The sequence below is a fragment of the Burkholderia sp. AU15512 genome, assembly GCF_002223325.1.
Lineage (GTDB): Bacteria > Pseudomonadota > Gammaproteobacteria > Burkholderiales > Burkholderiaceae > Burkholderia.
In genome coordinates, this window is record NZ_NKEX01000008.1 from 228,585 (window position 1) to 285,026 (window position 56,442).

The 56,442-nt window shown below is 67.7% G+C and carries 53 protein-coding genes (2 of these 53 running past the window's edge); 33 read left to right on the plus strand and 20 right to left on the minus strand.

Annotated features, from left to right (window positions below):
- The 3 genes from CFB43_RS33340 to CFB43_RS33350 all read right to left on the minus strand — a co-directional run.
- Positions 1-969, minus strand: the 5' portion of a protein-coding gene (locus CFB43_RS33340) for an aspartate aminotransferase family protein (protein WP_089498397.1). 432 nt of this gene lie to the left of the window's left edge; 969 of the gene's 1,401 nt are visible here — the first part of the coding sequence; the start codon lies at positions 967-969; its stop codon lies off the left edge, out of view.
- A gap of 160 nt (positions 970-1,129) precedes the next feature.
- Positions 1,130-2,056 (minus strand): 2-hydroxyacid dehydrogenase, encoded by a 927-nt coding sequence (locus tag CFB43_RS33345; RefSeq protein WP_089498398.1) that lies wholly within the window; start codon positions 2,054-2,056, stop codon positions 1,130-1,132.
- 12 nt (positions 2,057-2,068) lie between these two features.
- Positions 2,069-2,929 (minus strand): GNAT family N-acetyltransferase, encoded by an 861-nt coding sequence (locus CFB43_RS33350; RefSeq protein ID WP_089498399.1) that lies wholly within the window; start codon positions 2,927-2,929, stop codon positions 2,069-2,071.
- Positions 2,930-3,400: 471 nt separating this feature from the next.
- Between CFB43_RS33350 and CFB43_RS33355 the strand changes: the two genes are divergently transcribed.
- From CFB43_RS33355 to CFB43_RS33420, 14 genes are all read left to right on the plus strand, one after another.
- Positions 3,401-4,069: a haloacid dehalogenase type II gene (locus CFB43_RS33355; protein ID WP_089498400.1), complete on the plus strand. Its 669-nt coding sequence runs from the start codon at positions 3,401-3,403 to the stop codon at positions 4,067-4,069.
- A gap of 178 nt (positions 4,070-4,247) precedes the next feature.
- A complete protein-coding gene (locus tag CFB43_RS33360) occupies positions 4,248-5,786 on the plus strand; it encodes a methyl-accepting chemotaxis protein (RefSeq protein WP_089498401.1) in 1,539 nt (512 codons plus the stop codon).
- A 737-nt stretch (positions 5,787-6,523) separates the two neighbouring features.
- Positions 6,524-8,107 (plus strand): ABC transporter substrate-binding protein, encoded by a 1,584-nt coding sequence (locus CFB43_RS33365; protein WP_089498402.1) that lies wholly within the window; start codon positions 6,524-6,526, stop codon positions 8,105-8,107.
- Positions 8,108-8,186: 79 nt separating this feature from the next.
- Positions 8,187-9,140 (plus strand): ABC transporter permease, encoded by a 954-nt coding sequence (locus CFB43_RS33370; protein WP_089459918.1) that lies wholly within the window; start codon positions 8,187-8,189, stop codon positions 9,138-9,140.
- Positions 9,141-9,170: 30 nt separating this feature from the next.
- Positions 9,171-10,127 carry an ABC transporter permease gene (locus CFB43_RS33375; protein ID WP_089498403.1) on the plus strand — a complete coding sequence of 319 codons (957 nt, stop codon included), beginning with the start codon at positions 9,171-9,173 and terminating at the stop codon, positions 10,125-10,127.
- Positions 10,127-12,013, plus strand: a complete 1,887-nt coding sequence (locus CFB43_RS33380) for an ABC transporter ATP-binding protein (protein WP_089498404.1) — start codon at positions 10,127-10,129, stop codon at positions 12,011-12,013. The genes CFB43_RS33375 and CFB43_RS33380 overlap by 1 nt, the downstream gene beginning before the upstream one ends.
- Before the next feature lie 199 nt (positions 12,014-12,212).
- Complete coding sequence (locus CFB43_RS33385; RefSeq protein ID WP_089498405.1) at positions 12,213-13,490, plus strand: NAD(P)/FAD-dependent oxidoreductase; 1,278 nt, start codon at positions 12,213-12,215, stop codon at positions 13,488-13,490.
- A 24-nt stretch (positions 13,491-13,514) separates the two neighbouring features.
- Complete coding sequence (locus tag CFB43_RS33390) at positions 13,515-13,964, plus strand: helix-turn-helix domain-containing protein (RefSeq protein WP_089498406.1); 450 nt, start codon at positions 13,515-13,517, stop codon at positions 13,962-13,964.
- A gap of 120 nt (positions 13,965-14,084) precedes the next feature.
- Positions 14,085-14,819 (plus strand): cupin domain-containing protein, encoded by a 735-nt coding sequence (locus CFB43_RS33395; RefSeq protein ID WP_089498407.1) that lies wholly within the window; start codon positions 14,085-14,087, stop codon positions 14,817-14,819.
- 2 nt (positions 14,820-14,821) lie between these two features.
- Positions 14,822-16,147, plus strand: a complete 1,326-nt coding sequence (locus tag CFB43_RS33400; protein WP_089498408.1) for an NAD(P)/FAD-dependent oxidoreductase — start codon at positions 14,822-14,824, stop codon at positions 16,145-16,147.
- Between the two features lie 133 nt (positions 16,148-16,280).
- Positions 16,281-17,558, plus strand: a complete 1,278-nt coding sequence (locus tag CFB43_RS33405; protein ID WP_089498409.1) for an NAD(P)/FAD-dependent oxidoreductase — start codon at positions 16,281-16,283, stop codon at positions 17,556-17,558.
- On the plus strand, positions 17,555-19,012 hold the full coding sequence (locus tag CFB43_RS33410; protein ID WP_089498410.1) for an aldehyde dehydrogenase family protein: 1,458 nt from the start codon (positions 17,555-17,557) through the stop codon (positions 19,010-19,012). Before CFB43_RS33405 ends, CFB43_RS33410 begins: the two co-directional genes overlap by 4 nt.
- 75 nt (positions 19,013-19,087) lie before the next feature.
- Positions 19,088-20,275, plus strand: coding sequence for a M20 aminoacylase family protein (locus CFB43_RS33415; protein WP_089499040.1), 1,188 nt, complete (start codon positions 19,088-19,090; stop codon positions 20,273-20,275).
- A gap of 81 nt (positions 20,276-20,356) precedes the next feature.
- Positions 20,357-21,241 (plus strand): GNAT family N-acetyltransferase, encoded by an 885-nt coding sequence (locus CFB43_RS33420; protein ID WP_256990172.1) that lies wholly within the window; start codon positions 20,357-20,359, stop codon positions 21,239-21,241.
- Positions 21,242-21,311: 70 nt separating this feature from the next.
- Here CFB43_RS33420 and CFB43_RS33425 read toward each other — a convergent pair whose 3' ends face one another.
- The 5 genes from CFB43_RS33425 to pdxR form a co-directional block, all read right to left on the minus strand.
- On the minus strand, positions 21,312-21,716 hold the full coding sequence (locus tag CFB43_RS33425) for a cupin domain-containing protein (RefSeq protein WP_089429382.1): 405 nt from the start codon (positions 21,714-21,716) through the stop codon (positions 21,312-21,314).
- Between the two features lie 4 nt (positions 21,717-21,720).
- Positions 21,721-22,200 (minus strand): carboxymuconolactone decarboxylase family protein, encoded by a 480-nt coding sequence (locus CFB43_RS33430; RefSeq protein WP_089460136.1) that lies wholly within the window; start codon positions 22,198-22,200, stop codon positions 21,721-21,723.
- Positions 22,201-22,399: 199 nt separating this feature from the next.
- Positions 22,400-23,401 (minus strand): bestrophin family protein, encoded by a 1,002-nt coding sequence (locus CFB43_RS33435; RefSeq protein WP_089498412.1) that lies wholly within the window; start codon positions 23,399-23,401, stop codon positions 22,400-22,402.
- Positions 23,402-23,523: 122 nt separating this feature from the next.
- Positions 23,524-24,024 carry an Ohr family peroxiredoxin gene (locus CFB43_RS33440; protein WP_089498413.1) on the minus strand — a complete coding sequence of 167 codons (501 nt, stop codon included), beginning with the start codon at positions 24,022-24,024 and terminating at the stop codon, positions 23,524-23,526.
- Between the two features lie 301 nt (positions 24,025-24,325).
- Positions 24,326-25,891 carry a MocR-like pyridoxine biosynthesis transcription factor PdxR gene (gene pdxR, locus CFB43_RS33445; RefSeq protein WP_089498414.1) on the minus strand — a complete coding sequence of 522 codons (1,566 nt, stop codon included), beginning with the start codon at positions 25,889-25,891 and terminating at the stop codon, positions 24,326-24,328.
- 205 nt (positions 25,892-26,096) lie between these two features.
- Between pdxR and CFB43_RS33450 the strand changes: the two genes are divergently transcribed.
- The 4 genes from CFB43_RS33450 (at position 26,097) to CFB43_RS33470 (ending at position 30,801) form a co-directional block, all read left to right on the plus strand.
- A complete protein-coding gene (locus CFB43_RS33450) occupies positions 26,097-26,840 on the plus strand; it encodes an SDR family oxidoreductase (protein WP_089498415.1) in 744 nt (247 codons plus the stop codon).
- An 80-nt stretch (positions 26,841-26,920) separates the two neighbouring features.
- Complete coding sequence (locus CFB43_RS33455; protein ID WP_089498416.1) at positions 26,921-27,958, plus strand: LysR family transcriptional regulator; 1,038 nt, start codon at positions 26,921-26,923, stop codon at positions 27,956-27,958.
- A gap of 477 nt (positions 27,959-28,435) precedes the next feature.
- Positions 28,436-29,146 (plus strand): lytic polysaccharide monooxygenase, encoded by a 711-nt coding sequence (locus CFB43_RS33460; RefSeq protein WP_226274034.1) that lies wholly within the window; start codon positions 28,436-28,438, stop codon positions 29,144-29,146.
- Positions 29,147-29,670: 524 nt separating this feature from the next.
- Positions 29,671-30,801 carry a chitinase gene (locus tag CFB43_RS33470; RefSeq protein ID WP_256990173.1) on the plus strand — a complete coding sequence of 377 codons (1,131 nt, stop codon included), beginning with the start codon at positions 29,671-29,673 and terminating at the stop codon, positions 30,799-30,801.
- Between the two features lie 156 nt (positions 30,802-30,957).
- Here CFB43_RS33470 and CFB43_RS33475 read toward each other — a convergent pair whose 3' ends face one another.
- The 3 genes from CFB43_RS33475 to CFB43_RS38160 form a co-directional block, all read right to left on the minus strand.
- Positions 30,958-31,959 (minus strand): fatty acid desaturase family protein, encoded by a 1,002-nt coding sequence (locus CFB43_RS33475; protein WP_089498418.1) that lies wholly within the window; start codon positions 31,957-31,959, stop codon positions 30,958-30,960.
- Between the two features lie 56 nt (positions 31,960-32,015).
- Complete coding sequence (locus CFB43_RS33480) at positions 32,016-32,819, minus strand: hypothetical protein (protein ID WP_256990174.1); 804 nt, start codon at positions 32,817-32,819, stop codon at positions 32,016-32,018.
- A 546-nt stretch (positions 32,820-33,365) separates the two neighbouring features.
- Positions 33,366-33,641, minus strand: a complete 276-nt coding sequence (locus CFB43_RS38160) for a hypothetical protein (RefSeq protein WP_144023159.1) — start codon at positions 33,639-33,641, stop codon at positions 33,366-33,368.
- Between the two features lie 107 nt (positions 33,642-33,748).
- Between CFB43_RS38160 and CFB43_RS33485 the strand changes: the two genes are divergently transcribed.
- The 7 genes from CFB43_RS33485 (at position 33,749) to CFB43_RS33515 (ending at position 38,219) form a co-directional block, all read left to right on the plus strand.
- On the plus strand, positions 33,749-34,630 hold the full coding sequence (locus CFB43_RS33485) for an endo alpha-1,4 polygalactosaminidase (RefSeq protein ID WP_089498420.1): 882 nt from the start codon (positions 33,749-33,751) through the stop codon (positions 34,628-34,630).
- Positions 34,631-34,956: 326 nt separating this feature from the next.
- Complete coding sequence (locus tag CFB43_RS33490; RefSeq protein ID WP_089498421.1) at positions 34,957-35,430, plus strand: hypothetical protein; 474 nt, start codon at positions 34,957-34,959, stop codon at positions 35,428-35,430.
- A 143-nt stretch (positions 35,431-35,573) separates the two neighbouring features.
- Positions 35,574-36,044: a universal stress protein gene (locus CFB43_RS33495; protein WP_089498422.1), complete on the plus strand. Its 471-nt coding sequence runs from the start codon at positions 35,574-35,576 to the stop codon at positions 36,042-36,044.
- Between the two features lie 66 nt (positions 36,045-36,110).
- Entirely contained in the window at positions 36,111-36,386 is a 276-nt protein-coding gene (locus CFB43_RS33500; RefSeq protein WP_089443921.1) for a DUF1488 domain-containing protein, read from the plus strand.
- Positions 36,387-36,566: 180 nt separating this feature from the next.
- Entirely contained in the window at positions 36,567-37,001 is a 435-nt protein-coding gene (locus CFB43_RS33505; protein WP_089443922.1) for an Hsp20/alpha crystallin family protein, read from the plus strand.
- Between the two features lie 257 nt (positions 37,002-37,258).
- On the plus strand, positions 37,259-37,909 hold the full coding sequence (locus CFB43_RS33510) for a BON domain-containing protein (protein WP_089443923.1): 651 nt from the start codon (positions 37,259-37,261) through the stop codon (positions 37,907-37,909).
- A gap of 70 nt (positions 37,910-37,979) precedes the next feature.
- A complete protein-coding gene (locus CFB43_RS33515; protein ID WP_089498423.1) occupies positions 37,980-38,219 on the plus strand; it encodes a hypothetical protein in 240 nt (79 codons plus the stop codon).
- A gap of 108 nt (positions 38,220-38,327) precedes the next feature.
- Here the strand turns inward: CFB43_RS33515 and CFB43_RS33520 are convergent, their stop codons facing one another.
- From CFB43_RS33520 to CFB43_RS33530, 3 genes are read right to left on the minus strand one after another with little or no spacing between them, the layout of a single operon-like run.
- A complete protein-coding gene (locus CFB43_RS33520; RefSeq protein ID WP_089498424.1) occupies positions 38,328-39,347 on the minus strand; it encodes an LOG family protein in 1,020 nt (339 codons plus the stop codon).
- Positions 39,348-39,369: 22 nt separating this feature from the next.
- Entirely contained in the window at positions 39,370-39,705 is a 336-nt protein-coding gene (locus CFB43_RS33525) for a c-type cytochrome (RefSeq protein ID WP_089498425.1), read from the minus strand.
- A gap of 45 nt (positions 39,706-39,750) precedes the next feature.
- A complete protein-coding gene (locus CFB43_RS33530) occupies positions 39,751-40,752 on the minus strand; it encodes an Acg family FMN-binding oxidoreductase (RefSeq protein ID WP_089498426.1) in 1,002 nt (333 codons plus the stop codon).
- Positions 40,753-40,926: 174 nt separating this feature from the next.
- Between CFB43_RS33530 and CFB43_RS33535 the strand changes: the two genes are divergently transcribed.
- Entirely contained in the window at positions 40,927-41,916 is a 990-nt protein-coding gene (locus CFB43_RS33535) for a zinc-dependent alcohol dehydrogenase family protein (protein WP_089498427.1), read from the plus strand.
- A gap of 32 nt (positions 41,917-41,948) precedes the next feature.
- On the opposite strand, the gene fnr is transcribed toward CFB43_RS33535, so the two are convergent.
- The gene (gene fnr / locus CFB43_RS33540; RefSeq protein WP_089498428.1) at positions 41,949-42,722 is read right to left on the minus strand and encodes a fumarate/nitrate reduction transcriptional regulator Fnr; all 774 of its coding nucleotides are present in this window, start codon (positions 42,720-42,722) and stop codon (positions 41,949-41,951) included.
- A gap of 337 nt (positions 42,723-43,059) precedes the next feature.
- Positions 43,060-43,707: a response regulator gene (locus CFB43_RS33545; protein WP_089499043.1), complete on the minus strand. Its 648-nt coding sequence runs from the start codon at positions 43,705-43,707 to the stop codon at positions 43,060-43,062.
- A 322-nt stretch (positions 43,708-44,029) separates the two neighbouring features.
- On the opposite strand from CFB43_RS33545, the gene CFB43_RS33550 reads away from it, so the two are divergent.
- Positions 44,030-44,500 (plus strand): universal stress protein, encoded by a 471-nt coding sequence (locus CFB43_RS33550; protein WP_089498429.1) that lies wholly within the window; start codon positions 44,030-44,032, stop codon positions 44,498-44,500.
- A 48-nt stretch (positions 44,501-44,548) separates the two neighbouring features.
- Here the strand turns inward: CFB43_RS33550 and CFB43_RS33555 are convergent, their stop codons facing one another.
- From CFB43_RS33555 to CFB43_RS33565, 3 genes are all read right to left on the minus strand, one after another.
- A complete protein-coding gene (locus CFB43_RS33555; protein ID WP_089498430.1) occupies positions 44,549-45,382 on the minus strand; it encodes a universal stress protein in 834 nt (277 codons plus the stop codon).
- Complete coding sequence (locus tag CFB43_RS33560; RefSeq protein ID WP_089498431.1) at positions 45,379-45,882, minus strand: universal stress protein; 504 nt, start codon at positions 45,880-45,882, stop codon at positions 45,379-45,381. Before CFB43_RS33560 ends, CFB43_RS33555 begins: the two co-directional genes overlap by 4 nt.
- Positions 45,883-46,095: 213 nt before the next feature.
- Complete coding sequence (locus CFB43_RS33565; RefSeq protein WP_089498432.1) at positions 46,096-46,935, minus strand: universal stress protein; 840 nt, start codon at positions 46,933-46,935, stop codon at positions 46,096-46,098.
- A gap of 497 nt (positions 46,936-47,432) precedes the next feature.
- Between CFB43_RS33565 and CFB43_RS33570 the strand changes: the two genes are divergently transcribed.
- Positions 47,433-48,473, plus strand: coding sequence for a zinc-dependent alcohol dehydrogenase family protein (locus tag CFB43_RS33570; protein WP_089498433.1), 1,041 nt, complete (start codon positions 47,433-47,435; stop codon positions 48,471-48,473).
- 70 nt (positions 48,474-48,543) lie between these two features.
- Here CFB43_RS33570 and CFB43_RS33575 read toward each other — a convergent pair whose 3' ends face one another.
- Positions 48,544-49,947 (minus strand): MBL fold metallo-hydrolase RNA specificity domain-containing protein, encoded by a 1,404-nt coding sequence (locus tag CFB43_RS33575; protein ID WP_089498434.1) that lies wholly within the window; start codon positions 49,945-49,947, stop codon positions 48,544-48,546.
- 527 nt (positions 49,948-50,474) lie between these two features.
- Between CFB43_RS33575 and CFB43_RS33580 the strand changes: the two genes are divergently transcribed.
- The 5 genes from CFB43_RS33580 to CFB43_RS33600 form a co-directional block, all read left to right on the plus strand.
- Complete coding sequence (locus tag CFB43_RS33580; RefSeq protein ID WP_089498435.1) at positions 50,475-51,122, plus strand: BON domain-containing protein; 648 nt, start codon at positions 50,475-50,477, stop codon at positions 51,120-51,122.
- A gap of 43 nt (positions 51,123-51,165) precedes the next feature.
- Entirely contained in the window at positions 51,166-53,079 is a 1,914-nt protein-coding gene (gene ftsH, locus CFB43_RS33585) for an ATP-dependent zinc metalloprotease FtsH (protein WP_089498436.1), read from the plus strand.
- 242 nt (positions 53,080-53,321) lie between these two features.
- Positions 53,322-54,485 carry a TIGR03364 family FAD-dependent oxidoreductase gene (locus CFB43_RS33590; protein WP_089498437.1) on the plus strand — a complete coding sequence of 388 codons (1,164 nt, stop codon included), beginning with the start codon at positions 53,322-53,324 and terminating at the stop codon, positions 54,483-54,485.
- A 361-nt stretch (positions 54,486-54,846) separates the two neighbouring features.
- Positions 54,847-55,707 (plus strand): transporter substrate-binding domain-containing protein, encoded by an 861-nt coding sequence (locus CFB43_RS33595; RefSeq protein ID WP_039353370.1) that lies wholly within the window; start codon positions 54,847-54,849, stop codon positions 55,705-55,707.
- A gap of 92 nt (positions 55,708-55,799) precedes the next feature.
- Positions 55,800-56,442 carry the 5' portion of an ABC transporter permease gene (locus CFB43_RS33600; protein ID WP_089498438.1) on the plus strand. Its footprint extends 80 nt past the window's final position, so 643 of the gene's 723 nt are visible here — the first part of the coding sequence; the start codon lies at positions 55,800-55,802; its stop codon lies off the right edge, out of view.

Genomic DNA, 56,442 nt, shown 5'->3' on the forward strand with positions numbered 1-56,442 from the left:
GGAATACGTATGGCCGTGGCCGACCACCGGCGAATCGGCGCGGCTGCCCGCGATCCCTTCGTAGATCTCGTCGGACATCAGCACCGCGCCCATCGGCGCATAGCCGGCGGTCAGCCCCTTCGCGACGGTCATCAGGTCCGGATCGACCTGTTCGGCCTCGCACGCGAACAGCGGGCCCGTGCGGCCGAAGCCGGTGATCACCTCGTCGGCGACGAACAGGATGCCGAGGCGCCGGCACGCATCGCGCATCGCCTTCAGCCAGCCGGCCGGCGGCACGATCACGCCGCCGGAGCCCTGCACGGGCTCGCAGAAGAACGCGGCGACGTTGTCCGCGCCGAGTTCGGCGACCTTCGCTTCGAGCGCGGCGACCGACGCGGCGATCAGCGCCTGCGGATCGCTGCCGAGCGGATGGCGATACGGGTAGGGCGACGGAATGTGGTGCTGATCGGCACGCGGCAGGTCGAAATGGCGATGGAACGCCGGCAGCGCGGTGAGGCCGGCGCCGATCGACGACGAACCGTGATAGCCGCGCTCCAGCGCGATCATCTGCTTTTTCGACGGGCGGCCGGTCGCGTTGAAATAGTGCGTGATGAAACGGATCGCGGAATCGACGGCATCCGAGCCACCGAGCGTGAAGTAGACGCGGTTCAGCGACGGCGGCGCGAGCGCCGCGAGCCGTTCGGCAAGCTCGATCGCCGGCTGCGAGCCGAAATGGAAATAGCCGGTTGCGTACGGCAGCTTGGCCAGCTGGTCGGCGGCGGCTTTCACGATGCTGTCGCGGCCGTAGCCGACGTTCACGCACCACAGGCCGGAGAACGCGTCGAGCAGCGTATGGCCGGCGGCATCGCGCAGGAACACGCCGTCCGCGGATTCGAGCACGGTGACGCCGCGCGCTTCGTGCGCACGGTAATTGACGACGGGGTGGATCAGGTGTTGACGATCGGCTTCGATCAGCGCGGCTTGGTTCATGGCAGGCAGGACTCTCGTCAGGTGTCAGCGGTGAGGTCATGCTAACGGGCGAGAAATCCGGATGCGTCTTCAATTTGCGGCCCGAAACGTATGCGCGCGGCGTTTGCACGGGGCGCTTCGGCATTTTCTGCTGCGCGTCCCGCGCGGCCGGACATCGACGTCAGTAGCCGCGCGCGCGATCGACGACGCCGATCATCGGCTGGCCCGCGCGATGGCGCGCGAGGTTCGCGAGCACCGCATCGACCGCGGTGTCGGGCCGTGTCGCGCTCGCGATGTGCGGCGTGATGCGGATGCGCGGATGGGCCCAGAACGGATGGCCGGCCGGCAACGGTTCGGGGTCCGTCACGTCGAGGATCGCGCTGTCGACGCGGCCGCTCGCGAGCGCCGCGAGCAGCGCGGCTGCATCGAGCTGCGGGCCGCGCCCGACCTGCACGAGCGACGCGCCTGCGGGCAGCGCATCGAACACGCGTGCGCCGAGCAGCCCGCGCGTGCTGTCGGTGAGCGGCAGCAGGCAGATCAGTATGTCGGTGCGCGCCAGGAACGCGTCGAGCGCCGCGTCGCCCGCATAGCACTCGATGCCGTCGAGCGAGCGCGGCGTGCGGCTCCAGCCGGCGCACGGGAAACCGAAGCGCCGCAGCGTATCGAGCACGGCCTGGCCGAGCGTGCCGAGGCCGAGTACGCCGACGCGCCGCGACGCGGCCGCCCGTACGGGTTTCTCGTGCCATACCTGGTCGCGCTGCTGCGCGGCATAGTCGAACAGGTCGCGATGGATCGTCAGCACGGCCTGCGTCACGTATTCGACCATCCCTTCGACGATGCCCGGCTCGATCATCCGTACGACGGGGATGTGCGACGGCACGCGCGACAGGTCGAACTGGTCGATGCCGGCGCCGACCGAGAACACGACTTCGAGATTCGGCAACAGCGCGACCGGATCGTCCGGCGGCTGCCAGGCGGCGAGATAGCGGACGGCCGCGGCGTCGCCGAGGTCCGGCCAGATCCGGAACGGCAGATCGGGCGCCTGTTGCGCGAAGCGTGCCGCCCACTGCGCGCCGCGCACCGGGTCGGCCTTGTAGAGAAAGCTCATCGTGTGTCCCGTTCAGCCGAGCGCCTGGCTCACGATCGCGAACGCGCGCAGCGCCGGGTCGCGCGCGGGCGTCGCACCGCGCGCCATCGTGACGACGGTATCGACGCGCGGCAGCCCGAGCCCATCCAGCCAGTCGGACAGCCCGCTGTCGCTCGGCAGGTCGACCCGCACGAACATCCCTTCATTCAACGCGAGCCAGTGACTGATCAGCGCCTGCGCGCGCAGCGCATCCGGCGCGATCACCGGGCCGATCACGTGGCCCGGGCCGAAGCGGCGGAACAGCGCGAAGCCGAGCAGCTCGCCGTCGCGATCGAGCGCGATGCCGTTCGCGACGTCGAGCAGCGCGTCGGTCACCGCGCCGCGCTCGTAGCCGGCTGCGCGCGACGCGAGCGCGGCGAGGCGCGGCCCGTCGTTGGTGCCGAGCGGGCGCAGGCGCTCGCCGGGCGGCAGCGAGATCAGCGGCGGCCGGAACGCCGCGCCCTGATGCTGGTTGATCGTATCGATCGGCGCGAAGCCGAACGCCGCGTACAGCGGCTCGCGTCCCGGCATCGCATGCAGAAAGACGGTGCGGGTGCCGAAGCCGTCGAGCGCGCGGGCAAGGAGCTCGCGCTCGATGCCGCCGCCCGCGCGCTCGGGCGACACGATCACCATGCCGAGCGCCGCGTGTGACTCACCGAGGCGCCAGCCCAGCGCGGTCCCCACGACGCCGGTCTCGTCTTCGGCGACGATGCCGCCGCCGAGCTGGAGCACGAAGCGCCAGTCCTCGAGCCGGTGCGGCCACTTGACCGCCTCCGACAGCCGATGGGCGGCGGGCAGGTCGGTGTCGGCGAACGGGCGATAGGTGAGCGTGCGGGAAGGGTTGAGGTCGGACACGCCGGACTCCGGATGGGTGGAAATGACGCAGTCACTCTGCCAGCGCGGGTGCGGCGCGGATAGGACGATTCGCCTGTTTTCCGGCGCCGACGGGCGCGCCCGCGAGATCGATGCAAACCCGTTCGATCGGCGCGGACGAACGCGTGGATCGTGCTGGCGCGGCCGGTCAATCCCGCCACTCCTGCTGTGGGAGCACCACTAAGATAAATGCACGGCGGCGCTCCCGCCTGCCGGCGGGCCGCACGGTAGGCGAGCCCGCTGCGGCAGCACGGCGGCCACCGGCCGGCCCCGCCCAGCCGCGCCGCGCCCGATCGCGCCGCAGATCGTGCTGCATGTGCCGGGCAACTTGCGGCGATTGTGCGCTTTGAGCGGCGCCGAACGATGCGCGAACGACTTTTTGCCCTGATTCAATTTCGTTGAACCCAGCCCATCCCCGGCCCTGCCGGGGCTTCACACCGACAGGACGTCACCATGATCCAGTTTGAACCGAAGTACATCACCTTCGACTGCTACGGCACGCTGACCCATTTCCGGATGGCCGAGACGGCGCGCGAAATCTACGCGGACCGGCTGTCGCCGGCGACGATGGAGGCCTTCGTGCGCGCGTTCGCCGCCTATCGGCTCGACGAGGTGCTGGGCGCATGGAAGCCGTACCGCGACGTCGTCGTCAACGCGATTCGCCGCACCTGCGCGCGGGTCGGCGTGACGTTCGACGAGGCCGAGGCCGAGCTTTTCTATCAGGCGGTGCCGACGTGGGGCCCGCACCCGGACGTGCCGGCCGGGCTGTCGCGGCTGGCGTCGAAGTACAAGCTGGTGATCCTGTCGAACGCGATGGACGAGCAGATCATGAGCAACGTCGACAAGCTCGGCGCGCCGTTCCATGCGGTGTTCACCGCGCAGCAGGCGCAATCGTACAAGCCGCGCATGCAGGGCTTCGAATACATGTTCGACAAGCTCGGCTGCAAGCCCGAGGACGTGCTGCACGTGTCGTCGAGCCTGCGCTACGACCTGATGACGGCCGAGGATATCGGGATCAGGCACAAGGCGTTCGTGAACCGCGGCCACGAGCCGGGCACGCCGTTCTACAACTATTACGAAGTGTCGGACATCGGCCAGCTCGCGACGCAACTCGGCCTGTAAGCCGCTAGCGCCGGCCGATTCGTCGATCGTCGCGACGGGACGCGGCCGCGAGGCCGCCGGGGCCCGTCGCGCGTTCGATCAGCGTACGCAACGAGGGTAATTACCGATATCGAGTCGTTCAAGGCGGGGCCGCCCGGGCCGATATATGTACCGAACGGTTAATATTTCGAGGCCCCGCATGAAGTTGTCCACCAAACTGCTGATGCTCGTCGCCGCGGCGCTGCTCGGCGTCGTCCTGCTCGCCGCGTTGTCGCTGCACACGCTGCGCGACGCGCTGATCGACAGCCGCCGCGAAGAGATCGTCATGCTGCTGACCAAGGCCGAGCATCTGGTCGATTCGTATCGCGCGATGCAGACGAGCGGCACGCTCACGCAGGAGCAGGCGCAGCAGCAGGCCAAGGCCGCGCTGGCGGCGCTCAACGCGAATTCGAAGAGTTACTTCTGGGTCACGACGTCCGACGGCGTCAACCTCGTGCACCCGAACGCGAAGTTCATCGGCACGCGCGCGAAAGGCAACCGCACGACCAGCGGCCTGACCGACAGCGAGGCGTACCGCGCGGGCATGGCGCAGTCGCATTTCGCGCTCGTCGACGTGCTGATCAAGCGCAGCCCCGACGCGGACCTGGAGCCGAAGCTGCAGGGCGTGGTCGCGATTCCGGACTGGGACTGGTGGATCGGCACCGGATTTTTCTACGACGACATCAACGCGGCGTTTGCCCGGCTCGCGACGGTGCTGGGCGCGATCACGCTCGTCATCGCCGCGGCGCTCGCGGCCATCGCATGGGGCGTGCTGCGCAGTGTCAGGCGCACGCTGGGCGGCGAGCCCGCGCATGCGACGCAGATCGCCGCCCGCATCGCCGCCGGCGAACTGGATGTGCGGTTCGATACGGCGCACGCCGCGCCCGGCAGCCTGCTCGTCGCGCTCGGCGACATGAAGGCGCGGCTGACCGACACCATCGCCGAGATCCAGACCACGACGCACTCGATCGCCACCGGCACCGGCGAGATCGCGCAAGGCAACCTGGACCTGTCGCAGCGCACGGAGCAGCAGGCCGCGTCGCTGCAGGAAACGGCCGCGAGCATGGAGCAGATGACGTCCACGGTCAAACAGAACGCGGACAACGCACGCCAGGCGAATGCGCTCGTGGGCCAGGCGAAGGCGGCGACCGAACTCGGCGGCGCCGCCGTGCAGGCGGTCGTCGAAACGATGCGGCAGATTTCGGACGGGTCGGTGCGGATCGCCGACATTACCGTCGTGATCGAAAGCATCGCGTTCCAGACCAACATTCTCGCGCTCAACGCCGCGGTGGAAGCCGCGCGGGCCGGCGAGGAGGGGCGCGGGTTCGCCGTCGTCGCGTCGGAAGTCCGCTCGCTCGCGCAACGCAGCGCCGCGGCTGCGAAGGACATCAAGGGATTGATCGACGCGTCGGTCGAGCGGGCCGGCAGCGGCAGCCGGCTCGTCGAGACAGCGGGCGAACGCATGACGGAGATCGTCCGGTCGATCGACCGCGTGGCCGACATCATGGGCGAGATTTCGGCGGCATCGGCCGAGCAGAGCACCGGCATCGAACAGATCGGGCTGGCGGTCGCGCAAATGGACGAAGTCACCCAGCAGAACGCCGCGCTCGTCGAGCAGGCGGCTGCGGCCGCGTCGTCGCTGGACGAGCAGGCGGCGCGCCTGCGGGCCGCCGTATCGGTATTCCGCCTGGCCGCGTGACGGCTGCGCGCCGTCCGCCCGCGGCCGGCGCATCATCCTGCCTGATCGCCTGATCGCCTGATCGCCTGACTGCCTGACTGCCTGACTGCCTGCGGTGCGCCGCGCCGGCACACGCCCTGCGTGCGCGCCGACATGCCGGTGATGGACACGTCGCCGCCTGGCGGCGCGGTTCCTGACGGCTGCACGGCCCCGGTTTCCGGGCAGTCCTGTCATCTTCCCGTCTTCCCCCGAAGCCGTTCCGATCGAGCGGCATTCTTCTGAACTTTCCCACCCGACGTACCGTCGCGATCCCCGCTGCCGACGCCCGTGCGTGCGGCGATTCGCCGTGACGTACCGCTCGTTTCGGCCGTCGTCGGCAGGCGCGCACGCGTTCGATACAAACATGCGGTTTGCGTGAGCCAAACGCGCGCCGGATGCCGAACGGGCAATTTTGTCGGCGCAATCTGCGGCGGCTGCGGCCTTACGATTTCCTGCATCGACACGGGTTGGGCAGCCGCCGTGACATGCCGCCGGGCACAGGGCGACACGTGCGCGCACGCAGCAAATCATGCTGCGCAGGCTACCCAAAACGGTCGATTCGTATCGTGCGGGCCGCCCGAATCGCGACAAACCGCATTTTGGCGATGCTTAAATGAATTGCATGACGACGTTGCGACCGCCACCAGCACGCGGGCGCGGCGGGATTCGAGAACACGCTGGACCCAAGACCCCACTTTCCACAGTCAGGAGCAGTTCGGATGAGCGACGATATCGACAATGGCGGCAAGGGCGGCTTCACGCGCCGCGACATGATGAAGGTCATGGCGGCGGGCGGCATGATGGCCGCCGGCGCCGGCGGACTGCTGATGACCCCCGGCGCTGCGTTCGCCGCGCCCGCGCCGAAGCGCGGCGGCAAGATCCGGGTCGCGAACGAAGCCGGCTCGACGGCCGATACGCTCGACCCGGCCAAGGGCTCGACGGGCGCGGACTATACGCGCTTCTTCATGTTCTACAGCGGCCTCACGCAGCTCGATGCGAGCCTCACGCCGCAGATGAACCTCGCCGAGTCGCTGCAGACGACCGATGCGAAGACCTGGATCATCAAGCTGCGCAAGGGCGTCACGTTCCACGACGGCAAGCCGGTCGGCCCGGCCGACGTGGTGTTCTCGCTGATGCGCCACAAGAACCCGGCCACCGCGTCGAAGGTCAAGACGCTTGCCGAACAGTTCACGGATGCGAAGGCGAGCGGCCCCGACGAAGTCACGTTGACGCTCGCCAGCCCGAACGCGGACCTGCCGGTGATCCTCGCGACGCCGCAGCTCGTGATCGTCAAGGACGGCACGACCGACTTCTCGACCGGCATCGGCTGCGGCCCGTACAAGCTGAAGTCGTTCAAGCCGGGCGTGTCGACCGTCGGCGTGCGCAACGACAGCTACTTCAAGCCGGGCAAGCCGTATCTCGACGAGATCGAGCTGATCGGCATCAGCGACAGCGCCGCGCGCCTGAACGCGCTGCTGTCGGGCGACGTGCACCTGATCAACGCGATCGATCCGCGCTCGACGCAGCGGGTCTCGTCGACGCCGGGCTATGCGCTGAAGGAAACCAAGTCGGGCCTCTATACCGACCTGATCATGCGCAGCGACAACCCGATCGTATCGAGTCCCGATTTCGTCGAAGGGATGAAGTACCTGTTCGATCGCGAGCAGCTCCGCACGGCGGTGTTCCGCGGCTACTCGGTGATCGGCAACGACCAGCCGATTCCGCCGGGGCACCGCTACTTCAACGCGTCGCTGCCCCAGCGGCCGCACGATCCGGACAAGGCGAAGTTCCTGCTGCAGAAGGCCGGTGCGCTGGGTGCCGCGCTGCCGCCGATCTATGCGACGTCCGACGCGAACGGGTCGATCGAAATGGCCGTGCTGCTGCAGCAGGCCGGCCAGAAGATCGGGCTGAACCTGCAGGTCAATCGCGCGTCGCCCGACGGCTACTGGTCGAACCACTGGATGAAGCACCCGCTCACCTTCGGCAACATCAACCCGCGCTCGAGCGCCGACGTGCTGTTCACGCAGTTCTTCAAGTCGGATGCGCCGTGGAACGAGTCGGGCTGGAAGAACGCGAAGTTCGACCAGTTGCTGCTCGCCGCACGCTCGGAAACCGACGACGCGAAGCGCAAGCAGATGTACGGCGACATGCAGGTGATCGTGGCGCAGCAGGGGCGGGTCGGCATTCCGGCGTTCATCAGCTTCCTCGACGGCTACGACAAGCGGCTCGCGGGCCTCGGCTCGATCCCCACCGGGCCGATGATGGGCTTCACGTTCGCCGAGAACGTGTGGTGGAACGCATGACGTTGTCGTCGGCCGCCGTCGCGCGGCCGGTGCGGGCCACCGCGCCGGCCACGCGCGGGCTTTTCAGGAGTGCCGCCCCATGAACCGAATTCTCATTGGCCTGATCGGCCGGCGCATCGCGGTCACCGCGCTGACGCTGCTGATCGTGTCCGCGATCATCTTCACGATCACGAACCTGCTGCCGGGCGACGCCGCGCAGGCCGCGCTCGGCCAGTCGGCGACGCCGGAGACGGTCGCCGCGCTGCGCCAGCAGTTCGGTCTCGACATGCCGGCGCACGTGCGTTACGTGCACTGGCTCACCGGCCTGTTGCACGGCGATTTCGGCCGGTCGCTGTCCGGCGACATGCCGGTGTCGGAGCTGATCGGCGGGCGCCTGCCGAAATCGCTCGCGCTCGCGGCGATCACGACCGCCGTGTCGGTGCCGATCGCGCTGCTGCTCGGCATCCTCGCGGCCGTCAAGCGCGAGTCGGTGGTGGACCGCGTGATCAGCCTCGGCACGTTGTCGCTCGTCGCGACGCCGGAGTTCCTGATCGCGACGGTCGCCGTGCTCGTGTTCGCGGTGAAGCTGCGCTGGCTGTCCGCGTTGTCGTACAGCGGCCCGATCGAAAGCCTGCACGATTTCCTGCGTGCGTATGCGATGCCGGTGCTGACGCTGTGCGCGGTCGTGATCGCGCAGATGGCGCGCATGACGCGCGCCGCGGTGATCGAGCAACTGAGCGCGTCGTATGTCGAGATGGCCGTGCTCAAGGGCGCGAGCCCGGCTCGCGTCGTACTGCGCCATGCGTTGCCGAACGCGATCGGCCCGATCGCCAATGCGATCGCGCTGAGCCTGTCGTATCTGCTCGGCGGCGTGATCGTCGTCGAGACGATCTTCAACTATCCGGGCCTGGCAAGCCTGATGGTCGACGCCGTCAGCAACCGCGATTTTCCGTTGGTCCAGGCGTGCACGCTGATCTTCTGCGTCGCGTACCTGACGCTCGTGCTGTTCGCCGACCTGTGCTCGATCGTGTCGAACCCGCGACTGCGAACCTGAGCGTTCCGTCCTTCTTCCGAGATGCCGCCCATGCACCCGACCGAACCCGTTCAACGCAGCAGCGCGCTGCCGCCATCCGGCGACCCGCCCGTGGGGCGGGGCAGCGTGCCGCCTGCCGCGCCTGCTCCCGACGAGCCGCGCAAGCGCCGCGGCGTACGCATCGCCTTGACCGCCGGCGGCCGCGTCGGCCTGTCGATGGCCGGCCTGATGCTGTTCATCGCCGTGTTCGCGCCGCTGCTCGCGCCGCACGACGTCGGCGCGATCGTCACGCCGGACGTGTTCGCGCCGTTCAGCGCGAAGCTGCCGTTCGGTTCCGACTTCCTCGGCCGCGACATGCTGAGCCGGATTCTGTACGGCACGCGGCTGACCGTGCTGCTCGCGCTCGCCGCGGTGCTGCTCGCCGCGGTGACCGGCACGACGCTGGGGCTGCTCGCGACCGTGTCCGGCCGCGCGGTGGACGAGACGATGAGCCGGCTGCTCGACGCGCTCACGTCGATTCCGTCGAAGATGTTCGCGCTGATGTTCGTCGCCGCGTTCGGCTCGTCGCTGCCGCTGCTGGTGCTCACCGCCGCGGTCAGCTACATGCCGGGCTCGTACCGGATCGCACGTGCGCTGGCGGTCAACATCAGCACGCTCGAATTCGTGCAGGTGGCGAAGGCGCGCGGGGAAAGCGCGCTGTACATCGCATGCGTCGAGATGCTGCCCAACATGATCCATCCGATGCTGGCCGACACCGGGCTGCGCTTCACGTTCGTCGTGCTGCTGCTGAGCGGCCTGAGCTTTCTCGGGCTCGGCGTGCAGCCGCCGTATGCGGATCTCGGCTCGCTCGTGCGCGAGAACATCGCGAGCCTCGGCGACGGCTCGGCCGTCGCGATCATGCCCGCGGTCGCGATCGCGATCCTGACGGTGGGCGTCAACCTGTTGATCGACGGTTTGCCGCATCGCGGCCGCCGCAAGGGCGCGGCTGCCGCCGCGGGAGAACACTGATGCGGGATGAATCGACTCCGGAATCGACGCCGCTCGTCGAGGTGCGCGGGCTGCGCGTGGTCGGCGGCCGGCCGGGCGGCGCGGAAACGACGATCGTCCACGACGTCGACTTCGACATCGGGCGCGGCGAGGTGCTCGCGCTGATCGGCGAATCGGGCTCCGGCAAGACGACGATTGCGCTGTCGCTGATGGGCCATGCGCGCGCGGGCTGCCGGATCGCCGGCGGCTCGGTGAAGCTCGGCGGCACGGACGTGTGCACGCTGAGCGCGCAGGCATTGACCGCGCTGCGCGGCCGCAAGGTCGCGTATATCGCGCAGAGCGCCGCCGCCGCGTTCAATCCGTCGCGCACGATTCTCGACCAGGTGATCGAGAGCGCGCTGATCCACAAGACGATGACCAGGCGCGATGCGCAGGCGAAGGCGGTCGAGCTGTTCCGCGCGCTCGCGCTGCCCGAGCCGGAGACGATCGGCAGGCGCTATCCGCACCAGGTGTCGGGCGGGCAGTTGCAGCGGTTGATGGCCGCGATGGCGCTGATCACCGATCCGGAACTGGTGATCCTCGACGAGCCGACCACCGCGCTCGACGTGACCACGCAGATCGACGTGCTGCAGGCGTTCAAGAGCGTGATCCGGCGCTGCGGGATGAGCGCGGTGTACGTGTCGCACGATCTGGCCGTGGTCGCGCAGATGGCCGATCGCATCGTCGTGCTGAGCGACGGCGTGATCCGCGAGACGGGCGCGACCGAACAGATCCTGCATGCGCCGGCGCACCCGTACACGCAGAGCCTGATCGCGGCGGTCACGCCGAACGATGCCGAACGCGACGCGAAAGCGGCGAGCGTCGCGCCGGCGCCGCTGCTCGACGTGCGCGGCGCGATCGCCGGCTACGGTGGCCGGACCGCGAAGGGCTGGCCCGCGAAGGTGATCCTGCACGAAGTCGACCTGCGCATCGGGCGCGGGCAGACGGTCGGCGTGATCGGCGAATCGGGCTCCGGCAAGACCACGCTCGCGAAGGTGATCGCGGGCCTCGTGCCGGCGACGGCCGGACAGATCCTGCTCGACGGCGAGCCGCTCGCGCTCGATATCGGCAAACGCTCGAAGGAGCAGCACCGCCGCGTGCAGATCGTGTTCCAGAACGCCGATACCGCGCTCAACCCCGTGCATACCGTCGAGCGCACGCTGGCGCGGCCGCTCGCGTTCTATCACGGGATCCGCGGTGCGCGGGCCCGGCAGCGCGTCGCGGAGCTGCTCGAACTCGTGCGGCTGCCGCAGGCGGTAGCCGGGCGACGCACCGGAGAATTGTCCGGCGGGCAGAAGCAGCGCGTGAACCTCGCGCGCGCGCTCGCGGCCGAGCCCGACCTGATCCTGTGCGACGAAGTCACGTCGGCGCTCGATACCGTGGTGGGCGCGGCGATCATGGACCTGCTGCGCGACCTGCAGGCGAAGCTCGGCGTGTCGTACGTGTTCATCACGCACGACATCGCGAAGGTGCGCGCGATCAGCGACGACATCGTCGTGCTGTACGCGGGCCGTCGCGTCGAAACCGGCAGCCGCGACGCGCTGTGCGCGCCGCCTTATCACCCGTATTCGCATCTGCTGGTGTCGTCCGCGCCGGAGCTGCGCGCGGGCTGGCTCGACGATGCGGCCGAGCGCTGCCACCGGCCGCTGGTGCCGATCGGCGAGCGCGAGCACGAGGCCGAGCTGTGTCCGTTCCTGTCGCGCTGCGCGATGCGCGTGGACGGCGTGTGCAATCGCACGGCCCCGTCGCTGCGCACGCTCGAGAACGGTGCGCAGGTGCTGTGCCATCGCAGCGAGGAAGATCTCGTGCGCTTCCAGGCGGAGCCGGTGCCGGCGGGCGGCGCGACGGTGCAGCCGGTACGGCTGTGATGCGCGCCATCGTTCGTGCATCGCGCCTGCCCGCGCCGGCGATCGACGTTGCGCATAGTGTGCTGCGGCAGGCGCGCAAAACGGCAAATGACGCGTGTGGCGCGCGCGAATACGCGGCAACTGCGCTTTTTGATAGTGATTAAATGATTCTCATTGGACGGTCGCCGATCGTCGTCGCCGGAATGCTCGAGAAAATTCGATGAAACTGGAATCGTACTGGCTGGATACCCGTCCCGCGTTTCGCGCCAGCAGCGAAGGGCCGGTCGAAGGGCGCGCGGACGTAGTCGTGATCGGCGGCGGTTTCACCGGCTTGTCGGCGGCACTTGCGCTCGCGCAGCGCGGCGTGTCGGTGGTCGTGCTCGAAGCCGCGCAAGTCGCCGGCGAAGCGTCCGGCCGCAACGGCGGCCAGTGCAATACCGGTGTCGCGCAGGATTATGCGTCGCTGGCCGCGCGCATCGGCGTCGAGCAGGCGAAAGCGTTCTATCGCGCTTATGCAAGCGCGGTGAAGAGCGTCGAGACGATCGTCACCGAACAGGCGATCGACTGCGATTTTCGGCGCGCGGGCAAGCTCAAGCTCGCCGCGAAGCCGCAGCATTTCGCGGGGCTCGAAAAAACCTTCGACGCGTTGCGGCGCGACGTCGATCCGGACATCGAACTGATCGAGCCGTCACGCATCCGCGATGAAATCGCGTCCGACGGCTTTTATGGCGGACTCCTGCAGCGCAACGGCGCGCAGATGCACATGGGCAAGTTCGGCGTCGGCCTCGCGCAAGCAGCCGTGCGGGCCGGCGCACGCGTGTACGAGCACGCGGCCGTCACGCAGCTCGACCGGCTGGACGGCGAGCGTCACCGGATCACCAGCGCCCGCGGCACGATCGTCGCCGACCGCGTGCTGGTCGCGACCGGCGCCTCGCAGCACGGGCCGTTCGCGTGGTTCCGGCGGCGCATCGCGCCGGTCGGCAGCTTCATCGTCGTGACCGAGCCGCTGCCGGATGCGCAGTTGAACCGGCTGTTTCCGCATCGCCGCGCATACGTGACGTCGCGCCAGATCGGCAACTACTTCCGCGTGACGCCCGATAACCGGCTGCTGTTCGGCGGCCGCGCGCGCTTCGCGATGTCGAGCCCGCGCTCCGATGCGAAAAGCGGCGACATCCTGCGTGCGGGCATGGCCGGCTATTTCCCGGAACTGGCGAACGTGCGGCTCGACTACTGCTGGGGCGGGCTGGTCGACATCACCGCCGACCGGCTGCCGCGCGCGGGCCAGCATGACGGGCTTTATTACTCGATGGGCTACAGCGGCCACGGCGTGCAGATGTCGGTGCACATGGGCCGCGTGATGGCCGACGTGCTGTATGGGGCGGCCGCGTCGAACCCGTGGCGCGAGCTCGACTGGCCGGCGATACCGGGTCATTTCGGGCACGCGTGGTTCCTGCCGGTCGTCGGCGCGTATTACCGGATGCAGGATTTCCTGCACTGAAGCGAGCGCCCGGGAGAATTCGATATGACAGTGCAATTCATTGGCTCGGTTGGCTCCGTCGGCTCGCCGCGTGTGGCGCAGCCCGTGTCGCCCGCGATCGGCGACGTGCTGCGCACGATCGATGCATCGTTCGCGCAGCCGCTGAACCTGGACACGCTCGCGGCGGTGGCCGGGCTGAGCGTGTCGCGTTTCACCGCGCGTTTTCGCAGCGAAACCGGGCTGTCGCCGCACCGGTATCTGTGTCTCGTGCGGATACGGCGGGCGCAGGACTTGCTGCGCGCCGGTCTCGCGCCGTCGGTCGTCGCGACCGACGTCGGCTTCTTCGACCAGAGCCATCTGTGCCGGCATTTCCGGCGCGTACTCGGGATCACGCCGCGCGATTACGTGGTCGCCCGAACGGGCGGCGCGCCGGTGCGACCGCCATCGGCGCGCCTGCGCAGCGAACGCCGCGACGCGTCGTGTCACGCGGCGTAGGCGCACGCATGGACGACATGCCCCGCTGAGGATGTCCGGCACAAGCGCCGGCGAACGACGATTTCCGATATCGCATGACGGCTTTCGAACGAATCCGTCACGCACTGCACAGGAGCAGAAATGACCGCAGTTTTCGTGTTGCACCGGGCTGACGGCGCACCGTCTTCCACCGCATTCCGCAAGCAGGCGTTCGGCGCGAGCGATCCGTTCGCGTCGCATCGCGAGATTGCGTGGGAAGGCCCCGACGCGATGGCCGCGGGGCGGATCGTTTTCGTCGGCGAACTGGACGTGGCGAGCTTTCCGCACATCGAAACCCTGGCCGTCATCCAGGGCGAGCTGACGCTCGAAGCGGCCGGGGCCGCGCCGCTGGTGGTCGGCCCGGGGCAAGGCGCCGTCATCGGCGGCGGCACCGCACTGCGCATCGCCGCGCAATCGCCGGTACTCCTGACGTTCTGCGCGGCAGCGTGCGCGCAACCGACGAAACGCGGCGTCTTCGCGCTGCGCGCCGACGCCGATTTCAAGCCGTCCGCCACGCTGCCCGCCGAGGCGCTGCTCGGTCCCGCGCCGCAATGCCGCAGCGACAACGTGTTCACCGACGACGGCGCCGGGTACTGCGCGGGCACGTGGGATTCGACGCCGTATCACCGGATCGTCCGGCCGCATCGCGCGAACGAGTTCATGTTCCTGCTGGACGGCGGCGTAAGGTTCGCGGCGCCCGACGGCAGCGTGCAGTCGCTCGGTACCGGCGACGCGCTGTTCGTGCCGCGCGGCGCGTCGATCGGGTGGGAAAGCAGCGAACGCGTGGCGAAGTTCTACGTGATGCAGAACGTCAAACCTTCCACCGAACGAGACTGAGCATGTCCCCTCCGCTGCGCCATATCGAAACCTTGTCCACGCCGCCGGCCGCGGCCGACGTCGTCGTGATCGGCGGCGGCATCATCGGCGTCTTCACCGCTTATTACCTGGCCCGCCGCGGCATCTCGGTCGCGCTCGTCGAGAAGGGGCGCATCGGCGCCGAACAGTCGAGCCGCAACTGGGGCTGGTGCCGCCAGCAGAACCGCGATGCGCGCGAGTTGCCGATGGCGAGCAAGAGCATCGATCTGTGGGAACGCTTCGCGGCCGAATCCGGCGAAGACACCGGCTTTCATCGCTGCGGGCTGCTGTATCTCAGCAATGACGAAGCCGAATTGTCCCGCTGGGCGAGCTGGGGCGAATTCGCGAAGACGGCAGGCGTGACCACCTACATGCTCGACAGCAAGCAGGCCGCCGAGCGCGGACGGGCAACCGGGCGGCAGTGGAAGGGCGGCGTGTTCTCGCCGACCGACGGCACGGCCGATCCGGGCAAGGCCGCGCCGGCCGTGGCCGCCGCGCTGATGAAGCTGGGCGGCAGCGTCCACCAGCACTGCGCGGCGCGCGGCATCGAACTCGAAGGCGGACGCGTCGCGGGTGTCGTCACCGAAGCCGGCGTCATCAAGACGCGCACGGTCGTGATGGCCGGCGGCGCCTGGGCGTCGTCGTTCTGTCGCCAGCTCGGCATCCGCTTTCCGCAGGCGTCGATCCGCCAGTCGATCCTGAGCGTGGCGCCCGTCGACACGCCGCTGCCCGATGCGATGTACACGTCCGGCGTGTCCATCACGCGCCGCAGCGATGGACGCTATGCATTGGCGATCAGCGGCCGCGCGCGCGTGGACCTGACACCGCAGTTCCTGCGCTTCGCGCCGCAATTCGTGCCGATGTTCGCGAAGCGCTGGCGCAACCTGCTGCCGGGCGGCCTCGAAGGCGTGCGCGGCGGCCATGAAACGCTGAAGCACTGGCGCCTCGACGCGCCGACGCCGATGGAGGCCGTGCGCATTCTCGATCCGAAGCCCGACATGCCGACCGTCACCGAAACGTACCGCCGCGCGGCCGAACTGTTGCCCGAACTGCGCGACGCGAAGATCACGCACGCGTGGGCCGGGTTCGTCGACAGCACGCCGGACGGCGTCCCGGGCATCGGCGAAGTGCCGGGCGTGCCGGGGCTGATCCTCGCGGCGGGGTTTTCGGGGCATGGCTTCGGGATCGGCCCGGGCGCCGGGCACCTGATCGCCGATCTGGCGTCCGGTGCGCAACCGTTCGTGGACCCGGCGCCGTACCGGCCCGGCCGGTTCAGCGAGTCCGCCTGGGGCAAGGTCGCCGATTTCTGATGCAACGCCGTCACATGGATGAGAGGCCGCCTGTATCCGACGCGCGTCGAGCCCGGCCGCCCGCGAGCGGCAGGATCGGGGCAGCGAACGTTCGCCGGCCCGGCAGTGCGATGCGACAGCTTGGGAGTGCCTGATGCGTTTCAGTTCGTACTGGCTCGATACGTCGGAGCCATTCGTGAGCCACTCGCCCGAATTGCCCGACGGCAGTTGCGACGTCGTGGTGGTGGGCGGCGGGATCACCGGTTCGGCCGCCGCGCTGGCGCTGGCCAAGAAGGGCGCGCGCGTGATCGTCTGCGAGGCGGGCACCGTCGGGCAGGCGGCATCGGGGCGCAACGGCGGCATGTGCAACAACGGCTTCGCGCAGGATTACGCGTCGCTGTCGCAGCGCCTCGGCACGGAACTGGCCAACCGGCTCTATCTCGCGTTCGACGCGGGCGTCGACACGGTCGAGCGGCTCGTCAACGAAGAGTCGATCGATTGCAATTTCGCCCGCACCGGCAAGCTGAAGCTCGCGGCGAAACCCGAGCACTACGACAAGCTCGCGCGCAGCCACGCATTGCTCGCGGCGAGCGTGGACCCCGACACGCGCCTCGTGACGAAGGCTGAACTGCGCGACGAGATCGGCTCGGATCGTTATCACGGCGGGTTGCTGTTCGGCAAGAGCGCGGGGATGCATGTCGGCCGATATGTGCGCGGCCTGGCGCGCGCGGCCCAGGCGCGCGGCGCGCACATCGTCGAGCAGGCGCCGGTGCTCGGCCTGAAGCGGCAAGCGGGCGGCGCGTATGCGGTGCAAACACCGCTCGGCGAGATCAGAGCGCGTCAGGTGCTGCTCGCAAGCGGCATTTCGCACGTCGGGCCGTTCGGCTGGATTCGCCGCAGGGTCGTGCCCGTGGGCGCCTTCATCATCGTCACCGAGCCGTTGCCGCGCGAGTGGCTCGACCGCTTGCTGCCGACGCGCCGGATGGCCACCGACACGAAGAACTTCGTCAACTTCTTCCGCACGACGCCCGACGGCCGTCTGCTGTTCGGCGGCCGCGCGCGGTTCGCCACGTCGAACCCGCGTTCGGACGAAAAGAGCGGCGCGATCCTGCGGCGTCAACTGGCCGCCGTGTTTCCCGAGCTGGCCAGCGTGCGCATCGACTATTGCTGGGGCGGGATGGTCGACATGACGGCCAACCGGCTGCCGCGCGCGGGCGAGCGCGACGGCGTTTACTACTCGATGGGCTATAGCGGCCACGGCACGCACATGGCCACGCTGATGGGCACGTTGATGGCGGAAATCATGGACGGGCGCGCGGAGCTCAACCCGTGGCAAGGCTTCGACTGGCCGGCCATTCCCGGGCACTTCGGCAAACCGTGGTTCCTGCCGTTCGTCGGCGCCTGGTATCGACTCAAGGACACGTTGAAATGAATTCACCTGTTGTTCACCTGATGCAAGCCGGCCGGCTCGATCGCTTCTTCATCGACGGCGACTGGGTGTTGCCCGACGGCGGCGACCGATTCGCCGTCGTCAGCCCGTCCACTGAAGACACGCTGGGCGAAATCCCGCTCGGCAGCGCACGCGACGCCGACCGCGCGGTGCAGGCCGCGCGCCGCGCGTTCGAACGCTGGTCCGCAACTTCACCGCAGGAACGCGCCGCGTTGCTCGACCGCGTGCATGCGTTGATGCTCGAGCGTGCCGAACTGTTCGCCACGGCGCTCGCGCTGGAAATGGGCGCGCCGATCAGCTACGCACGCGCCGCACACGTCCCGCTCGCCGCCGAACATATCCGCGTCGCACGCGACAACCTGGCGAACTATGCGTTCGTCAGGCAACGCGGCACGACCGCGGTCGTGCGCGAGCCGATCGGCGTCTGCGCGCTGATCACGCCGTGGAACTGGCCGATCTACCAGATCACCGCGAAGGTCGGGCCGGCGCTCGCGGCCGGCTGCACGGTCGTGCTGAAGCCGAGCGAGCTGTCGCCGCTCAGCGCGCTGCTGTTCGCGGAAGTGATCGCCGATGCGGGCGTGCCTGCCGGCGTATTCAACCTCGTGAGCGGCAGCGGCGAGACGGTCGGCGCCGCGCTGTCGTCGCACCCGGAGGTCGACATGGTGTCGATCACCGGATCGACGCGCGCCGGCGTGCTGGTCGCGCAGGCGGCGGCGCCGACCGTCAAGCGGGTCGCGCAGGAGCTCGGCGGCAAGTCGCCGAATATCGTGTTGCCGGATACGGACCTGTCGCGCGCGATCGCGCCGGGCGTGGCCGCCGCGTTCCGCAACATGGGGCAATCGTGCAGCGCGCCGACCCGCATGATCGTGCCGCGCAAGGTGCTCGGCGCGGTCGAGGAGCTGGCTGCGGCTGCGGCGCGCACGCTGGTCGTCGGTGATCCGTTCGTCGAGGCCACGACGCACGGGCCGCTCGCCAACCGCGCGCAGTTCGGGCGGGTCGCGCAGATGATCGACGCGGGCATCGACGAACGCGCGAAGCTGATCGCCGGCGGCCCCGGCCGGCCCGCGGGGCTCGATCGAGGCTTTTATGCGCGGCCGACGATTTTCTCCGACGTGCGCACCGACATGACGATCGCGCAGCAGGAGATCTTCGGCCCGGTGCTTGCGATCCTTCCGTACGACACCGTCGACGAAGCGGTCGCGATCGCGAACGACACGGTCTACGGGCTCGGTGCGCACGTGCAAGGCACCGACAAGGCGCAGGCCCGCGCGGTGGCTGCCCGCATCCGCGCGGGTCAGGTGCATCTGAACTATCCGGCATGGGATCCCCAGGCGCCGTTCGGCGGCTACAAGCAGTCGGGCAACGGCCGCGAGTACGGGATCGAAGGGATGGAGGAGTATATGGAGATCAAGTCGATCGTCGGCTTTTACGACTGACCCGGCCGCCGCGCGCGGTTCGCGCCGGCGGTACAGTTGGAAGCCCGCTACTTTCCGAAGGTGCCGAAATTGGAACTGGATAACCCCGTCATTCCCGACCCGTTGCTGCAAGCGCATCACGCGCACTGGGCGAAGCTGCGCCGCGACCTGCATGCGCACCCCGAGTTGCGATTCGAAGAACACCGGACGGCCGACGTCGTCGCGAGCGAGCTGGAAGCGCTCGGCTATGCGGTGTCGCGCGGGCTGGGCGGCACGGGCGTCGTCGCGAGCCTGCCGGGCGCCGATCCGGCGCGCGGGATCGTGCTGCGCGCCGACCTGGACGCATTGCCGATCCACGAAGCCAACGATTTTGCGCATGCGTCGTGCACGCACGGGATCATGCACGCGTGCGGCCATGACGGCCACACGGTGATGCTGCTCGGCGCCGCACGCGTGCTGAAGGAGCTGCCGCAGTTGCCCGGCACCGTCCATTTCGTGTTCCAGCCGGGCGAAGAAGGCGGCGCGGGCGCGCGCAGGATGATCGACGACGGGCTGTTCGAGCAGTTCCCCACGGAGGCGGTATTCGGCATGCACAACTGGCCCGGGTTGCCGGCCGGGCATTTCGGGTTGCGCACGGGCCCGATCATGGCCGCCGGCTCGCGCTTCAGGATCACGGTGACGGGCAAGGGCGCGCACGCGGCGCAGCCACATCTGGGCATCGATCCGGTGCCGCTCGCCTGCTCGATGGTGCTGCAATGTCAGACCATCGCCGCGCGGCACAAGGACCCGGTGGATCCTGCAGTCATCTCCGTCTGCATGTTCCATGCGGGCACGACGGACAACGTGATTCCCGACACCGCCGAGCTGCGCGGCACGATCCGCACGCTGTCGTCGGCCTTGCAGCAGAAGCTGCAGCACGACGTGCGGCTCGCGTGCGAGGCGCTGGCGAGTGCCTATGGCGCGCAGGTCGACGTGGAGTTTTTCCAGTACTACCCGGCGACGGTCAACACGCCGGCCGAGACGGCGCTGTGCGAAGCGGTGATTCGCGACACGTTCGGCGACGCGCGCTTGGCCCGCGACGTGCCGCCGAACATGACGTCCGAGGATTTCGGTTTCATGCTGGAGGAGCGGCCGGGCGCTTACGTGCTGATCGGCAATGCACAGGACGGCGCGAGCGCACCGGCGCTGCATCACCCGAAATACGACTTCAACGACGAGATCATTCCGGCTGGCGTCCGCTATTGGGTCGCGTTGGCGCAGCACTACTTCGCGCGATCGCGATGATGTGCGCAGCCGGCATTGAAGTCGGGCCGTGGCGCGCGACGACACTTTTATAAAGACTGCTTGATGAAACAGGACAACGATATGAAGGATTCCGACACGATGCCGGCGCTTCGCTACCGGCGCTTCACTGCCGCGGACGTCCCCGCGGCCCATGCGCTGACCGTCGCGCTTCGCTGGCCGTTCAGGGCGGAAGACTGGCAGTTTTCCGCTGACACGTCGACCGCGTTCGCGGCCGAGGAAAACGGCGTGGTGATCGGCACGGCGATGTGCTGGAAGTACGGTGCCGATCGCGCGGCAATCGGGCATGTGATCGTGTCCGACGCGCATCAGGGCCGAGGCATCGGCCGCAAGCTGATGGAGCTGCTCATCGACGAACTGGGGCCGCGCGTCACGTTCCTGCATGCGACGCCGGCCGGCCGGCCGCTGTACGAGAAGCTGGGTTTCAACGTGTGCGGCTCGCTCGGCCAGTATCAGGGGAACGTGATGCGGCCGGCCGACGTGGTTCTGCCCGAAGGCGTGCAACTGCGTGCCGGATCGCCGGCCGACTGGCCGCGCCTCGTCGAGCTGGACGCGCGCGCGTCCGGCCTCCAGCGCGATGCGTTGATGGCCGCGCTGTTCCAGCGCGGTGAAAGCGTCGTGCTCGAACGCGATGGCGAGGTGGTCGGGTTTTCGGTGCTGCGGCGCTTCGGGCGCGGCGACGTGATCGGCCCGGTGGCTGCGCCGCGCGCAAGCGACGATGCGTATGCGAAGGCGCTCGTCAGCCATTGGCTGACGCAACGGGAAGGTGAGTTCGTCCGCATCGACGTGCCGGACGGGACCCGTCTGCCGGACTGGCTGGCCGAACAGGGTTTGGCGCGGGTCGATACGTGTTCGAAGATGGTGCGCAACGCGCCGGCGTCGGCGCACGAAGGGCCGGCCGATCCGATCTGCGGACAGTACGCGCTCGTCAGCCAGGCGATGTTGTAGTCCGCGGCGACGCCCGCGGGATCGCCTCGCGCACCCGGCCCGGCGTTGCCGGGCCCAGGCGGCGATCGCTTTACTTCACCGGGGTGAGAACCGGCGCGCCCTTGTTCTTGAGCAGCATCACGACGAATTTCGCCGGCTTCGTGCTGCTGGCGTTTCGTCCGACCGTGTGCACGTCGTCCGGTCCTTCGTGGTACGTGTCGCCGGCATGGAGCGTGACCGTTTTCCCGCCGTTCAGGCCCATCACGATGCTGCCGTCGAGCACGTAGACGAAGGCGTGAGCATCGTGGCGATGCACGGGATCGACGGCCCCGGGCGGATAGTCCACGACGATCATTTCCACTTCCTTGCCCGGATACTCGGGCAACGGTTCCGTGGTCAGTTGCGTCACCGTGGCGTGCGGGGCGGCGGCGGCCGGCTGAACGGGGGCCAGGAGCGACAGCGCGAGCGGTGCCAGCGCGAGCATGAGGCGTTTCATGTCGTTACTCCAGGTTGGCCTTGTCGAGCCCGAACATCTTGTCGAACGAGCCGGGCACGACGCGGAAGGCGACGTTCAGCCGGTTCCAGCAGTTGATGGCGCCCACGAGGAAGGTGAGATCCGACAGTTCCTTCTCGGAATAGTGGCCCCGCACGCGTTCGTAGAGCTCGTCGGGCACGCCGTGCGACGGGATCTGCGTCAGCGCTTCGGTCCAGGCGAGCGCGGCGCGCTCGCGCGGCGAGAACAGCGTCGACTCGCGCCAGATCGAGACGTGATGCAGGCGCAGTTCGCGCTCGCCGTGGATCTTTGCCATCTTGGTGTGCATGTCGACGCAGAACGCGCAGCCGTTGAGCTGCGACGCGCGAATCTCGACGAGCTCACGGATCGGCGTCTCGATCGTCGTCTTCTGAAACAGTCCGTCGAGTTCGACGAGCTTCTTGGTCAGCTCCGGCGATTGCTGGAAGTAGTTGATACGTTGCGTCATGATCGGTTCTCCTGAAATGTGGAATCGCGACTGCCGGCCCTGCATGTGGCGCCCCACGCACGGCCTGCCTGACAACATCGTAATCGCGGGCCCCGCGGGCCAGTAGTGCCCGGCAGGTGCGCATTCTGTTGCCGCTTCGGCACCAATCCATGTCGGGGGCGCGGTCGATCTCAACCGCGGCGGAAAGGCGCACGGTTCACTACAGCGCGATGACCGTGTCGCCGCACGGCGCGCCCGCGGGTTCGGCGAGCATCGCCCTGAGATCGCGTTCGATCGTGCCGCACAGCGTCGAAATGGGCACGTCGTTCGCGCCGCCCTCGAACGGGTTCTCGGTGCTCTCGCCGACCTGGTCGAGCGAGGTGTACATCCACGACACCGCGACACTGCACGGCACCACCAGCCAGACCATGTAGCCGTGCATGAAACCGCTCACGCCGTCGTTCAGCCGGTTGAACTCGTTCAGCAGACCGAACGGCAAAGACAGGCAGAAGAACCGGACGAACAGCGAGCTGACGGTCGCGTACTGGCGCGGATACGGGAAATTCTTGAAACGCTCCGCGCGCGACTGGAGGTCGGTGAAATCCCCGATCGTCTTGTGCAGGTCCATGTAGAAGCTCGTCTCGAGGCGGCCGGCCGTGTGCAGCGTCGCGAGCGTGCGGCGTTGCAGGCTCAGCACGAACGTCGCGATGGAGGCGGACGCGCACGCCTGGGCCGCTTCGGACGGCGACAGGTACGCCGGGAGCAGTTCCCGGATGTCCTGTTCCCACTCCGGCACGCGATAGTACCGGCGGTACTCCGCGTTGTAGCGCTTGTTCGTGCTTTCCCAGACGCGCGGGCGGCGCAAGTCGTAGCGCAGCGCGGTGAGCCACGCAAGGTGGCGATAGACGAGGGTTCGCGCGATCTCTTCGTCGCCGACGAAGTCCTGCACGACTTGCCCCCAGCGACGGCTTTTGCTCAGGACGCCGATCCAGATGTCCAGCGCGTCCGCGGCGCGGTTGTACGTCTGGACATTCTTGAAGCCGACGATGAACGACGTCGCGGTGCCGAGCAGCGCCACGATCGTCAGCGGGATCGACAACCATCTGACCGAAAAGAACGTGTACAGGACGACCGGGACGGCCCCGAAAGCGAGGAGCTCGTAAACTTTCCAGCGCGTCCAGATCAGGAATTCCGCCAGCTTGTAGGATTTTCCGAGATGCATGTCTTTGACCTCATCGAGGACTCAGCGGGGCGCGAGACGCGCAGCGGCGCGGCCACGCACGAGGCGACGGCGGCGAAGGCAGGCGGCGGGCCGGGCGCCGCCGCCGCACGACGCGCGTCGGGTCAGTCGACGACGGTCACGACATTCACGGCGCCTTGCCTGGCCATCTTGGCGTACGGGCACAGGCGCTCCGCGGCGCGCACCCGCTCTTCGGCGACGCTGCGCTCGACGCCGCGCATCCGGACGCGAACCTCGAAGATCAACGCATGACCGCCGTCCATCGGATCACGGCCGAACGCAACCCGCACCTCCACCGCGGTCTCTGCCGGCGCCGTGCCGGCGCGTTGTTCGAGCAGGTTCAGCGCGCCATGAAAGCACGCGGCGTAGCCGGCGGCGAGCAGCTGTTCGGGATTGGTGCCGCCGCCCGGGCCGCCGAGTTCGGTGGGCAGGCGCAGTTCGAGGGCAAGGCTGCCGTCGTCGGAGCGGACGACGCCCGACGCGCGGCCGTGTCCCGTCTCGCCGCCGGTCACGGTGACGCTCGTCGTATAGAGCGGCTGAAACGCGTGGCCCCGATACCGGTCGAGGAGGGAAAGCGGAGGGGCCTGGAGCTTCTGGTCGTCCATGATGCGTGCTCGAGTTCAGCGCCGCTTCGATTCCCGGTCAGTCGTGTGTCGAAGCGTGTGGCGAACGGGGCGGCGCGGCCCCGGGCAGATAGCGTCGCCAGGCACGCGTGGCGCGAACGATCGCACGAGCGCTGCGGCGATCTTCCGGTGCGGTGCGATCCCTGGCGGGTCTCCGGGAAAAGACGCCTCCATGCTAGAGGAGCACGATCGGCGGCGGTATGGCCGTCCCGGGCGATTCAATGTTTCCCTTCGGGCACCAATCGGGATCGCGACGCGACGCCCGGCCGTTGCGCGCCGCGCGTCAGCGGTCCAGGCAGGTGCGCAGCGTTCGCGCGTGACGTTGCGCTTCGTCCGCGTCGACGATGTTCGCGAACCCGATGACGAGGCCGCGCGGCGTTTGCCGCGTGTGGCTGTTCGTATACCAGATCGACAGCGGAAGGACCGCCAGGCCGGCGTCGCGCGCGCGGGCAGCGACGGCGAGGTCGTCGACCGGTCCGTCGGGCCCGTCGGTGAACTGCACCGCGAACTGGATGCCGCCCGCCGGCAATTCGACCATCAGCCGCTCGCCGAACGCCTGCCGCAGCGCGTGCACGATCAGCATGCGGCGCTCGCCGTACAGCGCGCGCATCCGCTTCAGGTGCCGCGCGAAGTGCCCCTGCTCGATGAAGTCGGCGAGGGCCGCCTGCAGGAGGGGCGGCGAACCGGCATTCATGCTGCATGCCACGCGCTCGACGCGCTCCACCGCGCGCTCGGGCACGACCGCGTAGGCGAGCCGCAGGCCGGGATACATCGCCTTGCTGAAGGTGCTGCAATAGATCACGTGATCGCGTCGGTCAAGGCTCTTCAGCGCCGGCAGCGGGCGGCCGAGATAACGAAACTCGCTGTCGTAGTCGTCCTCGACGATCCACCCCGACGTCCTGGCGGCCCAGTCCAGCAGCGCGATGCGGCGGGACAGCGACAGCGTATGCCCGAGCGGGCTCTGATGCGACGGCGTCACCAGCGCGAAGCGGGCCTGCGGGTCCAGTTGCATGCCGCGCGCGACGTCGATCCCTTCGTCGTCCACCGGCACGGGGACGAGCTGCACGCCGGTCTCGGACAGGAAGCCGCGGGCGAGCAGGTAGCCGGGATCCTCGAACCACACGCGGTCGTTCGCCCGTGCGAGGCTGCGCAGCATGAGTTCCAGCGTGGCGCGGTAGCCGCCGGTGACGAAGACCTGGTCCGGCACGCAGGTCACGCCGCGCGACAGCGTCAGATAGGTGGCGATGTGTTCGCGCAGCGGCCGGTAGCCGGCCGGATTCGGATAGCCGAGCAGCGCGCGTTCGCCGCTGCGCGCGCGCAGCGACACGAGCCGGTGCCAGACCTTGCGCGGAAACGCGTCGAGCGCCGGGAGCCCGGGCTGCAACGGGCTCGGCTCGCCGCTCAGCGCGACGGCGATCGGCTGCGGGCGCCGCGGCGGCTGGAGGTCGGCGGGCGGGATCGACGGGGCTGACTGGGCCAAAGGGGTCGAAGGGGCCGGCGTCGACGCCCGCGGCGGGGCCGCCGGTTCGCCGGGCCGGTTCGGCGGGGTACCGGTGCGCGGCGGCGACGCCCGGGTCAGCGAGATCGGCAAGGACGGCGAGACGAACGTGCCTGCCGCGCCGCGCATCTGCAGATAGCCCTCGTCGACGAGGATCGTGTAGGCCTGTTCGACGGTGCCGCGCGCCGTGTTCAGTTGCGTCGCCAGGCCGCGCAGCGCGGGTACGCGGTCGCCGGGGCGCAGGTGGCCGGCGGCGATCGCGGCCCGGAACCGCTCGCAAATCTGCAGATAGAGCGGCAACTGGTGCTGCCGGTCGATTTCGATGGTCAGCGGAAGAGTGGGCTCGGACATCGCGGCTTCTCGGGTAACGCACGCAGGGACAGGATCGGATCCAGCTTGGACTAGTCCGATCGCCGATTCTTGGCACTGATGGATAGGACATGATTCTTCCACAATTGCGTCACGCGATGCGACGGTCTTGACCGCCTCCTCCGGATCCGGCACCCGTCACGCCCGGTCGCATTCCCGTCAAATCCAATCGTCAGGAGATTGTGCGATGAAAATCGTTGTCATCGGTGGTTCGGGCCTGATCGGCTCGCGTGTCGTCACGTTGCTCGCCGAAGCAGGTCATCAGGCGCTGGCCGCCTCGCCGAGCACCGGCGTCAATACCGTCACGGGAGAGGGGCTGGCCGATGCATTGACGGACGCGGATGTCGTGGTGGACGTGACGAACGCGCCGTCGTGGGAGCCGCAGGCGGTACTGGATTTCTTCCGCACGTCGGCACGCAATCTCGGCAAGGCCGAAGTGGCCGCGGGCGTGCGCCATCACGTCGCGCTGTCGATCGTCGGTTGCGACCGGATGCCGGAGAACGGCTATTTCCTGGCCAAGGTCGCGCAGGAGCAGGCGATCGAAGCGGCGGGCGTGCCGTACACGATCGTGCGCGCGACGCAATTCATGGAATTCATCGGCGGCATCGCGGACTTCAGCACGCAAGACGGCACGGTCCGCATCGGCGACGGCCTGTTCCAGCCGATCGCCGCGGAAGACGTGTCGGCGCTCGTCGCGCAGATCGCGCTTGGCGGCCCGCAGAACGGCACGGTCGAGATCGCGGGCCCGGATCGCGCGCCGTTCGCGGAGATCGTCGCGCGCTACCTGAAATCGGTCGGCGATCCGCGCGCGGTGGTGACCGATCGCGAGGCCCGCTACTACGGCGGGCGCGTCGAGGAAACCTCGCTGGTGCCGCTCGGGAATGCGCGACTCGGCCGCATCGGCCTCGACGCGTGGTTGGCGCGACGCTGATTCGCGTTCGCACGTGTGACGGTTCGCAGGCGCCCGCGGATCGCGGGCAATCGGGATGATTGGCATGGGGGCAGCGGAAAATGAATCATTCGGAACCATCGGAGTACGGCGTGCGGCGCGACCTGGCCGGTCGCGCCAATGCCCTGTCGGCGAGCTTTGGCGCGAGCTATGCGGGCATCCTGGCATTCGTTGCCGTGGCGAGCGAGGGCAGCTTCACCAAGGCCGCCGAACGGCTCGGCGTCGGGCGGCCGGCCGTGAGCCGGAACGTCCAGAAGCTCGAGGCGCAACTGAGCACGCGGCTGTTCCAGCGGACCACGCGCACGACCGAACTGACGTGCGAGGGCCGGCGCTTCTACGAGAACTGCCATCAGGGCGTGGCGCAGATCGTGGAAGCCATGAACGACATGCTCGAGTTGCGGCAGGGGCCGCCGCGCGGCCTCATTCGCATCAGTTCGGCCGTGGGCTTCGGCCGGAAGATCGTGGCGCCGCTGCTGGCCAAATTCGCGGACGCGTACCCGGACATCGATATCGACCTGCTGCTCGACGACCGGCCGATCGACCTGGTGTCCGAGCGGATCGACGTGTCGTTCCGCAACGGGCGCATCGAGGATTCCAGCATCATCGCCCGCCAATTGATTCCGATGCAGATGGCGCTCTGCGCGGCGCCGTCGTACGTGGCGACGCACGGGCTTCCGCAGAGCCTGGACGACCTCGACCGGCACGCGTGCATCAATTTCAGGTTCGCGAGCGGACGCCTGTTCGAATGGGAGTTCAATGTCGACGGCCGCCCGCGGAAGTACCTGCCGACCTCGCGCCTCACGTTCAACGACGCGGACCTGGTATTGCGCGCGGTGCTGAACGGCGCGGGCATCGCACAGTTGGCGGGCTACCAGATCCGCGACCATCTCGCATCGAAGGCGCTCGTCGTCGCGCTGGCGAAGCATGTGCCGGAAGATCGCGGCCATTACATCTGCTATCTGAGCCGACAACACCTGCCGACGCGCATCCGCATCTTCGTCGATTTCATGACCGAGCAGATTCGCGCGCTCGACCTGAACTGCATGACGCAGTTCAATCGGGACCTCACAGTTGCTTCGTCGACGGGATTGGCTGCTTGAAGAATTAGGGGCTTGGGGAAAGCGGGCGGCCCGCCGGCTTCCATGGAAATCGTCCACCGGCCACGATTTTTTCATCGGTCGAAGCAACGACGAACCACGCAGTGCAAGTCGAGTGCGCAAAGCCGCCTGCCGAATGATCGATAACGGTGTCTTAATGAATGGGCGGTTTATTCAATGTCGTGCAATTAAATCCTGGAAAAACGGGCTGAAATTAAAAACGAATCAGGCGTTTGATCGAAATTAAAAAACTATCAATACGGGACGTTTATTTTTCAGGTTTTAGCGGATAAGGTTCGGTTCGGTGAAAGTGATTTGTCAGAAAACGCGGCGATTCATCATCGCGTGCCGCGGATTCATCGGGTTGCCGCTTTTGCCGATCAGTGTGCGCGACGACGTGTCGACAGGAGCCCCTGCCGGGGATCCTGCGGCGGGCCCGACACGCGCATATCCGTTCCGACATCGATGTCATGAGGGCTCATGAACAAGATCATCCGCAGATACGTTGCTTCCGTGGTGCCATGCGCGTTGACCGGCGTGGCACTGCTGGTCGCGGCGGCCGGTGCTCACGCGCACGGCCGTTTGACCGAACCGCCTTCGCGTATCGTGCTGTGCACGCAAGGGCAGAATCCGAACTGCCACGTCGACGCGTGGCACGCGAACGCGATGGAGAACGGCAAGTTCTTCCCCGCGACGCAAAGCGGCCTGTCCGATCCGTTCGCGCCGGCCGACGCGAAGAATGCCGCACCGCCGCCGGATGGCGAAATCGCCGGCGCCAGCACGAATGGCCCGCTGCCCGTGCTGAACGAGCAGTCGCCGAGCCGCTGGCAGAAGATCCCGCTGCGGCCGGGCGCGTTGCAGAATTTCAAATGGGAATTCAGCGCCGTGCACAAGACGCGTCGCTGGAACTACTTCATTACGCGCGCCGACTGGAACCCGTCGGAAAAGCTGACGCGCGCGCAGTTCGAGCCCACGCCGTTCTGCACGATCCAGAATCCCGGCCAGCCGTACTGGGATCCGAACGCGAACCTGGTGCCGCAGCAGCCGACCATTCACCAATGCCGGTTGCCGATGCGTAGCGGTTACCACGTCATCCTGGCGGTCTGGGAAGTCGCGGATACGGCGATGGCGTTCTATCAGGTCGTCGACGCGACGTTCACCAACGGCGATACGACCCGCAGCCCGTTCTGATACCGCTGCAACCCGACGCGCCCGGCGATGCCCGGGCGTCATGAATGGAAGAGCGCCGCTCAGGAGCGCCGATGCGCTCGCCGACCGACCGGGCAGTCTCCAGCCCGGCTTGCCGAAGCAGCCCCATCATTGCCTCTCCGCCCACCCGCGCGACGCCGTCGTACGGCCGGATCGCATCGCCTGAATTTCGTCGCCTTGAACAATCGGTCGGATGGCTGCGAGCTATCCGTTTGAATTGTCGAATCGCGACAATTGCAATAGGGTGATGCGATCGCGTGAATATTTCGGGTTTCGATATTGATGGAAATAATCGATTCCAGGGTTGATGCCTGATGATTATGTAGTATAACAAATCGAAGTGCCGGCGCTGAATTGAAGGATCACTACATCGGCCGTCGAATTGTTTCTCGTCGTTGAGATAAAGACGGAATCAATATCGGAATTTGTCTTCAAGTGGCAATTTGTCAGGTTGATTTCTTTTGAATTCGACCTGGGCGGAGCGTTGTCAATCGAAAGGGGAAATCATGAGCCAGACCGGAATCGAGGGCATGAAAATGAAGCGCAACCAGCACACCGGAATCATGCGGCGATCAACCTTGAAGGGCGCGCTGGCGCTTTTGCTGGCAGGGTCGTTTTTAGGCGCCGGCACCGGCGCTGCCGCGGCGGGGGCATCGGGTATCGGCACGGCGCCGGCATTCGTCTATAGCCCGTACAAGGACGCGACGATTTCGATGAACTGGAACACCAACGTCATCTCGACGAACGTCACGGGGCAGCTGAGCCCGGTGCTGTCGGTGCTGCCTACCGGTGTCCGTACGATGACGCTCGCGTTCGCGACCGGTGAATGCGGCAGCGAGAACTGGGCGGGCGTCGACGGCGGCGCAATGGCGGCTGCCAATGTGCCGCTGTTCACCGCGGCCAATGTGAATTACGTGATTTCCACCGGCGGCGCGGCCGGCATGTTCACGTGCGGGGCGGATGCGGGCATGGCGGCCTTCATCGATCGTTATGCATCGAGCAACCTGATCGGCATCGATTTCGATATCGAGGGCGGGCAGACGCAACAGGTGATCAACGATCTCGTCCAGCGCGTGGCCGTCGCCCAGCAGAAATATCCCGGCCTGCGCTTCAGCTTCACGTTGGCGACGCTGGCGCCTTCCCAGCAGGGCGCGACCACGGCCAGCTCGTGGGGCGCCAGCGCCCCCGACAGCTTCAACATATACGGCGACTGGGTCATGCAGGCGATCCAGGCGGCCGGCCTGAAGAACTACACCATCGACCTGATGACGATGGACTACGGGTCGGCTAGCGCGGGGAACTGCGTGGTCGCGAACGGCACCTGCCAGATGGGACAGTCGGCGATCCAGGCCGCGATGAACCTGCACGATCACTGGGGCGTCCCGTACAACCAGATCGAGCTGACGCCGATGATCGGCGGCAACGATGTGGTCGGCGAAACCTTTACGCCGGCGGACGCGGACACCGTGGCGCAGTTCGTGAAACAGAATGGTCTCGCGGGTGTCCACTTCTGGTCGTTCGACCGTGACGTCGATTGTCCGCCCGGCGCCGCATCGTCGACGTGCAATTCGATCGGCGGTGTCGGTACGCTTGGTTATACGAACCGGTTTGCCAACGGCCTGGCGCCCGGTAAATGAATGAAGCCGGGCAGGGAGGAGACCATGCGGGCCGCTCGTATGATTGCGACGACGTTTCGCATGGTCTCCGATTTCCTCGACCGGCAACCGGAGGCATCGCCGTTGTCGAGGGCCGTGCCGGCGGCACTCGACGGATGCGCTCGCCAGGGCGGAGCGTCAGCGTCCACCCTGGGACGATGCGCCACGCTTGTCGAAGAAGTGCCCCATCAGTTCGAGCAGCGGCCGGCGTCGCTTGGTCACGGCGAATGCCCACTCGTGGGTCTGGCGCGGCGCCTCGGCCGTCGAGACGGCATCGAGCAGCCGTTGTGCGCGAGGCAGGTCGTACCACGGCAACCACGGGTACGCATGATGGGCGACGTGAAGGTTGAAATTCAGGATCACCCAGCGTGACCAGAGTGGAACGTTGGCGCAGCTGTGCGACACCACGTCCTGCTCCCAGAGCGGCGGGCGTGCCGCGTCGTCGGCCAGCAGCGGGATCTCGGCGTGATGCGGAAGGTTGAGCAGTTCGACGGCCATCAGCAACACGATCCACAGGATCGTCGAGAACGCGATAAGGCTGCCGAGCACGCCCGCACGGTACGCCAGCGCGCCGACCGCCGCGTAACCGGCCAGGTAGATCACACTGAATGCGATCTCGGTATTCGATTTCGCGCGATGCGCGGGCGTATCGCGGTGCAGGAACGGTGCGATCCAGTGGCTGAGGAAATGATTGAACGCCATCATCGGGATCCAGTGCCGCCAGATGAATTCGAGCGTACGCGCGCCGCTTTCCGTCATCACGGAAAACTTCTGGATCATCTTGCGATTCTCCGGATCCCGTGTCGGGTGCGCGGTCCACGCGTGATGGCCCAGATGCGATCTGCGCCGCGGCAGGTACGGCAACCCGATGATCCATCCGCAGAGATGGCCGATGGCCTCGTTGCACGCGCGCGAACGCGATGCGGCGTTGTGCAGTGCCTCGTGCAAGATCAGATAGAGGTGAATCAGCGCGAGCGTGGCGAGGACGAGCGCGGCGATGCGTCCGGGCCCGCCGGCGAGCCAGAGCACCCACGCAGCGGCCAGCAATGCGACATCGGCGAGCCAGAGCGCGAGCGTCAGGTGTCCGGTGGGTCCGTTCGGCAATGTCGCCTTGACCGAGCGCCATTCGTCTTGGGTCATGTGCTACCTCGATTGAGTGGATTGATGGGGGGCGCGGCGCGTGGCCGGCGTGGATCTCAGGTGGACAGGATGCGTTGGCCGATCTCGCGGTAGGCGGCATCGAGCACGTCGATGTGTGCGTCGAGTCCGTTCTTGCTCGCGAAGCCGTTGTCGCGCCGGGCGAGCAGCAGGCAGTCGTAGCGCGCGCCGCGGCTCCAGTGCCACGCCGGCAAATAGGCCGTGATCCGGAAGCCGGCTTCGAGCATCGCCTTGACCAGCGTCAGCTTGTCGGCGAGCACGATCGCGCCGACATAGGTCGTCGTGCCGCGTCGTTTCAGGAAACGCAGCAGATCGGCCGTGACGTCGCGCTCGGTCATGAACGGGCCGCCGGCATGCTGGCAGAGATAGATCGCATCGGCCCGCTCGTCGACACGAAACGTGAAGTCGTCCGCGCACTCGTACCCATGCCCCCAGAAACAGGTATCGGGATACGGTGCCGGCGTTCCGGCGACATCGAGCGGTTCGAAGATCGCGCTGCGCAGAACGTCGGATTCGCGGAAGATCGGCGAGAGCGGCAGGCAATGCCTGAAGCGCGGCGAGCGGAATGTCTCGAGCGCGATGACGTGATGTTCACGCACGCCATGCGCGCTGTCGGGTGACCCGTCGTGTCCGACCACGACGCCATCGAGATGACGCAGCAACGCACGCAGCGCGATTTCGGTGCGGGCAATTGCGAAGGCCAGATCGTGATCCGCGGTCGGCAGCGTGTCGATCGCGGATTGCATCAGCGCCGACAGGACGCCCAGGTGACGATGGTGCCGGGAAATCATCGCACGGCCGTATTCCCACGAGCGATTCTGCGCGTTGTAGCTGACGCTCATGCAACCGATCGTGGCGTGCGTTTCCTCTTCGGCGACAAACCACAGTTCCGATTTGTTCGAGACGGCGCGCCTCACGTAGCCCGCATCGAGACACGGGTGCGACGAGTCGCCGTATTCCCGTTCGAACAGCGCGCAGATTCCCGAAGTGTCCGACACCGTTCCGCGGCGTATCCGGAGTGGCCGGTGGCGGGCGCCGTTGGGCTCGACGCGGTTCCCGCCCGCGGTGCTGCCATCAATTGAATTCATCGCCTTGCTTGCCCTGGTGAGGGTGAGTGGTTGCGCGAATCGAGAGGCGACCCGCGCATCGTCGGCGACGACTTTAATTATCCTTACGTTTGATTGTCAAACAAATTCAATCGATTTATTCATTGTTGATTTCATTTGAATGATGAGGCTGATGGTTGTCGAAAACGAGCGTGACATCATGAGGAGAATGGCGGAAATCGGCTTGTGTGGCGGGTCTCGGGAAGGGTGCCTCACGTCGCCTGAAAATGGATTGAAGAGATGAAGGCGGCATCCGCAAATCTTCTTCAGGAATTGAATAATTCATCGGAGTGGTTGAAGTGCTGTAAATAAAAATATCGTGACATCGGTTCCATTTTTTGATTCTGAAAAACAAAGTCGTTTTATTTTTGCTTTTGATGCGTTATAGGTTTCCAATGTAAAAACGCCGATTTCGCCGGCTGCGGTCGCCGCGTGTCGACGGTGCTCGACCATCACGAAGTTGACGGCTTGCCGACGCCCACCCTGCCCACAAAAATCGACAAATCGGAACAGATGGGCGCAGTGTTCCCGCCTACCATCCGCACGTACCTCGCGCATTCGCGCACCACCGCAGTATCGGCAGAGGCATCGTCCGCGTTCCGCTGCACGTGTTTCCCTCGCACCCTCGCATCCTGACAAGCCGCCCAACAGGCAAAGGATTCGCCATGTCCGCAAGATCGTTCGCTTCATTCGTGCTGGTGCTGCTGCTCGCGGCGTGCGGAGGCGACTCCGATTCGTCCGCTCCCGCCAGCGCATTCGCGGCCACCTCCGTGCGGGCATCGCAGGCCGCCACGTGGAAACCGCTCGTGCCGGGCACGAGCTGGCAATGGCAGATCGACGGCAACCGGATCAACGAGACGGTGCTGGACGGCGTGAACAACCCGCGCAAGATGTTCGACGTCGACATGGAGCTGACCGATGCCGGCACGATCCAGCGCCTGAAGGCGAAGGGCATCTATGTGGTCTGCTACATGGAGGTGGGCGGGCGCGAGGACACGCGTGGCGACGCCGGCAAGTTTCCGGACAGCGTGCTCGGCAACCCCGTCGAAGGATACGAGGATCACGAACGCTGGCTGGACATTCGCCAGACCACGATCCTGATGCCGCTGATGCTGGCGCGGCTCGACCAGGCGAGGAAAAAGGGCTGCGACGGCATCGAGCCGGATCTCGACGACAGCTATCGCCAGGAAACCGGCTTTCCGCTGACGCGTGACGATCAGCTGCGGTACAACACGGCGCTGATTGCCGCCGCGCACGATCGCGGGATGTCGATGGGCCTCAAGAATGGCTCGGGTATCGCTGCCGCCATGGCGAAAGTGGCCGACTGGGCGCTCAACGAGCAATGCAACAGGTTCCACGAGTGCGGCGACTACGCGAGCTTCATTGCGCTGAACAAGGCCGTGTTCAATGTCGAGTACACGCGCCCGGACGGCATGACGCTCGCGGCGTTCTGCCCGGCGGACAACCAGGCCAATTTCGACGGCATTCTGAAACTGTCGAGTGACACGCTGGCGGCGCTGCCGCGTGCGGCCTGCCGGTTCGAGTGAACGGCGGTGCGCGTCGCCGCGTCCGATCGCACCGGCCGCGATGACGACACGGGCATCGCGACTGCGCACACGGACGGGGGCGCGCGCAGGCATCGGTGCGGCATCGACAGCATGCCGGTTCGCGGCCCGCGTCGCCCGGGCCGGCCATTGACGCAGGTCAACCCCATTCCTCATGCAAGCCATACAGTCGAGTCGAACGCTCGCGCGATGCCGCACGCGACTGCGCGCCGGATGCGGGATGGCGGCGGCGACGGGGCCGGATTCGCGCCGGGCGTGTTCATGCCGCCCGCTGGCGGGCGGAACGCGATGCGTTGCGGGGCAGGGTGATGAACCAACGGTTATGGGCGCTCGGCGTGCTGCTTGCATTGAACGCGTGCGCCGGCGCGCAACGGAACGCGGCCTTCCGGTCGACGGAAACGCAGTTGTTCGCGACGCGCCAGGCCGCGGTGCTGCAGTGTTCGACGCCTGCCGAATGCGACCGTGCATGGCACTTCGCACGCCGCTATGTCGAAGCGCATTCGTCGACCCGGATCACGCGCGCCGATGCGGAGACGATCGAAACGGCGGCGCCGTTTCTGGCCGGAGAAGTATATCTGTGGGCCTCCCGCACGGCGTCGGGCGGCGCGTCGGTGATCCGGCTCAAGGCGATGTGCAGGGGCATGTACGACAGCGATGGCGGCCCGGGCTGGCGGTACGACGCGTGCGCGACGAAGATCCTCGACATCGAGCGGGGCTTCCGGTCGTACGGGAACCCGGCGCGTTCGTCCGACGCGCCGACTGCGCCGGTCGTGCCGCGATGATCCGGCGTCGCGCGCTCACTCGCGTGCCGGTTGCCGCGTGATTCCGAACCGTTGACCTCCGTCAACGCCTGTTTCCGGCGAACGCCGATGATGAAAACCAGGCCGAACGCCGCCGGCGCATCGGGTCATCCAGCGAGGTCGGTATGTACACGAACATCATGGTCGCCGTGGACGGCAGCCCTTCGTCGCAACGCGCGCTCGACGAGGGCTTGAAGGTGGCGCGCTCGTACGGTGCGCGCCTGTTCGCCGCTTTCGTCGTCGACAAGTCGCTGATGATCACGTTCGGCGGACGTCTGGACCCGGATGCATTGCTCGACGAGATCCGGCGCGATGGTGCGTCGGTCCTGCGACACGTGGAACGAACCATCGCGCACGCGGCAGTCAATGGCGAGACGGAACTCCTGGAGACCGAGATCGGCGAGAGTGTCGCCGAACGGCTGCAGCGCTACGTCGCCGAGCGGTCTATCGATCTCGTGGTGGTCGGCACCCACGGGCGGCGCGGGGTCCGACGGCTGTTCCTCGGCAGCGTCGCCGAACGGTTCCTGCGCGGATCGAGTTGCCCGGTCCTGCTCGTGCGCGGCAGCGACGCCGCACCGGCCGCGGCGGCAGCTTAGGGCCGCCATGCACGGGGGCGCCGCCAGCCGGCGCCTGCCCGTGCGTAACCTGCCGAGGTGAGCATCATGCAGATCTCCTTTCCTTCCGAACATCCGACGTATTGCGGCCTGGATCCGGCGCTGACCTTTCCGGCGCTGGTCGAAGGCCGCCGCGTGCATTGCGCGATCACCGCTGCGGCGCTGGAGGATCACTTCCGCGCGGCGTCGCCGCGCGAACAGGATCTGGTGGAGGCGTTCGCCCGCCACCGTCCCGCGATCGAGCGCGCCGCACGCTGCCTGCTCGAGGAGATGGGCGGCCGGCCGATCCTGCTCCACAGCGGCTATTTCCGGTTCTGCACGTGAGCGCCCGCAGCCGTTGACGCGCATCAAGCGCATGCCGATACGGGCAGTTACGCTGGAATCCTGATGATCGTTCGTCCGTTGCGCGGCACACGGTGCCGCGCTGATCCGGTCTTCGTCATGGCGTCGCGCGAGCGGGACGAAGGCGCGGCCCGCCTGTCTATCGTTGAAGGAGTACGAACCATGAGCAATGTCACGCGTTACGATCCGTTTTCGATCGAACCCGTCGCCGACCTGTTTCAGGGGCTGTTCAGGCCGCTGCGCGGGATGACGCTGACGGACGAGCCCGACCTGGCCTCGATGAAGATCGACGTGACGGAAAGCGACAAGGCGTACACGGTCAACGCGGAACTGCCGGGCGTCGCCAAGGACGACATCGACGTCCAGGTGACGGGCAGCACCGTCTCGATCCACGCGAAAGTCGAGCGCAACCAGGAGCAGAAGGAGGGCGAACGCGTGATCCGCCGCGAGCGCTACAGCGGCGCGATCAGCCGTTCGTTCTCGCTGTCGGGCGAGATCGACGACGCGAACGCAACGGCGACTTACCAGGACGGCGTGCTGTCGCTGACGCTGCCGAAGAAGGCGCCGGTCGCGCAGAAGAAACTGGCCATCAGCTGATCGGACGGCCGGCAGCGGGCGATGCGGGCACGCGTCGTCCGAACGGAGCTATCGGCGCGCGGCGCGATCCGCGCGCCGTTTCATTGAGGCGGTCGCGCGAACGCCTGCGCATTCGATCCGGCGCCGCCGGCGAAGTAGCGCTCCGTCTGCGCGTCGGGCGGCGTCCGTTGACCTGCATCAGCGCTCCCTCGCCGCGCGTGTGCAAATCTGGAAACGTGCGGCGCACAGGCGCGCCGCGGCTCACGGGAGTGCAGGCGATGAAGACCGACAAGCAGTTGAAGCAGGACGTTCAGGACGAACTGGAATCCGACCCGGCGATCGACGCGACACGTATCGGTGTCGAGGTCGTCAACCGGATCGTGACGCTCTCGGGTCATCCGCCGAGCTATGCGGAGAAACTGGCGATCGAGCGGGCGGCGAACCGCGTGGCCGGCGTCAAGGCGCTCGTCGTCGACATGACCGTGCATCTGCCGGACGACGACGTCCGCACCGACGAGGACATCGCGAACGCGGTGCGTTCGGTGCTGCACTGGACGGTCGGGCTGCACGACGACGCGGTGAAGGTGCAGGTCGAACACGGCTGGATCACGCTGTCCGGCAGGGTCGAATGGGCCTATCAGAGCCATCTGGCCGTGCGGGCGATCTCGCAGATGCGCAGCGTGACCGGCGTGACCGACCATATCGCGGTGCAGGGGGCGATCGGCTCGGCCGACATCGGCGGCAACATCAAGCGCGCGATCATGCGCCATGCGGAGCGCGAGGCGAAGCACATCGCGATCGAGGTGCGCGACGGCACGGTGCGGCTGTCCGGCAAGGTCGGCTCGTTCTCCGAGCGCAAGGCCGTGCGCGGGGCGGCATGGTCGGCGCGCGGCGTGCGCGCCGTCGTCGACGACCTGGTCGTCGAGTAACGCCGGCAAGCGGCAAGCGGCAAGCGGCAACCGGCGACCGGATGCGCGGTCCGCGCGGAAGGGGAGTCAAGTGACACTGTCAGGCGAGGTACACGATGCGGACTGGTCGGTGGCGTTCGAGACGATCGCCACCGGAACGGGCGGCTACCGTTGCAGGATCCACTTGACGCTGATGTCGCCGGACGGCGCGTGCGAGCGCACGTTCGCGCACAGCCGGACCCGCGACACCGAGCGCGAAGCCGCGATCGACGGGCTGCGCGCCGGGATGACGTGGGTCGAGTTGAGGAAGTCGAACATGTTCACGGTTTGAAGCCGGGGCGGTCGTGAACGCGTTGCCTGAGTGGCGATGTTTCGTTCGTCATCCGATGCAGTCGATGCCGCATCGCGTGTGCGCCGACGTGCGTGACCGTCCGACCGATCACGGGCGGCGTGCGGCGGCGCGGCGCGAGCGACGGGTGCGCCGCCGCGCATACCAGCCGCCGATCGCGCGCCAGATGTCGGGGGCGGATTCGCAGTACGTGAACAGCTCGAGATCGCGGCGGTCGATCATCCCTTCGTCCGCGAGGAAGGCCAGGTCCACCGCGCGGCGCCAGTACGCTTCGCCGACGAGGATGACCGGCAACGGCGGGATCTTGCGTGTCTGCAGCAGCGTCAGGACTTCGAACAGCTCGTCGAACGTGCCGTAGCCGCCGGGGAAGAATACCGCCGCCTTCGCGCGTTCGAGCAGGTGTAGCTTGCGGATCGCGAAATAGTGAAACCGGAAACAGAGACCGGGCGTGATGTACGGGTTCGGCGCCTGTTCGCGCGGCAGCTCGATGTTGAAGCCGATACTCGGCGCGCCGCGCTCGTACGCGCCACGATTGGCGGCCTCCATGATGCCGGGGCCGCCGCCGGTGACGATGGCGAGCCGCGCGGTGCGCGTGCACCGGTCGGCGTGGCCGACGATGCGCCCGAGTTCGCGCGCGACGCAGTAATACACGCTGTGCTCGACGAGCCGGCTCGTCATTGCGACGGCGTGACGCCGGACCGCATCGTGCGGCCGCGCCGCGAGCAGGTGATTGGCTTCGTTCAGCCGCGCGTTCGCGACGGCAGGGGCAACGATGCGCGTGCTGCCGTAGATCACGACGGCATGGCCGATGCGTTCGTTCTGCAGGCGTTCCTCGGCCTTCCAGTAGTCGAGTTGCAGCCGGATGCCGCGCATGCCCGCGCGCTGCAGGACGGTGGCATCGTCGTCGGCGGGCGTGCGGTTCGGGCGGTTGGCGAGACGCGGCGCGCGATGCGGGATGCGCTGGACGCGGTCGTCGCCGACGATCGCATCGGGCCGCGTGCGTGCGCGTTTGCCGGGCGCGGCCGCCGGCGTCGGGCCGGCTGCGGTACGTCGGCGCACTCCGCCTCGACGAGCGATACCGGCGGGAACGCGTTTGACGACGGTCGACATGAGCGGCTGGCTGGCGGGCCGGTTACTGGCTGAGCACCCACTGCACGAGCAGGTGCGCATCGTCGGCGGACAGCGGGCCGCCGCGATCCTCGGCGGACGGCATCGGCGTGTCGCCCCAGTGCACGCGGCCGCCGACGCGCAGCTTGCGTTCCAGTTCCGGCGCGGCCGCCGGATCGCCGCGGTAGCGCTGCGCGATGTCGTGGAACGACGGCCCGAGGAACGTCATGTCGGACGTATGGCAGAACATGCAGTGCTGCGCATTGACGAGATCGGTCGGCTCGGGCACGGCCGTTTGCGCGGCGGCAAGGTGCGCCGCCGTGACGGTCACGCAGAAGGCGGCGTCACGCAGAAAGCTCATGATGTTTCCTCGTCCGGATCAGAAAGGCAGCGCCGCCGGGCGCGCTCACGAAACGACATCATCGAGCGGGCGGCGCGGCGAGTGCGGTGTATGCGGGCCGCGCCCAACCCGCAGCAGCAACTGCGGCTCGCCGTGCAGCCCGAGCATGTGACGCAGATGGGCGCGCAGCCCGGCCGTCTCGATCGGCTGGTTCAGGTACGACGCGGTATAGCCTGCACGCGTCGCGACGAGCAGGACGCGCTCCAGCGCCTGTCCGGCGGCGAGCCACGCGTCGCGATCGTCGCGCACGGTCGAAATGCAGACGACCAGCGGCGACGCGCCGACGAGCTGGTGATGCAGCGCGGCCAGCCCGTTGCCGAGATCGAAGGTCCGCACCGCCATCGTCACGACGGGCGCCGCGAAATCCAGCAGCGTCGGCACGCCGGCCGCGAACGCCGGCATGCCGTCGGCGTGCCGGCGTGGATCGATCCAGCTCGCCAGTTCGCGCCTGAAGCGCGGGTCGGCGAACTGCTGCTGATCGGCCTCTGCAACCAGCTCGGCCACCCGTGCGCGGTGCGCGATCGAGTCGACGCAGGTGATCTCGGCGCCTTCCGCGACGCCGGCCGCGATCAGCGCCTGCTGAAGGTCGTCCGGCACGGCGGTCGAGTCGAACGGCGCGCGCGTCGTGACGCGCTCCGGAATCGCATCGAACAGCGCGCCGAGCGACGCGTCGGAATAGCCGTCGTCGCACACCCGGACCAGCGCGAGCAGATCGGGATCGATATCGGACGGAAACGGGCTGATCGTGTGGGCGAGCCCGGCGTGATCGAGCGCGACGCGCAGGTTGAGCAGGGCCGCACCGCAGCTGATGATCAGTTCGCGATCGAACGGATCGATGACGGGCAACGCACGGACACGATCCGCGCAGACCGCGATCGTGGGACCGTCGACGATGAACCGCCACGGCTGCGAGTTGTGGCTGGACGGGGCCAGCACCGCGTAGGCCAGCAGCGACCTCAGATGCGCTTCAGGGTGGGCGCTTGCGGCTAGTGGGGGAACGGATACCATTCGATCATCTCCTGGTCGCCTCACGTCGGGCGTGATGCCACTTCATCGTGTCAGCAACCGCCCGTCCGCCGTTGACCCACATCAAGCGTCCGTCACCGGGCCGTGCGTACGCGACGCGCAGCGACTAGCGTGGAGAGGTGAAGCGTACGCGCCGGCGCGCGCGAGGAGGCGAGCATGCTTGCGATGATGTTTGACGGCACGACACCGCATTTGCGCGAGGCGCGCGTGCCGGACCCGTTGCCGGCGGCAGGCCAGTTGCTGATCGACGTACACGCATGCGGCGTATGCCGGACGGACCTCCACGTCGTCGACGGCGAGCTCGCGCATCCGAAACTGCCGCTGATCCCGGGGCACGAAATCGTCGGCACGGTGCACGCGCTCGGCGCGGGCGTGACGGGCTTCGCGGTGGGCGAGCGCGTCGGTGTGCCATGGCTCGGCTCGACGTGCGGCCATTGCGCATACTGCGCGACCGGCCGCGAAAATCTGTGCGACAGTCCGGGATTCACCGGCTATACGATCGACGGCGGCTACGCAGAGCGCACCGTCGCCGACCACCGCTATTGCGTGCATCTGCCGCAGCGCTACACCGATCTCGAAGCCGCGCCGCTGCTGTGCGCCGGCCTGATCGGTTATCGAACCTTGCGCATGGCGGGCGATGCGCGGCGCATCGGCATCTACGGCTTCGGCGCGGCGGCGCATCTCGTCGCGCAGGTCGCGCATGCCGAGGGGCGCAAGGTGTTTGCGCTGACGAAGCCCGGCGATACCGTGGCGCAGCAGCTGGCGCGTTCGCTCGGCGCCGCGTGGGCCGGCGACAGCGACGAAGTGCCGCCCGAGGCGCTCGACGCCGCGCTGATCTTCGCGCCGGTGGGCGCACTGGTGCCGGCCGCGCTCCGCGCCGTCGACAAAGGCGGGACCGTCGTGTGCGGCGGCATTCACATGAGCGATATCCCGGGCTTTCCGTACGCGTGGCTGTGGGGCGAGCGCCGCATCGTGTCGGTCGCCAACCTGACACGTGCGGACGCGGTCGAATTCATGCGGGTCGCCGAGGCGACGCCGCTGCGGGTCGAGGCCGTGCGCTACGCGCTGACCGATGCGAACCGCGCGCTCGACGATCTGCGCACGGGCCGTTTGTCCGGGGCGGCGGTACTCGCGATGCGCGGCTGATGCGCGGGCCGCGCGCGCAGTGCGCGGCGAGGTCAGATTCGCCCGAGGCCTTCCGGATCGACGATGCGGATCTGCTTGCCTTGCGCGGCGACGAGCCCCTTGTGCTGGAACTTCGACATCATGCGGCTGACCGTTTCGAGCTTCATCCCGAGATATTCGCCGATCTCGTCGCGCGTCATCCGCAGCACGAATTCGGCGGCCGAGTAGCCGCGCGCCTTGAAGCGCGTGGACAGGTTCAGCAGGAACGCGGCCACGCGCTGTTCGGCGGTCATCGTGCCGAGCAGCAGCATCAGCGCGGATTCGCGGACGATTTCGCCGCTCATCATCTGGTACACGTGATGCTGCATCGGCCGGACTTCGCGGCACATCTGCTCGAGCTGGCCGAACGGAATGATGCAGACGGTGCTGTCCTCGAGCGCGATCGCGTCGCCGTTGTGGTGCCCGGTGTGCACGCCGTCGAGCCCGAGCGATTCGCCGACGATCTGGAAGCCGGTGATCTGCTCGTCGCCGTCGCGATGCATCACGATGGTCTTGAACGATCCGGTCCTCACCGCATAGATGCTGTTGAACGCATCCCCCGCGCGAAACAGCGTTTCGCCGCGCCTGACGTGCCGCGTCGTGCAGATCATCGCGTCGACGCGCGCGAATTCGTCAGGAGAAAGGTCGGTCGGCATGCAGACGGTCCGCAACGCGCACGTCGAGCAACGGGACGCGGCGCGCTTCGGTTGGTCCGCCCGGTCGACGGAATGCAGCGGGATGTACGGGCGTAACGGCGTGGTCGGCGAAACTTCGGCAGGGCGCTGCATGATCGGCTCCAGTACGTTCAGGACGGCGACGAGCCGCCGTGGGCGGGATCGCGCGGGTGGTAGCGCCCGCGGCCCTGACGGTTGTCGCACTCATGGTGAAGAACCGCGCCGGACGAGCCGGCAGACCTGTCCCGACGGCGAGTGCCGCCTTTGCTCCGCGACGCGCGTACTTGTTTTTCTTGATCTGGAGTATGGAGGTTGCGCGGCGTCAAGGAAATCAGCAGCCATGGAAGATGCAGTAGGTCACATGGAAGTGATGTAGGCGGTTTCCTACACGGGTGCGGCATTCTGTCCGGGCGCGACGCGCGGGCGCACCGGTCGTGCGCCCGCGCCGCCGTCAGAGCTCGTCCGGGTCGTCGAACAGCTTGTGGCGCATCGCATAGCGCACGAGCGCCGTGTCGTTCGGCATTTGCATCTTCTCGAGAATCCGCGTCTTGTAGGTGCTGACCGTCTTGACGCTGACACAGAGCGCTTCCGCGATTTCGGAGATCGACTCGCCGATGGTGACGCGCCGGAACACGTCGAATTCACGGTCGGACAGACGCTGGTGCGGCAGCAGATCGGTCGGCTCGTTCAGGCTCTGCGCGAACTGCTCGGCCATGGTCAGGCTGACGTAGACGCCGCCCGCCGCGATCTTGGTCAGCGCCGCGATCAGTTCGGCGCTCGCGCTCTCCTTGGTCATGTAGCCGGATGCGCCGGCGCGGAACGCGCGCACCGCATATTGCTGCTCGGCGTGCATCGTCACCACGAGGATCTGCAATGCCGGCTTCTCGTCCTTGATCTGCCTGATGAGTTCGACGCCGTTGCGGCCGGGCATCGACAGGTCGAGCACCAGCACGTTCGCGGGGGTATCCCGCACGCGCGCGATCGTGGACGTGCTGTCGCACGCTTCACCCGCGACCTCGAAGCCGCTGGCATTCTGCAGGATGTGCCGCAGACCGTCCCGGACGAGGGCGTGGTCGTCGGCGATGAGTACCCGGATCATGGCAATCCCTTCCTTGCCGGATCGCGTGGCGCGGGCCACGCGGCGGCATGCGTCGATCATCGTCGCGGACCGGCGCGCTCGATCGTTCGATGGTGGCCGACGCCGATGACCGGACGATGTCCATCGTCGTCGGGGCCGGATCGGCACGGGGTCCGGTTCGTCGATGCCCCGAAATTGTGCGCCGGTCGCCGGCGTTCGCCAATCGGGATCGATGCGGACTGCCGCCGTCGCGTGGGCTTGACCGGCGTCAACCGGATCGCGTCGGCCGGCCCCAGACTGGTTCGGCAAGCCGGTCGATGCCGGGCAACGACAGGGAGGCGTCATGTACGCACGGATCTTCGCAGCACTGGACGGCAGCCGCGGTGCGCGGCTCGCGCTCGACGAGGCGATCGCGCTCGCCCGTCATTCAGGCGGCCTGATCGTCGCCGTGTGCGTGGTCTCGGACGCGCCACGACGGACGGACGTCGACCGCGGCTACCTCGACCCGCGCGATCCGGCGGGGCTGGATGCGGACAGGGCCGCGATCGCGGTGGCGGATGCAGAGGCCGCGTTTCGCCTGTGCGGCGTGCGCGGCATCGCGCACACGATCGACGCGTGCGGCGACGCGGTGTCGTCCGTGCTGGCGCGCGCTGCCGCGGAATGCGACGCGGACCTGATCGTGATGGGCACGCACGGGCGCCGCGGCATGCGCCGCGCGGTGCTCGGCAGCGTCGCCGAATCGCTGGTGCGCACCGCCGACCGGCCGGTGCTGGTCGTGCGTGAGGGGCGGGGCGCGTGCGCGGCCGTGTTGTGACGGAAGAGGGTAGCCGCAGGCGGCTGCCCCTTCGTCATGCGTGCGGCGTCAGTGCGACAGCAGCACCGGCACCGTCATCGTCTCGAGGACGGTGCGCGTCGCACCGCCCAGCACGCGTTCGTGCATGCGCGCATGGCTGTACAGGCCCATTACCAGCAGATCGGCATGCAGGTCGGTCACCCGGTTCAGCAGCGTCGCGCCGACGCCGACCGACCGGTCGCGCGGCGTCGTCGAGAACGACGCGCGCACGCCATGCCGCTCGAGATACGCGGCGACGTCGACGCCCGGCGGCGTCTTGTCCGGATCGGGTTGGCCGTGCACGACCGTCTCGACGTTGACGAAGCGCGCGCGGGCCAGCAGCGGCAGCGCGTCGGCCATCACGCGGGCGGCCTCGCGCCCGCCGTCCCAGCCGATCAGCACGTTCTCGCCGATCGTTCGCACGTCGCCCGCGTAGGGCACGACGATCGCCGGACGGCCGCTGCCCATCACGACATCCTCGACGAAATGGCGCGCCACGTAGGTCATGCGATCGTCCGGGTCTTCCTGGCCGAGGATCAGCAGGTCGGCGTGGCGTGCGTGCAGAATCGCGGCGGCAGTTGCGTCGCCGGCCGGCGCCTGCCACTCGACGCTGCGCCCCGCGCGCTCGGCGGCCATCAGGAATTTCTCCTCGGCCTCCTTGCGCCGCTGGTCGCACAGGCGTTCGTACACGGCCAGCTTCAGCGGTTCGTCGGGCCGCCGCAGCGGTTCGAAGAGATCCTGGCAGACCGCGTAGAGGCCGATCAAATGCGCATTCCAGCGCGCCGCGAGTTCGAGCGCGAGGTCGACGCGAGTCGCGCAGCGCGCGCTGTCGTCGAGGTGGACGAGCAGGGTCTTGTAGCTCATGACGGCTCCTTTTCGGTGGAGGCCGCGACGGTCTCGGCGGGTTTGCCGGACGGGCAGGCCGCCGGAATCATCAGCACCGGGCACGTGGTCAGCCGCAGCACGCGCTCGGCCACGCTGCCGAGGAAGAGGCGCTGAACGCCGCGCCGGCCGTGCGTGCCCATGATGATCAGGTCGGCCTCGATTTCGTTGGCAAGACTGACGATCCGGTGCGGGATGTCTTCGCCCGCCGGCGCGACGTTGGAGATCTGCGGCGTGCCGGCGACGTCGCGCGCCTTCAGGCGTCGCGCCGCGTCTTCGGTGACGCGCAGCCCTTCTTCACGAAAGGCGTCGACCAGGATCGACGGATCGTAGCCGTACATGTCGTACGCCGGCACCAGGAAATCGACGACGTAGACGGGCGTCAGCCGCGCACCCGTCTCCGACGCGATGGCCAGCGCGGCGTCGAGGGCTCGGGACGACGTGTCGCTGCCGTCGAGCGCAACCAGAATGTTCGAGTACATGGCATGTCCCTTGAACGGAGGTGGATGAAATCATCATCGGCGCGTGCGCGCCGCTCGCGCTGATCTGGATCAAGCGTCGCGGTTGGCGCGGTGCGCGCGGCGATCCACGCTGCGTGGGTCGTCTCGACGGCTACCGTGGCCGCGCGCGACGCGGCCGACACGACCTGCGCGCGGCCCGCGTTCGCATTCGCGTGCGCGTCCGCAGCGGCCGGTTCAGTGCGACATCAGCACCGGGAGCGTCATCGACGCGAGCACCGTGCGGGTGGCGCCGCCCATCACCATCTCGCGCCAGCGCGGATGGCCGTACGCGCCCATCACGAGCAGGTCCGATCCCGTTTCGTAAGCGCGCGACAGCAGCGTGTCGCCGACCGACGCGCCGGCACCGGTATCGATGTCGAGCACGTTCACGTCACGCGCGTGGCGCGCGAGCATCAACGCGGCATCGGCGGCGGGAACGCGCGTGGTCGCCGCTTCGGCGTCGCCGTCGACCACCGCGGCGACCGTCGTGCGCTTCGCGTGCTCGAGGAAGGGGAGCGCATCGTGCGCGGCACGGGCCGCTTCGCGGCTGCCGTCCCAGGCGACGAACACCCGTTCGCCGATCGACGGGAATTCCCCGATGTACGGCCAGAACAGCACGGGGCGACCGGCGGACAGCACGAGGTTCTCCGGAAACTGGTCGTCGATATAGGTTTCGGGATCGTTCGGGTCGCTCTGGCCCGCGATCACGAGGTCGGCAAGACGCGCGGCGCGCGGCACCGCGACGTTCGCGCGCTCGTCGGCACGAACCCAGGCGGCCGGCACTTTTGCGCGGGCGGCTTCCGCATGGAACAGGCGCTCCAGCGCGGCGAGCCGCTCATCGCGCCGCTCGCGGTGTTCACGGAAATAGTCGGCGGAACCGGCCATCACGTAGAACGAATGCGGCTCCGGCGTGTAGACCGCGAACAGGCCGGTGAGATGTGCACCGAAACGCCGGGCGAGACGCAACGCGAGTTCGAGGCGCGAATGCGCGCGGGCGCTCGTATCGAGGTGTACGACCAGGCTTTTGTAGCTCATCGGAATCGCTCCATCGACGGGTCATCCGCCAGTGCAATCCAGTCTACGAAGCAGGGTGTCCGCGCGCTTGACTCAGATCAACGGCAATTGCGCGCTGCGGCCGCACAGTGAAACGGTCGCGGCGTCGATCATGGGTAGGGGGCGTCAGGGCGGCGGCCGGACCTTCGATCGGATCGAAGGCGGGACCGCGATGCGCTCCGCGCGTCGATGTCGCTGAACGACGTGTGCCGTGCGGGTCGCGATCTCGCGTGGCGGATGTGTGCGCCAAACCGCGACTCGGGGCATGCACCCCTTGCGGGGTGGGTTCGCGGCAACTCACGCACCTGTTGCCTTCGGCGAATCGACCCGGCAGGCGAGGCGCGACGAGACGAACGCGGGCGCCGCCATCGACCGCTATCTGCGCGAGGCCGTACGTACCGGTGCAGTTCAAGCGTGCACGCGTGGCATTCGGCTTCCGTCACGAACGTACCTGTCACCCTTTTGATGGAGGAATCCTAATGAAAGCACTCGTCTACCACGGGACCGGGCGCAAGGCGCTCGAGGAGCGGCCCATGCCGGAGCTGCAGTCGCCCACCGACGCGCTCGTGCGCGTGACGCGCACGACGATCTGCGGCACCGACCTGCACATCCTCAAGGGCGACGTCCCGACTTGCGAACCCGGCCGCATTCTCGGCCACGAAGGCGTGGGGATCGTCGAGCAGGTCGGCGCCGCCGTCGATGCGCTGAAGCCGGGCGATCACGTGTTGATCTCCTGCATCTCGTCGTGCGGCCGCTGCGAATATTGCCGGCGCGGCCTGTATTCGCACTGCACGACCGGCGGCTGGATCCTCGGCAACCGGATCGACGGCACGCAGGCCGAGTACGTGCGCATTCCGCATGCGCAGACGAGCCTCTACCGGATTCCGCCGGGCGCGGACGAGGAGGCGCTCGTGATGCTGTCGGACATCCTGCCGACCGGGTTCGAATGCGGCGTGCTGAACGGCAAGGTGCAGCCGGGCTGCTCGGTCGCGATCGTCGGCGCGGGCCCGATCGGGCTGGCGGCGCTGCTGACCGCGCAGTTCTACTCGCCCGCACGGATCATCATGATCGACCCCGACAGCAACCGGCTGGACGTGGCGCATCGCTTCGGCGCGACCGATTGCATCGACGGCCGCACCGGCGACCCGGTGGCGGAAGTGATGAAGCTGACCGACGGCGTCGGCGTGGATTGCGCGATCGAGGCGGTCGGGATTCCGGCGACGTTCGAGATGTGCACGTCACTGGTGGCGCCGGGCGGCGTGGTCGCGAACGTCGGCGTGCACGGGGTCAAGGCCGACCTGCACCTCGAGAAGCTGTGGGATCGCAACATCTCGATCACGACCCGGCTCGTCGACACGGTCAGCACGCCGATGCTGCTGAAGACCGTGCGCGCCGGGCGCCTCGATCCGAAACGCCTGATCACGCACCGGTTCTCGCTCGACGACGTCGAGCGCGCGTACGACACGTTCGGCCGCGCGGCGCAAACCCACGCGCTGAAGGTCATCATCGAAGTCGGTTGATGGCCGGGTCGCGCGCGGCGGGAACCGGCAGGCGACACCCGGTTCCCGCCCCGTCCCGTGGGACACGCCGTCAGGAGGAAAGCGCGGCCGGCTCGCGCGTGTCGCCCGATTCGACCGCATCGAGATCGACGCACTGCGCATACACCGGCACCTCGCACGGCCAGTGCAGCCGCTCCGCGATGCGCCTCCGCATCGCGTCGGCCGCGGCCGGCTCGCCATGCGTGACGAAGGTTCGCACGGGCGCGCGCTGCATCGTACCGAGCCAGCGGAGGATCTCCTCGTAGTCGGCATGCGCGGAGAGCGTCGTGATCGACTCGACCTGCGCGCGCACGCGCACGTACTCGCCGTGGATCTTCAATGTCGGCTCGTGCGCGGCCAGCGCCGCACCGCGCGTGCCGGCCGCCTGGTAGCCGACCAGCGCGATCGTGTTGCGCGCATCGGGCGCGTAGCGGCTCAGGTGGTGCAGCACGCGGCCGCCGGTGGCCATCCCGCTGCCGGCGATGATGACCATCGGGCCCTGATGGTCGGCAATCGCCTTCGACTGCTCGACCGAGCGGATCATCGTGGCCGCGTGGCCGAGCGCGTTCGCTTCGGAAGGCGTGAGCCGGTGTTCGAGGATATGGTGACGATAGATCTCGGTTACGTCGGTGGCCATCGGGCTGTCGACGAATACCGGCACGCGCGCCATCCGGCCCGACGCCTTCAGGCGCGCGATGGTGTGCAGGATCTCCTGCGCGCGGCCGACGGTGAAGCACGGCATCACGACCACGCCGCCGCGCGCGAAGGTCTTGTCGAACAGCGCGGCGAGTTCGCTCTCGGGGTCCGATTGCGGATGCAGCCGGTCGCCGTACGTCGATTCGACGACCAGGTAGTCCGCATGCGCGGGCGCCAGCGGCGGCTGCATGATCGGGGCGTGATAGCGGCCGAGGTCGCCCGAGAAGGCCAGCACCTTGTGATCCCAGTGCATCACGACGCTCGCCGCGCCGAGAATGTGCCCGGCCGGCAGCAGGCGGAACGCGAGCCCGCCGCCGAGCGCCGTGCATTCGTCGAACGCGACGGGCTTCAGCAGGTGCAGCGCGCGCTGCGCATCGTCCAGCGTGTAGAGCGGCTGCGCTGGATGATGCTTCGAATAGCCGTGGCGGTTCGCGAAATCGGCTTCTTCCTCCTGCAGCCGCGCGCTGTCGCGCAGCATGATGTCGCAGAGTTCGGCCGTGGCCGCCGTGCAGTACACCGGTCCGCGGAACCCTTCGCGCGCCAGCACCGGCAGATAGCCGGTATGGTCGATATGCGCGTGCGTGAGCACGACCGCGTCGAGCGTGTCGGGTGCGACCGGCAACGGGCTCCAGTTGCGCAGCCGCAGGTTTTTGGTGCCCTGGAACAGGCCGCAATCGACCAGCACGCGCCGGTTGCCGTGCTCGACCAGGTACTTCGACCCGGTCACGGTTTCGGTCGCGCCGAGAAATGTCAGTTTCATGGATCGCCTCACGGGAGTGGACGGAGCAGTGAGTCGATTACAGCGCGGATGCGCGCGCGGCGATTGATGGAAATCAGGGATTGCCGTATCCGTATCCGTGCTCGGCCCGGCTCGGGCGAGGTTCGTTCTTCGGCCGTTGCGGCTCCGGGTTGACGTCAATCAACGCCTGGGCAGGACGGCGGCACCGGCGCGTGTCGGCACGCGTCGCTCCGGCCGCCGAGTGCGAGGGTCATCAGCAGCACGGGAACGCGAGGCCGGCGGTCAGCGCGGGGAACGTCGCGCTGTCACGCGCGGGTTGTCGCGGGTTTCGCCGCGTCCGGCGTCATGATCGTGTCGCGCTTTGCCGCGCGGTTGATCTGCATCAACGGACGCATCCGGCATTCGCGCACCCGGCGGCCACGGCCGCCAGCACGTCGTTGGTTGATCCTCGTCAAGCCACTGCCGCCGTCGTGCGCGATGCTGAAGCCGGTGCAGCCCCATCGCCGATCGCGAATGTCGCGACCGGTACGGGGTGACGGGAGACCGACATGAAGTCCGATGCAGCACTCAAGCAGGACGTCGAGCAGGCGCTGTTCTGGAATCCGGCGATCGACGCGCGACGGATCGACGTCGACGTACGCGACCGGGTCGTGACGTTGCGCGGCACGGTCGACAGCTGGGCCCAGAAACTCGAGGCGCAGAAAACGGCGCTGCATGTCGAGGGTGCGCGCGCGCTCGTGCTCGAACTGAACGTCACGCCGCCCGCGAACGCGTGCGCGGATCAGGAGCTGGCGATCGCGATCACGTTCGCGCTCGGCTGGCAGGAGGCGCTGCGCGATCACCGGATTCGCGTCGAGGTCGACCACGGTTGCGTGACGCTCGACGGCGAAGTCGATCATGCATACCAGAGTCGGGCGGCGGAAAAGATGGTCAGCCGGATGATCGGCGTCGTCGGCGTCGCGAATCGCATCCGGGTGCGAACGGACCACACGGTGCCGGACGTCGGCACCCGGATCGCCGAAGCGCTGGCGCGTCGCGCGCAGCGTGAATCCGCCGGGATCTCGATTGCCGCCGACGACGGCATCGTCACGTTGACGGGCAAGGTCGCGTCGCTCGCCGAAAGGCGCGCCGCGTGCGGTGCGGCCGCGTCGGTCAGGGGCGTGCGCGAGGTCGTCGACCGGCTGACCGTTGCATGACGATGCATGAGCAGGCCCGCGCCCGCGGTGCCGGTTCGACGCCATGAAAAAATCATTCGATTACTCCGCGCTGCTGATCCCGTTCGCGTTTGCCGTGCTGGTGGCATATCAGCTGCTGATGGCCCAGCCGGCCACGACGTCGATCTCGTACAGCGATTTTCACCGCCTGGTCGACGCGCGGCTCGTCGACGATCTGGACATCGGCCCGTCGTCGATTTCGGGCGTGCTGCGCATGCCGCAGGCCGGTGCGAACTTGCCGGCATCCGACGCGGCCGCCGTGAAGAAGGCGGGCCCGCCGTGGCGCTTCACGACGAACCGGGTTTCCGACGACCGTCTCGTCACCGACCTCACGGCCGCCGGCATCCGCTATCGCGGCGCGCCGGATTCGGGCTGGCTCGAGACGCTTGCCGGATGGCTATTGCCGGTGATCGTCCTCGTGACGTTCTGGAGCTTCATGATGCGCCGGCCGGGCGGTGTCCGTGACCTGAGCGGCATGGGCAAAAGCCAGGCGCGCGTGTACGTGCAGCAGGAAACCGGCATCACGTTCGACGACATCGCCGGCATCGACGAGGCGAAGGCCGAGCTGCAGCAGATCGTCGCGTTCCTGCGCAACCCCGAACGCTACCAGCGGCTTGGCGGCAAGATCCCGAAAGGCGTGCTGATCGTCGGCGCGCCGGGCACCGGCAAGACGCTGCTCGCGCGTGCGGTGGCCGGCGAGGCGGCCGTGCCGTTCTTCACGATCAGCGGCTCGGCGTTCGTCGAGATGTTCGTCGGCGTGGGCGCGGCGCGCGTGCGTGACCTGTTCGAACAGGCGCAGCAGAAGGCGCCGTGCATCGTGTTCATCGACGAACTCGATGCGCTCGGCAAGGCGCGCGGCGTCGGCCTGATGTCCGGCAACGACGAGCGCGAGCAGACGCTGAACCAGTTGCTCGTCGAGATGGACGGCTTCCAGGCCAATTCCGGCGTGATCATCATGGCCGCGACGAACCGGCCCGAGATTCTCGATCCGGCGCTGCTGCGGCCCGGGCGCTTCGACCGCCACATCGCGATCGACCGGCCCGACCTGAATGGCCGCAAGCAGATCCTGGCCGTGCACACGAAGCGCGTGAAGCTGGCCCCGGAAGTCGACCTCGCCGAGCTGGCGCAGCGCACGCCGGGCTTCGTCGGCGCGGATCTCGCGAACGTCGTCAACGAGGCCGCGCTGCATGCGGCCGAACTCGGCAAGCAAGCGATCGGCATGGCCGACTTCGACGAAGCGATCGACCGCGCGATGACGGGCATGGAGCGCAAGAGCCGCGTGATGAACGACGAGGAAAAGCGGACCATCGCGTACCACGAAGCCGGGCACGCGCTCGTCGCGCAAAGCCGCGTGCATTGCGATCCGGTGAAGAAGGTGTCGATCATCCCGCGCGGCATCGCGGCGCTCGGCTACACGCAGCAGGTGCCGACCGAGGATCGCTACGTGCTGCGCCGGAGCGAGCTGCTCGACCGGCTCGACGTGCTGCTCGGCGGCCGGGTGGCCGAGGAGATCGCGTTCGGCGACGTGTCGACCGGCGCGCAGAACGATCTGGAGCGTGCGACCGCGCTGGCGCGCCACATGGTCATGCAGTACGGGATGAGCGCGAAGCTCGGGCTCGCGACGCTCGACGATGCGACACCGCAGGGCGGTTCGCCTGGCGTGTGGACGCCGGGCGACGGCCGGTGCAGCGAACACACCGCGCAGTTGATCGACGAGGAGGTGCGCGCGCTGCTCGAAGACGCGCACGTGCGGGTCGCGGCGACGCTCGGCGAGCATCGCGACGCGCTCGAACGGATCGCGCGGTGCCTGCTGCAGCACGAGTCGATCGATCACGACACGCTGGTGGCGCTCATGACGCCGCCGGATGATCGCGGCGCGGCGCCCGAGCCGGCGCGAGCCGATGCGGAGCCGGTAGCGGCGGCAGACACGTCGGCCTGATCCGCCACTGGCTACCGGCCACCGGCCACCGGCGATCGTCGTGTCGTCAAGTGGCAAAATTGGCCAATTCATGCCTTTTTGTGGTTTTTCATCCGAATGTCATCCCGCGTCGCGATAGTGCGGAATCGTGCGCCAGTCCCGGTAACGAACGATGCGAGCCGGCCGGTTCGCGTCGCACGCGGAAATACGTCCAGGGGACGCGGCAAGCAGCAACCGATACGCTCGCCCTGAAAGGGCGGCGCATGTCATCTCGACACAAGGAACGTGCAATCGTGAACGCCATCGCAGCGGCAGACGCTTATGACGTGATCATCGTCGGCGCCGGCATCGTCGGCCTCGCCCATGCTTATACGGCGGCGCTCAAGAGGCTGCGCGTCTGCGTGATCGAACGCGATGCCGCATGCGTGGGCGCGTCGATCCGCAATTTCGGCTTCGTCACCGTCACCGGGCAGCACGCCGAACACAGCTGGCGGCGTGCGCGGGCGAGCCGCGAGGTCTGGGCGGACGTCGCGCCGCAAGCCGGCATCGACGTGCTTCACCGGGGCCTCCACCTGATTGCGCGTCGCCCCGAGGCGATGCAACTGATCGATGCGTTCATGCAGACCGGCATGGCCGACGGCTGCCGGGTCATGATGCTCGGCGAGGCAAAGGCCGTCGCGCCGGAACTGCGGCTGGACGGTGCGCAAGGCGTGCTGCACAGCCCGCATGAACTGCGCATCGAGCCGCGTACCGCGATCGCGTTGCTGGCGTCCTGGCTGGCGGAACGCTTCGATGTGCGATTTCGTTACGGCGAGATGGTGCACGAGGTGCGCACGCCAACCGTGCGTACGTCGCGCGGCGTGTTGCACGCGGAGCGCGTGATCGTCTGCGGCAATGCGGACAGTCGCCATCTGGTCGGCGACTGGTTCGCGCGGCACGCGGTGCGGCTGTGCCAGTTGCAGATGCTGCGCGTGCGGCCGCGCCGCCCGCTGACACTGCGCGCCGCGGTGATGAGCGACCTGAGCCTGCTGCGTTACGCGGGTTTCGCGACGCTGCCCGCTGCCGACGCATTGCGCACGCGCCTGAAGGCGGAGGAACCCGTGTGCCTCGGTTACGGCATCCACCTGATCGTGGTGCAGAGCGCCGACGGCAGTCTCGTGGTGGGCGATTCGCACGAATACGGCGCCGCACCGCTGCCGTTCGCGACGCAGGAGATCGACGCGCAGATCCTGCGCCTGCTGCACGAGACGCTCGATGCGCCGGAACTGGACATCGTCGAACGCTGGACCGGCAGCTACCCGTCGGCAGCCGGTGCCGATTGCGTGATCGAGGCGCCGGATGACGGCACGCGCGTCGTCGTCGTGACGAGCGGCGCCGGGATGAGCACGGGCTTCGGGATCGCGCAGGACGTGTTTGCCGCGTGGTGAGGGCGGGGGCCTGCGCGTCGCGCAGTCGCCGGGCTCCCGGGATGCTGTTGCGCGCGATGTGCCTGCCGGCACGATGGCACGATTCACCGGCTGGTTTAGTGTGTTTAGCGAAACATTCGAATCACGAATTTGTCTAGTCATCCTGATCGAAAGATCAGATGAAATGCACCATGTTCGTGCCGAGAATCACCACCGCGACGCACGTCAGAGCCCCGGAATTAGGGGATTTCCCGCGTTTTCCCGGTTTTTTTTGATCAACGCTTGTCGCTCCATTTTTCTTCTTGCATGCTTGTATAGACAAATTCCTGAGGCCGCTTGCATGACCGAAGGGATGACGATCTTCAACGCAAGGAGAAAACTCGTGAACGGCAAGCGCATCAAGTGGGCAGTCAGGACGATCGGCATCATCGCGGCGGCAGCGGCCACGCTTTCCGCGCCGGTGCAGGCGAAGGAATGGAAGACGGTGACGGTGGCGCTCGAGGGCGGCTACGCGCCGTGGAACCTTACGTTGCCGGGCGGCAAGCTCGGCGGCTTCGAGCCCGAGCTGCTCGCCAACGTGTGCGAGCGGATCAAGGTGCAGTGCAACATGGTCGCGCAGGACTGGGACGGGATGATCCCGGGGCTGCAGGCCGGCAAGTTCGACGTCCTGATGGATGCGATCTCGATCACGCCGGAGCGCGAGAAGATCCTGCTGTTCTCGCGTCCGTATGCGGCGACGCCCGCGACGTTCGCCGTCACCGATACGAAGATCCTGCCGAAGGCGGCGCCGGGCGCGCCGATCGTCAAGCTGTCGGGCGACGCGAATGCCGACAAATCGACCGTCGACGCGCTGCGCAAGCAGCTGAAGGGCAAGACGATCGGCATCCAGTCGGGCACCGTCTACACGAAGTTCATCAACGACAGCTTCAAGGACATCGCGTCGATCCGCGTGTACAAGACCTCGCCCGAGCGCGATCTCGACCTCGTCGCCGGCCGCATCGACGCGTCGTTCGACGATGTCACGTACTACGCGGCGAACAACACGAAGAAGGACACCGCATCGATCGTGCTCGCGGGCCCGAAGCTCGGCGGCCCGATCTGGGGGCCGGGCGAAGGGCTCGCGTTCCGCAAGCAGGATGCCGACCTGAAGACGAAGTTCGATACGGCGATCGGCGCCGCACTTGCGGACGGTACCGTGAAGAAGCTCGCCGACAAGTGGTTCAAGACCGACGTCACGCCGTAAGCGCACGTCCGGCCGCCGCCGCGCAAGCGGCATGAGCCGCGCGCGGCGGCGCGCATCCTGCCGATCCACTCAACGCTTGCCGGGAGGCACGCATGGCGATCCTTGAAATGCTGGGCTTCGGAACCGAAGGCTGGGGCGGCGTGCTGCTGCTCGCCGCACTGATGACGGTTGCGCTGACGCTTGCCGCGCTCGCGGTCGGCGCCGTGATCGGCGCGGGCATCGCGGCCGCGAAGCTGTCGCGCTATCGCAGCGCCCGCCTGCTCGGCGACCTGTACACGACAGTGTTTCGCGGCGTGCCCGAACTGCTCGTCATCTACCTGTTCTATTTCGGCGGCTCGACGCTCGTCACGGCCGTGGGCCAGTGGTTCGGCGTGGAAGGCTTCATCGGCGTGCCGCCGTTCGTGATCGGCGCGCTCGCGGTGGGGATGATTTCCGGCGCGTACCAGGCCGAGGTGTATCGCGCGGCCGTGCTCGCGGTGTCGAAGGGCGAGCTCGAAGCGGCGCGCTCGATCGGCATGCCGCGCAGCATGGTGCTGCGGCGCATCCTGATTCCGCAGGTCCTGCGCTTCGCGTTGCCCGGCATCGGCAACGTGTGGCAGTTGAGCCTGAAGGATTCGGCGCTGATCTCGGTCACCGGGCTCGCCGAGCTGCTGCGCACGAGCCAGATCGCGGCGAATTCGACGCATCAGTATTTCGTGTTCTTCGTCGCGGGCGGCGCGCTCTACCTGGTCATGA

Excerpts from the sequence above, each read along its gene's own strand:
- CFB43_RS33345 (WP_089498398.1), bottom strand. The coding sequence starts at position 2,056 with ATGAGCTTTCTCTACAAGGCCGACCCGGTGCGCGGCGCGCAGTGGGCG.
- CFB43_RS33355 (WP_089498400.1), top strand. The coding sequence starts at position 3,401 with ATGATCCAGTTTGAACCGAAGTACATCACCTTCGACTGCTACGGCACG.
- CFB43_RS33360 (WP_089498401.1), top strand. The coding sequence starts at position 4,248 with ATGAAGTTGTCCACCAAACTGCTGATGCTCGTCGCCGCGGCGCTGCTC.
- CFB43_RS33365 (WP_089498402.1), top strand. The coding sequence starts at position 6,524 with ATGAGCGACGATATCGACAATGGCGGCAAGGGCGGCTTCACGCGCCGC.
- CFB43_RS33370 (WP_089459918.1), top strand. The coding sequence starts at position 8,187 with ATGAACCGAATTCTCATTGGCCTGATCGGCCGGCGCATCGCGGTCACC.
- CFB43_RS33375 (WP_089498403.1), top strand. The coding sequence starts at position 9,171 with ATGCACCCGACCGAACCCGTTCAACGCAGCAGCGCGCTGCCGCCATCC.
- CFB43_RS33380 (WP_089498404.1), top strand. The coding sequence starts at position 10,127 with ATGCGGGATGAATCGACTCCGGAATCGACGCCGCTCGTCGAGGTGCGC.
- CFB43_RS33385 (WP_089498405.1), top strand. The coding sequence starts at position 12,213 with ATGAAACTGGAATCGTACTGGCTGGATACCCGTCCCGCGTTTCGCGCC.
- CFB43_RS33390 (WP_089498406.1), top strand. The coding sequence starts at position 13,515 with ATGACAGTGCAATTCATTGGCTCGGTTGGCTCCGTCGGCTCGCCGCGT.
- CFB43_RS33395 (WP_089498407.1), top strand. The coding sequence starts at position 14,085 with ATGACCGCAGTTTTCGTGTTGCACCGGGCTGACGGCGCACCGTCTTCC.
- CFB43_RS33400 (WP_089498408.1), top strand. The coding sequence starts at position 14,822 with ATGTCCCCTCCGCTGCGCCATATCGAAACCTTGTCCACGCCGCCGGCC.
- CFB43_RS33405 (WP_089498409.1), top strand. The coding sequence starts at position 16,281 with ATGCGTTTCAGTTCGTACTGGCTCGATACGTCGGAGCCATTCGTGAGC.
- CFB43_RS33410 (WP_089498410.1), top strand. The coding sequence starts at position 17,555 with ATGAATTCACCTGTTGTTCACCTGATGCAAGCCGGCCGGCTCGATCGC.
- CFB43_RS33420 (WP_256990172.1), top strand. The coding sequence starts at position 20,357 with ATGAAGGATTCCGACACGATGCCGGCGCTTCGCTACCGGCGCTTCACT.
- CFB43_RS33425 (WP_089429382.1), bottom strand. The coding sequence starts at position 21,716 with ATGAAACGCCTCATGCTCGCGCTGGCACCGCTCGCGCTGTCGCTCCTG.
- CFB43_RS33430 (WP_089460136.1), bottom strand. The coding sequence starts at position 22,200 with ATGACGCAACGTATCAACTACTTCCAGCAATCGCCGGAGCTGACCAAG.
- CFB43_RS33435 (WP_089498412.1), bottom strand. The coding sequence starts at position 23,401 with ATGCATCTCGGAAAATCCTACAAGCTGGCGGAATTCCTGATCTGGACG.
- CFB43_RS33440 (WP_089498413.1), bottom strand. The coding sequence starts at position 24,024 with ATGGACGACCAGAAGCTCCAGGCCCCTCCGCTTTCCCTCCTCGACCGG.
- pdxR (WP_089498414.1), bottom strand. The coding sequence starts at position 25,891 with ATGTCCGAGCCCACTCTTCCGCTGACCATCGAAATCGACCGGCAGCAC.
- CFB43_RS33450 (WP_089498415.1), top strand. The coding sequence starts at position 26,097 with ATGAAAATCGTTGTCATCGGTGGTTCGGGCCTGATCGGCTCGCGTGTC.
- CFB43_RS33455 (WP_089498416.1), top strand. The coding sequence starts at position 26,921 with ATGAATCATTCGGAACCATCGGAGTACGGCGTGCGGCGCGACCTGGCC.
- CFB43_RS33460 (WP_226274034.1), top strand. The coding sequence starts at position 28,436 with ATGAACAAGATCATCCGCAGATACGTTGCTTCCGTGGTGCCATGCGCG.
- CFB43_RS33470 (WP_256990173.1), top strand. The coding sequence starts at position 29,671 with ATGAGCCAGACCGGAATCGAGGGCATGAAAATGAAGCGCAACCAGCAC.
- CFB43_RS33475 (WP_089498418.1), bottom strand. The coding sequence starts at position 31,959 with ATGACCCAAGACGAATGGCGCTCGGTCAAGGCGACATTGCCGAACGGA.
- CFB43_RS33480 (WP_256990174.1), bottom strand. The coding sequence starts at position 32,819 with ATGAGCGTCAGCTACAACGCGCAGAATCGCTCGTGGGAATACGGCCGT.
- CFB43_RS38160 (WP_144023159.1), bottom strand. The coding sequence starts at position 33,641 with ATGCGCGAGGTACGTGCGGATGGTAGGCGGGAACACTGCGCCCATCTG.
- CFB43_RS33485 (WP_089498420.1), top strand. The coding sequence starts at position 33,749 with ATGTCCGCAAGATCGTTCGCTTCATTCGTGCTGGTGCTGCTGCTCGCG.
- CFB43_RS33490 (WP_089498421.1), top strand. The coding sequence starts at position 34,957 with ATGAACCAACGGTTATGGGCGCTCGGCGTGCTGCTTGCATTGAACGCG.
- CFB43_RS33495 (WP_089498422.1), top strand. The coding sequence starts at position 35,574 with ATGTACACGAACATCATGGTCGCCGTGGACGGCAGCCCTTCGTCGCAA.
- CFB43_RS33500 (WP_089443921.1), top strand. The coding sequence starts at position 36,111 with ATGCAGATCTCCTTTCCTTCCGAACATCCGACGTATTGCGGCCTGGAT.
- CFB43_RS33505 (WP_089443922.1), top strand. The coding sequence starts at position 36,567 with ATGAGCAATGTCACGCGTTACGATCCGTTTTCGATCGAACCCGTCGCC.
- CFB43_RS33510 (WP_089443923.1), top strand. The coding sequence starts at position 37,259 with ATGAAGACCGACAAGCAGTTGAAGCAGGACGTTCAGGACGAACTGGAA.
- CFB43_RS33520 (WP_089498424.1), bottom strand. The coding sequence starts at position 39,347 with ATGTCGACCGTCGTCAAACGCGTTCCCGCCGGTATCGCTCGTCGAGGC.
- CFB43_RS33525 (WP_089498425.1), bottom strand. The coding sequence starts at position 39,705 with ATGAGCTTTCTGCGTGACGCCGCCTTCTGCGTGACCGTCACGGCGGCG.
- CFB43_RS33530 (WP_089498426.1), bottom strand. The coding sequence starts at position 40,752 with ATGGTATCCGTTCCCCCACTAGCCGCAAGCGCCCACCCTGAAGCGCAT.
- CFB43_RS33535 (WP_089498427.1), top strand. The coding sequence starts at position 40,927 with ATGCTTGCGATGATGTTTGACGGCACGACACCGCATTTGCGCGAGGCG.
- fnr (WP_089498428.1), bottom strand. The coding sequence starts at position 42,722 with ATGCAGCGCCCTGCCGAAGTTTCGCCGACCACGCCGTTACGCCCGTAC.
- CFB43_RS33545 (WP_089499043.1), bottom strand. The coding sequence starts at position 43,707 with ATGATCCGGGTACTCATCGCCGACGACCACGCCCTCGTCCGGGACGGT.
- CFB43_RS33550 (WP_089498429.1), top strand. The coding sequence starts at position 44,030 with ATGTACGCACGGATCTTCGCAGCACTGGACGGCAGCCGCGGTGCGCGG.
- CFB43_RS33555 (WP_089498430.1), bottom strand. The coding sequence starts at position 45,382 with ATGAGCTACAAGACCCTGCTCGTCCACCTCGACGACAGCGCGCGCTGC.
- CFB43_RS33560 (WP_089498431.1), bottom strand. The coding sequence starts at position 45,882 with ATGTACTCGAACATTCTGGTTGCGCTCGACGGCAGCGACACGTCGTCC.
- CFB43_RS33565 (WP_089498432.1), bottom strand. The coding sequence starts at position 46,935 with ATGAGCTACAAAAGCCTGGTCGTACACCTCGATACGAGCGCCCGCGCG.
- CFB43_RS33570 (WP_089498433.1), top strand. The coding sequence starts at position 47,433 with ATGAAAGCACTCGTCTACCACGGGACCGGGCGCAAGGCGCTCGAGGAG.
- CFB43_RS33575 (WP_089498434.1), bottom strand. The coding sequence starts at position 49,947 with ATGAAACTGACATTTCTCGGCGCGACCGAAACCGTGACCGGGTCGAAG.
- CFB43_RS33580 (WP_089498435.1), top strand. The coding sequence starts at position 50,475 with ATGAAGTCCGATGCAGCACTCAAGCAGGACGTCGAGCAGGCGCTGTTC.
- ftsH (WP_089498436.1), top strand. The coding sequence starts at position 51,166 with ATGAAAAAATCATTCGATTACTCCGCGCTGCTGATCCCGTTCGCGTTT.
- CFB43_RS33590 (WP_089498437.1), top strand. The coding sequence starts at position 53,322 with ATGTCATCTCGACACAAGGAACGTGCAATCGTGAACGCCATCGCAGCG.